General features: G+C 72.3%; 38 protein-coding genes (2 of these 38 running past the window's edge). 25 read left to right on the top strand and 13 right to left on the bottom strand.

Going from position 1 to position 57,671, the window contains the following annotated elements; translation table 11 throughout:
• Positions 1–2,844: the 5' portion of a type VII secretion protein EccCa gene (gene eccCa, locus ACZ32T_RS15485; RefSeq protein ID WP_467367592.1), read on the bottom strand. The gene continues 1,110 nt to the left of window position 1, outside the view; 2,844 of the gene's 3,954 nt are visible here — the first part of the coding sequence; it begins with the start codon at positions 2,842–2,844; the stop codon falls past the left edge of the window.
• 280 nt (positions 2,845–3,124) lie between these two features.
• Here eccCa and eccD point away from each other — a divergent pair, with 280 nt between their 5' ends.
• The 12 genes from eccD (at position 3,125) to ACZ32T_RS15545 (ending at position 31,164) form a co-directional block, all read left to right on the top strand.
• Positions 3,125–4,525: a type VII secretion integral membrane protein EccD gene (gene eccD, locus ACZ32T_RS15490; protein WP_467367254.1), complete on the top strand. Its 1,401-nt coding sequence runs from the start codon at positions 3,125–3,127 to the stop codon at positions 4,523–4,525.
• Between the two features lie 15 nt (positions 4,526–4,540).
• On the top strand, positions 4,541–5,980 hold the full coding sequence (gene eccB, locus ACZ32T_RS15495) for a type VII secretion protein EccB (protein WP_467272089.1): 1,440 nt from the start codon (positions 4,541–4,543) through the stop codon (positions 5,978–5,980).
• Positions 5,981–6,153: 173 nt separating this feature from the next.
• On the top strand, positions 6,154–6,489 hold the full coding sequence (locus ACZ32T_RS15500) for a hypothetical protein (protein WP_467272091.1): 336 nt from the start codon (positions 6,154–6,156) through the stop codon (positions 6,487–6,489).
• 54 nt (positions 6,490–6,543) lie between these two features.
• On the top strand, positions 6,544–6,864 hold the full coding sequence (locus ACZ32T_RS15505; protein WP_356709331.1) for a WXG100 family type VII secretion target: 321 nt from the start codon (positions 6,544–6,546) through the stop codon (positions 6,862–6,864).
• A gap of 95 nt (positions 6,865–6,959) precedes the next feature.
• The gene (locus tag ACZ32T_RS15510; RefSeq protein ID WP_467272094.1) at positions 6,960–7,415 is read left to right on the top strand and encodes a type VII secretion system-associated protein; all 456 of its coding nucleotides are present in this window, start codon (positions 6,960–6,962) and stop codon (positions 7,413–7,415) included.
• 2 nt (positions 7,416–7,417) lie between these two features.
• A complete protein-coding gene (locus ACZ32T_RS15515; protein ID WP_467367256.1) occupies positions 7,418–10,771 on the top strand; it encodes an AAWKG family protein in 3,354 nt (1,117 codons plus the stop codon).
• Positions 10,768–11,271 carry a YbaB/EbfC family nucleoid-associated protein gene (locus ACZ32T_RS15520; protein WP_467367260.1) on the top strand — a complete coding sequence of 168 codons (504 nt, stop codon included), beginning with the start codon at positions 10,768–10,770 and terminating at the stop codon, positions 11,269–11,271. The genes ACZ32T_RS15515 and ACZ32T_RS15520 overlap by 4 nt, the downstream gene beginning before the upstream one ends.
• Entirely contained in the window at positions 11,268–11,633 is a 366-nt protein-coding gene (locus tag ACZ32T_RS15525) for a hypothetical protein (protein WP_467272099.1), read from the top strand. Before ACZ32T_RS15520 ends, ACZ32T_RS15525 begins: the two co-directional genes overlap by 4 nt.
• Positions 11,634–25,664, top strand: a complete 14,031-nt coding sequence (locus ACZ32T_RS15530) for a lonely Cys domain-containing protein (RefSeq protein ID WP_467367262.1) — start codon at positions 11,634–11,636, stop codon at positions 25,662–25,664. It abuts the gene before it with no gap.
• A 107-nt stretch (positions 25,665–25,771) separates the two neighbouring features.
• Positions 25,772–28,699, top strand: coding sequence for a hypothetical protein (locus ACZ32T_RS15535; RefSeq protein ID WP_467367264.1), 2,928 nt, complete (start codon positions 25,772–25,774; stop codon positions 28,697–28,699).
• Positions 28,699–29,922 (top strand): RICIN domain-containing protein, encoded by a 1,224-nt coding sequence (locus ACZ32T_RS15540; RefSeq protein ID WP_467367266.1) that lies wholly within the window; start codon positions 28,699–28,701, stop codon positions 29,920–29,922. The genes ACZ32T_RS15535 and ACZ32T_RS15540 overlap by 1 nt, the downstream gene beginning before the upstream one ends.
• A gap of 54 nt (positions 29,923–29,976) precedes the next feature.
• Entirely contained in the window at positions 29,977–31,164 is a 1,188-nt protein-coding gene (locus ACZ32T_RS15545) for a ricin-type beta-trefoil lectin domain protein (RefSeq protein ID WP_467367268.1), read from the top strand.
• Positions 31,165–31,176: 12 nt separating this feature from the next.
• On the opposite strand, the gene ACZ32T_RS15550 is transcribed toward ACZ32T_RS15545, so the two are convergent.
• A complete protein-coding gene (locus ACZ32T_RS15550) occupies positions 31,177–31,398 on the bottom strand; it encodes a hypothetical protein (protein WP_467272108.1) in 222 nt (73 codons plus the stop codon).
• 199 nt (positions 31,399–31,597) lie between these two features.
• Here ACZ32T_RS15550 and ACZ32T_RS15555 point away from each other — a divergent pair, with 199 nt between their 5' ends.
• Positions 31,598–32,359: an HAD family hydrolase gene (locus ACZ32T_RS15555; RefSeq protein WP_467272110.1), complete on the top strand. Its 762-nt coding sequence runs from the start codon at positions 31,598–31,600 to the stop codon at positions 32,357–32,359.
• Positions 32,359–34,788 (top strand): glycoside hydrolase family 65 protein, encoded by a 2,430-nt coding sequence (locus tag ACZ32T_RS15560; RefSeq protein WP_467367270.1) that lies wholly within the window; start codon positions 32,359–32,361, stop codon positions 34,786–34,788. The genes ACZ32T_RS15555 and ACZ32T_RS15560 overlap by 1 nt, the downstream gene beginning before the upstream one ends.
• A 100-nt stretch (positions 34,789–34,888) precedes the next feature.
• Here ACZ32T_RS15560 and ACZ32T_RS15565 read toward each other — a convergent pair whose 3' ends face one another.
• Complete coding sequence (locus ACZ32T_RS15565) at positions 34,889–35,581, bottom strand: class E sortase (RefSeq protein ID WP_467367272.1); 693 nt, start codon at positions 35,579–35,581, stop codon at positions 34,889–34,891.
• Positions 35,582–35,660: 79 nt separating this feature from the next.
• Entirely contained in the window at positions 35,661–37,325 is a 1,665-nt protein-coding gene (locus ACZ32T_RS15570; protein WP_467367274.1) for an ABC-F family ATP-binding cassette domain-containing protein, read from the bottom strand.
• Positions 37,326–37,848: 523 nt separating this feature from the next.
• On the opposite strand from ACZ32T_RS15570, the gene ACZ32T_RS15575 reads away from it, so the two are divergent.
• On the top strand, positions 37,849–39,198 hold the full coding sequence (locus tag ACZ32T_RS15575) for an SGNH/GDSL hydrolase family protein (protein ID WP_467367276.1): 1,350 nt from the start codon (positions 37,849–37,851) through the stop codon (positions 39,196–39,198).
• A 49-nt stretch (positions 39,199–39,247) separates the two neighbouring features.
• Here the strand turns inward: ACZ32T_RS15575 and ACZ32T_RS15580 are convergent, their stop codons facing one another.
• On the bottom strand, positions 39,248–40,366 hold the full coding sequence (locus tag ACZ32T_RS15580) for an NADH:flavin oxidoreductase (protein ID WP_467272120.1): 1,119 nt from the start codon (positions 40,364–40,366) through the stop codon (positions 39,248–39,250).
• A gap of 179 nt (positions 40,367–40,545) precedes the next feature.
• Here ACZ32T_RS15580 and ACZ32T_RS15585 point away from each other — a divergent pair, with 179 nt between their 5' ends.
• Positions 40,546–41,502, top strand: a complete 957-nt coding sequence (locus tag ACZ32T_RS15585) for an SMP-30/gluconolactonase/LRE family protein (protein ID WP_467272122.1) — start codon at positions 40,546–40,548, stop codon at positions 41,500–41,502.
• Positions 41,503–41,547: 45 nt separating this feature from the next.
• Here the strand turns inward: ACZ32T_RS15585 and ACZ32T_RS15590 are convergent, their stop codons facing one another.
• Both ACZ32T_RS15590 and ACZ32T_RS15595 read right to left on the bottom strand, forming a co-directional pair.
• Positions 41,548–42,639: a winged helix DNA-binding domain-containing protein gene (locus tag ACZ32T_RS15590; RefSeq protein ID WP_467367278.1), complete on the bottom strand. Its 1,092-nt coding sequence runs from the start codon at positions 42,637–42,639 to the stop codon at positions 41,548–41,550.
• Between the two features lie 10 nt (positions 42,640–42,649).
• Positions 42,650–43,072, bottom strand: coding sequence for a VOC family protein (locus tag ACZ32T_RS15595; protein WP_467272183.1), 423 nt, complete (start codon positions 43,070–43,072; stop codon positions 42,650–42,652).
• 92 nt (positions 43,073–43,164) lie between these two features.
• Here ACZ32T_RS15595 and ACZ32T_RS15600 point away from each other — a divergent pair, with 92 nt between their 5' ends.
• Entirely contained in the window at positions 43,165–44,148 is a 984-nt protein-coding gene (locus ACZ32T_RS15600) for a helix-turn-helix transcriptional regulator (RefSeq protein WP_467367280.1), read from the top strand.
• 77 nt (positions 44,149–44,225) lie between these two features.
• Here the strand turns inward: ACZ32T_RS15600 and ACZ32T_RS15605 are convergent, their stop codons facing one another.
• On the bottom strand, positions 44,226–44,972 hold the full coding sequence (locus ACZ32T_RS15605) for a DUF1838 family protein (protein WP_467367282.1): 747 nt from the start codon (positions 44,970–44,972) through the stop codon (positions 44,226–44,228).
• 478 nt (positions 44,973–45,450) lie between these two features.
• Between ACZ32T_RS15605 and ACZ32T_RS15610 the strand changes: the two genes are divergently transcribed.
• From ACZ32T_RS15610 to ACZ32T_RS15620, 3 genes are all read left to right on the top strand, one after another.
• Positions 45,451–46,050 carry a hypothetical protein gene (locus ACZ32T_RS15610; protein WP_467272130.1) on the top strand — a complete coding sequence of 200 codons (600 nt, stop codon included), beginning with the start codon at positions 45,451–45,453 and terminating at the stop codon, positions 46,048–46,050.
• A 202-nt stretch (positions 46,051–46,252) separates the two neighbouring features.
• Positions 46,253–47,011: a polysaccharide deacetylase family protein gene (locus tag ACZ32T_RS15615; RefSeq protein WP_467367284.1), complete on the top strand. Its 759-nt coding sequence runs from the start codon at positions 46,253–46,255 to the stop codon at positions 47,009–47,011.
• A gap of 32 nt (positions 47,012–47,043) precedes the next feature.
• On the top strand, positions 47,044–47,664 hold the full coding sequence (locus ACZ32T_RS15620; RefSeq protein WP_467367286.1) for a hypothetical protein: 621 nt from the start codon (positions 47,044–47,046) through the stop codon (positions 47,662–47,664).
• A 48-nt stretch (positions 47,665–47,712) separates the two neighbouring features.
• Here the strand turns inward: ACZ32T_RS15620 and ACZ32T_RS15625 are convergent, their stop codons facing one another.
• Positions 47,713–48,354, bottom strand: a complete 642-nt coding sequence (locus ACZ32T_RS15625) for a GNAT family N-acetyltransferase (RefSeq protein WP_467272136.1) — start codon at positions 48,352–48,354, stop codon at positions 47,713–47,715.
• A 208-nt stretch (positions 48,355–48,562) separates the two neighbouring features.
• On the opposite strand from ACZ32T_RS15625, the gene ACZ32T_RS15630 reads away from it, so the two are divergent.
• Both ACZ32T_RS15630 and ACZ32T_RS15635 read left to right on the top strand, forming a co-directional pair.
• Positions 48,563–49,072, top strand: coding sequence for a GNAT family N-acetyltransferase (locus tag ACZ32T_RS15630; protein ID WP_467272138.1), 510 nt, complete (start codon positions 48,563–48,565; stop codon positions 49,070–49,072).
• A gap of 205 nt (positions 49,073–49,277) precedes the next feature.
• Complete coding sequence (locus ACZ32T_RS15635; RefSeq protein WP_467272140.1) at positions 49,278–51,560, top strand: ATP-binding protein; 2,283 nt, start codon at positions 49,278–49,280, stop codon at positions 51,558–51,560.
• Here ACZ32T_RS15635 and ACZ32T_RS15640 read toward each other — a convergent pair.
• Complete coding sequence (locus ACZ32T_RS15640; protein ID WP_467367288.1) at positions 51,545–52,009, bottom strand: response regulator; 465 nt, start codon at positions 52,007–52,009, stop codon at positions 51,545–51,547. The genes ACZ32T_RS15635 and ACZ32T_RS15640 overlap by 16 nt on opposite strands.
• Positions 52,006–53,745: a PP2C family protein-serine/threonine phosphatase gene (locus ACZ32T_RS15645; RefSeq protein WP_467367290.1), complete on the bottom strand. Its 1,740-nt coding sequence runs from the start codon at positions 53,743–53,745 to the stop codon at positions 52,006–52,008. Before ACZ32T_RS15645 ends, ACZ32T_RS15640 begins: the two co-directional genes overlap by 4 nt.
• A gap of 196 nt (positions 53,746–53,941) precedes the next feature.
• Between ACZ32T_RS15645 and ACZ32T_RS15650 the strand changes: the two genes are divergently transcribed.
• Positions 53,942–54,511 carry an alpha/beta fold hydrolase gene (locus ACZ32T_RS15650; RefSeq protein ID WP_467367292.1) on the top strand — a complete coding sequence of 190 codons (570 nt, stop codon included), beginning with the start codon at positions 53,942–53,944 and terminating at the stop codon, positions 54,509–54,511.
• A gap of 142 nt (positions 54,512–54,653) precedes the next feature.
• On the opposite strand, the gene ACZ32T_RS15655 is transcribed toward ACZ32T_RS15650, so the two are convergent.
• Entirely contained in the window at positions 54,654–55,487 is an 834-nt protein-coding gene (locus ACZ32T_RS15655; RefSeq protein WP_467367294.1) for a PIG-L family deacetylase, read from the bottom strand.
• Between the two features lie 258 nt (positions 55,488–55,745).
• Positions 55,746–56,327 carry a TetR/AcrR family transcriptional regulator gene (locus ACZ32T_RS15660; protein ID WP_467272147.1) on the bottom strand — a complete coding sequence of 194 codons (582 nt, stop codon included), beginning with the start codon at positions 56,325–56,327 and terminating at the stop codon, positions 55,746–55,748.
• A 139-nt stretch (positions 56,328–56,466) separates the two neighbouring features.
• Here ACZ32T_RS15660 and ACZ32T_RS15665 point away from each other — a divergent pair, with 139 nt between their 5' ends.
• Both ACZ32T_RS15665 and ACZ32T_RS15670 read left to right on the top strand, forming a co-directional pair.
• On the top strand, positions 56,467–57,285 hold the full coding sequence (locus ACZ32T_RS15665; protein WP_467367296.1) for an SDR family NAD(P)-dependent oxidoreductase: 819 nt from the start codon (positions 56,467–56,469) through the stop codon (positions 57,283–57,285).
• Positions 57,282–57,671, top strand: partial view of a DMT family transporter gene (locus ACZ32T_RS15670; RefSeq protein WP_467367298.1) — the 5' end (the start) only. The gene runs 600 nt beyond the window's last position; the window shows 390 of its 990 coding nt (coding positions 1–390); it begins with the start codon at positions 57,282–57,284; its stop codon lies off the right edge, out of view. Before ACZ32T_RS15665 ends, ACZ32T_RS15670 begins: the two co-directional genes overlap by 4 nt.

Below are 57,671 nucleotides of genomic sequence, written 5' to 3' on the forward strand. Positions count from 1 at the left end.
CCGCACCGTCGACCAGCCGTCGATGACGAGGAAGACGTCGCCGTGCCGCTCCTCGGGGAACTCCCCGGCCGCCCGGCGGCGGCGGAACGTCGCCATGGAGTCGATGCCGTGCTCCAGGAAGAAGCGCTCGCGCGCCGCCATCAGGGTGTTGACCTCGGCGATCGTACGGCCCACGCGCTCGCTGTCGAGACGGGCCGCGACGCCGCTGGTGTGGGGCAGGCCCGCGAGTGACGCGAGGGTGCCGCCACCGAAGTCGAGGCAGTAGAACTGCACCTCGTCGGGGGTGTGGGTGAGCGCCAGGGACGTCAGGATCGTGCGGACCATGGTGCTCTTGCCGCTCTGCGGGCCGCCCGCGACGGCCACGTGCCCGCCGGAACCGGCCAGGTCGACCTGGAGCAGGTCGCGGAGCTGGTCGAAGGGCCGGTCGATGATGCCGATGGGCACCCGCAGCCGTCCGCGCCCCTCCCAGCCCGTCGTCGTCAGCCCCAGAGCGGGGTCGGGGGTGAGGGGCGGCAGGATCTGGTCGAGCGTCGGGGGCAGGCCGAGCGGTGGCAGCCACACCTGGTGCGCGGGCGGGCCCGCGCCCAGCAGCCGCTCCACGGCGACGGACAGCAGCGTGTCGCCGGTCTCGTCCGGTTCGGGCTCGGGGTCGGGAGCGGCGGGCAGATGGCGCGGCACCACGTAACCCGTCGTCCATGGCACGGTCTGGCTGGCCACCCGGGCCTGGTTCGCCCCTCCCGCGCGCTGCCGGTAGGGACCCGAGACGTAGGCGGCGCGGAACCGGGTCAGCGCCTCCACACCCGACTTGAGGTAGCCACTGCCCGGCTGGGGCGGCAGTTGGTAGGCGTCCGGCACCCCGAGGACCCCGCGGCTCTCCATCGCCGAGAACGTACGCAGGCCGATGCGGTAGGAGAGGTGGCTCTCCAGCTGGTGCATACGGCCCTCGTCGAGCCGCTGCGAGGCCAGCAGCAGGTGCACGCCGAGGCTGCGCCCGAGCCGGCCGATCATCACGAAGAGCTCCATGAAGTCGCGGTGGGCGGAGAGCAGTTCGCTGAACTCGTCGACCACCACGAAGAGGCTGGGCAGCGGGGCTAGCGGGGTGCCGGAGGCGCGGGCCTTCTCGTAGTCCAGTGCGGAGGCGTAGTTGCCGGCGCTGCGCAACAGCTCCTGGCGGCGGATCAGTTCGCCGTGCAGGGCGTCCTGCATGCGGGAGACCAGCGCGGCCTCACCCGCGAGGTTGGTGATCACGGCCGAGGTGTGGGGGAGTTCGTCCAGGCCGAGGAAGGTGGCGCCGCCCTTGAAGTCGACCAGGACGAAGTTGAGCGTCTCGGAGGAGTTGGTGAGCGCCAGGGCCAGGACCAGCGTCCGCAGCAGCTCGCTCTTGCCTGAGCCGGTGGCGCCGATCAGCATCCCGTGCGGGCCCGAGCCGCCCTGTGCGGACTCCTTGATGTCGAGCTCCACCGGGGTGCCGTCGGCGCCGACCGCGATCGGCACCCGCAGCCGGGCAGGGCCGGAGTTCCGCTGCCAGAGGCCGGGCGGGTCGTGGCGGTACAGGTCGCCGATGCCCAGCAGGGCGGTCAGCTCCACGTTGGTGGAGAGCGGCTCCCCGGCGTCGGCGCCGGTCCCCATGCGGTACGGGGAGAGGCGCTTGGCGAGGGCGGCGGCGCCGGTCGGGCCGAAGCCGTCGGGGCGTCCGAGCAGCGTCGTCTGCTCCTTGCGGTCGCGGTCGGTCCTGACCAGGCCGAAGGCGTCGGAAGAGACGTCGAAGCGGAGGGTGACCCGCCCGGGGCGCCAGGTCAGGGCCCCGGACAGATCGAGGACGACGGTGTTGCGCAGGCCCGGCCCGTCCAGCCGGTGGCCCGCGGGCACGGTGCCGCCGTCCACGACGATCACGGTGAACGGCTCCTCGCGCCCGGCGGCCGCGTCCGGGTCGAACGGCGGACGCTCCAGGAACTCCGCGCCGAGCAGGTCCTCCAGCTCGTTGAACGCCGCCCCCGACATCCTGGCCGGGCCGGCGCCGTCGCTCTCCTGCGGATGCATGTGGTGCGGGAGCCACTTGGCCCACTCCCAGTCCGGCCGCCGTTCGTCGGACACGCACAGGGCCACCCACACGTCGTCCGGCGCGTGGAAGGTGACCAGCTGGGCCACCATCGCGCGCGCCACGGACCGGATCTGCTCCTCGTCGCCCCGGAACAGCACCCGCGCCCAGGCCCGCAGATAGATGGCGATGGGCTGCTCGGGGACGGTCGCGTACGCGCGGATGAAGCTGCGCAGGGCGTGTGCGGCGAGCGGCTCCAGGTCCTCCACGGGGCTCGTCGCCATCGGGGTCAGCCGCAGGCCCAGCTTCTGCTCCCCCACGGCCACCCGGACCTCGCCGAAGTCCTCGTCCTGCGGGCGGCGTTCCCAGAGCCGGGTGGAGCCCACCAGCGACCAGAGGGAGGCGGGCTCGGGGTGACGCCAGGCCAGGGCGCGCTGCTGGTCGACGACGGCCGCCCTGACCTTGCGCCGGGTCTGGCCCAGATAGCGCAGGTAGTCACGGCGTTCGCCCTTGAGCCGCTCCTTGCGCTCGCTGCTCCTGCGCATGGCCTGGCCGACCATCATCGCGCCGGTGGACAGGACCATCAGGCCCAGCGCGAGATAGATGAAGCCGCCGCTGCCCTTCGTCATGCCGGGGCGCATGAACATCAGCATCATCGACACGGACATCAGCGCCATCGGCAGGTAGGTCCAGACGGCCGAGGAGTCCGGGACCACCTCGGGCAGTGTGGGCGGCTCCTGAAGGCTCAGTTCACCGTCGGGCATCTCCGGGCCGCGCCGGCGGGCCGGCCGTCGGAACAGGACCACGCTCAAGGAAGGGTCTCCATCGTCGGAGGTCACACAGGGGTTCGACGAAAGCATGGACCGGGGCCCGTGAACGGACGGACAACGCTCAGGGGCGGAGCCGTGAACGCTGGCGGAGGGTCGGCCCTCAGCGCCCTCCATGAGCCCCCGGACGCGGGCAGCCGTGCTTACGATCCCCCGGACGTTCCCCCGACACGCCAGGTGGAGACGTCCGTTCGGGAACGCACCGGCCCCGGGCGGGCACCTCTTCCCCGGCGACCGCGTCCCCGGGAGAGAGGCCCCCATGACCGACACCCAGGTGGCCGGAGTGTGCCGCCTGACCGTCCGCGCACCCGCCCGGAGCATCGACCTCGCCGTCCCCGCCGACGTACCGGTGGCCGATCTGCTGCCCGCGGTCCTCGGTTACGCGGGCGACGACCTCGCGGAGGAGGGCATCGAGCACGGGGGCTGGGTCCTGCAACGCCTCGGCGGCCCGCCGCTCGACGAGGAACGCACCCTCGACTCGTACGACCTGCGCGACGGTGAGACCGTCCACCTCAGGCCCCGTACGGAGGCCCTGCCCGAGGTCCACCTCGACGACCTGGTGGACGGCATCTCGACCACCATGAACGGCCGCCCCTACGGCTGGGGACCCGCGGCGGGGCGGCGGACGCTCTGCGGTCTCGCGGTGGCCGCTCTCCTGGCCGGGCTGGTCGTCCTCGCGCTCCCCGCACCGCACACCGGGACCCGCGCGCTGTGCGCCGCCCTCGCCGGGCTGCTGCTGCTCGCGGGTGCGGCGGCGGCGAGCCGCGCGGTCGGTGACGCCGGGGCGGCTGCCGCCCTCGGCTCCATGGCCGGCCCCTATCTGGCGCTGGCCGGCTGGCTGCTGACCGGCGGCGACCTCGGCGGCCCGCACCACGAGGCCGTCCTGGGGCCCCGGCTGCTCGCCGCCTCCGCCGCCGGCACGGGCGGGGCGGTGCTCGCCCTCGCGGTGGTGGCGGCCTTCGCCGCGCTGTTCCTGTGCATGGCCGTGATCGCCGTGTTCGGGGTCCTCGGGGCCGTCCTGATGATCACCGCGGACCTCGCTCCGGCGGAGGCGGCCGCGGTCTGTGTGCTGGCCGCCGTCGTGCTGGGGGCCTTCGTCCCCTCACTGTCGTTCCGGATGTCCGGGCTGCGGATGCCACCGCTGCCCACCAACGCCCAGCAGCTCCAGGAGGGCATCGAGCCCCACCCCACCGCAGTCGTCGCGAACCGGACCGTGCTCGCGGACGGGTGGATGACCTCGCTGTACGGGGCCGTGGGGCTGGTCTGCGCCGGGTGCCTGGGGGTGCTCGTCCGTCATGCCGGCCTGCCCGAGGTCGTCCTGGTGTCGGTCCTGATCGTCCTGCTGGCGCTCCACGCGCGCGGGCTCGGCCATGTGTGGCAGCGGCTCTCCCTCGTGGTGCCCGCCGCCGGCGGTGCGCTGCTGCTCGCGGTCACGGCGGCCCGGGAGGCCGCGCCGGGGACCCGGCTGCTGGTGGCCGGCACCCTGCTGTCCGTCGCCGCGCTCGCCGCGATCCTCTCCTGGACCGTGCCCGGCCGGCGGCTGGTGCCCTACTGGGGCCGGGCCGGGGAGCTGCTGCACTCGGCCACCGCGATCAGCCTGCTGCCGCTCACCCTCTGGGTGCTCGGGGTCTACGGCGCCCTGCGCGCCCTCAACGCCTGACTCCGGGGGAGCGCCGTGCAGTCGAAACGCGATCAGGTCCAGGCCCACATGTTCGTCATGGGCCGCCTCACCTCCGGGATGCTCCGGGGTGACCCGGACGCGCCGGAGAGCCCGCAGGGACGGACCAACCGGGGCATCGCCCTGGGCATCGTCATCGCCGTGCTGCTGTCCGCCGGGGCGTTCGTCTTCGGGCTCCTGAAGCCCGGCACGACGGACTCCTGGAAGGAGGCCGGGACTCTGGTGGTCGACAAGGACACCGGCTCCCGCTACCTCTACCTGGCCGGCCGGCTGCGCCCCGTACGCAACTACGCGTCCGCGCGGCTGCTGGCGGGGGCGGAGATGAAGACCACGCAGGTCGGGGGTGCCTCGCTGCGGGACACCCCGCACGGCACCCCGGTGGGCATCGCCGGCGCCCCGGACGTCCTGCCCGCCGCCGGTGACCTGGAGACCGGGGCCTGGCAGGTGTGCTCGGGGAGCACGACCGGTCCGGCGGCCACCACGCTGGCCGTCGGGGCGCGTGCCGGGGGGCAGGGGCTGCCCGCCGGCCAGGGGCTCCTGGTGGGCGGGCCCGACGGCGCCGATCACCTGGTGTGGGGAGGCAGCAAGCTCCGGCTGGACCGTGCGGCCGGAGCTTCCGAAGCGCTCGGCTACGCCTCCACGCCCCGGCTGCGGGTGTCGGCCGCGTTCCTCAACGCCCTGCCGTCCGGGCCCGGTCTGGCGCCTCCCGAGGTCGCGGGCCGGGGTGCGAAGGGGCCCCTGCTCGGTGGCCGGGAGACCCGGATCGGTGAGGTCTTCCGGATCACCGTCCCGGGGGCACAGGGGCGCTACCACCTGCTGACCGAGGACGGGCTCGCACCGCTCACCGCCACCGGGGCGGCCCTGGTGCTCGGCGACCCGGAGACGCGGAAGAAGGTGTACGGCGGACGGTCGGCCACCGCCGCCGAGCTGGGGGCGGACGCCCTCGCCGACCACCGGGCGCCGGCCGCCACGGATGCCGGAGGGCTCCCGGAGACTCCGCCCGAAGCGGTGTCCCTGGAGGACGGGCGGACACTCTGCGTGCGTATCCAGGCCGACGGCTCCGGTACGCGGGTGAGCGTCGTGCACACCCCGCAGGGTGCGCTGGGGACCGCCGCGCAGGCCCCGGCCGAGGGGCTGACCCCGGCCTGTGTGCGGGTCGGCCGGATCACCGTCCGGCCGGGCGGCGGGGCGCTGGTGCACGCGCTCGGAGCCGGTGGCGGGGAGGTGGGCGGCACGGTCTACCTGGTGACGGACACCGGCATGAAGTACCGGATCGGCACGGAGAAGGCGGCGGAGGCGCTCGGCTACACCGCGAGCTCGGCCGAGGGGCTGCCGGCCCCCCTGCTGGCGATGCTGCCGACCGGACCGGATCTGACCCCCGAGGCGGCGGCGGCCGGACGCTCTTCGACCACCGCGGCCCGCTGCGATCCGAAATGACGGGATACCGGAAATGAATGGCGTACGGAAAATGAATTCCCGGGGCGGCCGTTGCCAATGGAGTGCGACGGATCGGGAAATTCCCAGCAATTCGTTGCTGCCTCAACTGCCTCTTGTCTACGTTTGGTTGACGCGACACCCCCAGTCGTCGCCAACACCAGGAGGTGCTGTCCATGGCGGGCATGCAGCAGTCGGAAGCACGCGCCACACAGAACGGCGTGACCGCTCTGGAGCAGGCGTTCACCGGAGTCCAGCGCAGCCGGCAGGACGTCGAGAACATGAAGTTCAACCTCGCCTCCGGCCTCAAGGGATCGGACGGCAAGGCCTACCAGGACCTGCTGAAGCAGTGGGACGACCAGGCGGAAATCATCTCGCGCAACGTCCGCGAGATGGTCGACACGCTCAACGAGACGCTCCGGACGCAGGGCATGACCCAGGGGTCGTCCAACGAGTCCATCAACCAGGCCTACACCCAGTCGCAGTCGGTCTTCGACGCGCTGAAGGGCTGATCCCGCCCCCCTCGGGCCCCCACATTCCCGTATCCCCGTGAAACGAGGCCGGACATGAGTGATTTCAGCGACGGTTACATCTATGTCGACTACTCCCATATGCAGAATGCCGCCGATGACATGGTCCAGCAGACCAAGGCGATAGCGAGCATTCTCGTGAACCTGGACGCCGAGCTGCAGGAGCTCAAGAACACCTGGGAGGGCGAGGACCGCCAGGTGTACACGCAGAAGCAGATCGCCTGGAACCAGGCCGTCGACGCGATGAAGGGCCTGCTCGCGAGTCACTCGGCGCTGCTCACCGATGTCTCGGGCAGCTACCAGTACAGCGAGAAGTCCCTGACCCAGCTGTGGGAGGGCGTCCGCGTCGGTCGCTGACCGCCCGGCGCGACCCCACGGGCGGCTGCCCCCGGCACGGGCCGTGGTGGCCGCCGCCCGCATGTTCTGTCCCCACGGCATCAGGAGGTATCGGCATGGCGCAGGGCGCGCCCGTGAACCTGGACAAGGCCTGGCTCGAGAACTTCCTCAGCCAGGACGTCCAGGGTTTCTCGGAGGAGATTCGCAAGATCCAGGGCGATGGGACGGACGCCCCCGCGCTGTCCAACCTGCTGCCGGAGGGGGAGCGGCCGGAGGGCACCCTGGCCGGGGCCTCCGTGCCGCTGACGATCGGCGGCATGGTGAAGGACACCCTCACCAACGGGCAGCGTCTCAACAAGGCGGTGGTCGACATGATCACCGAGATCGTCACGATCCTCGAGGAACAGAAGACCCTGTTCAGCAGTATCGAGGAAGGTCTGGAGAGCACGATCGAGGAGCTGTTCAAGACGCAGGGGGCCAATCTGGAGAAGATCGACGGCCAGAAGCTGCTGGACATCTTCTCGGACGTCGACGACGTCCTCGGCGGGGGCAGCGGCGAGGACGACGACTGATCATGGCCGACGAGAACGTCAAGCCGCTCACCTCGGCCAATGACTCCTGGCATCAGGCCGTGATGTTCTTCACCGGCTACAAGGCGCCCGCGCGCGACACCCTCTTCAAAAGCCTCGAAGGCAACGAGGGAATTCCGCAGATGAAGGTGGAGATCAGCAGACAGAACTCCGTGACGTACGTCGATGTGGAAGATCTCGACTGGATGGTTGAGAACTCCGGCTGGCGCATCGAGAACACCGACTTCGTCATTCCCTTCTACGCGACCAGCGACGACACCGCGTCCACCGGCGACCAGGTCTCGATGTACAAGGCCCGTTTCACCCTGCTCGGCAACAAGAGCAACGACGGCCCTCCGGCCGGCGGCGTGGTGGAGGGCGGCGAGTTCAAGAGTCAGTACGACGACCACCTCGGCCTCTCGGGGGACAAGGCGACCTGGAGCACCCAGGGCCTCACCCAGTACAGCTACGGCACGGGCCGGGCGCTGGAGGCGCTGCTGTACGAGGAGAAGGGGACGCACGGCTTCGCCTGGAACGGCGTGGACGTGCCGAACGACCAGGCCGTCTCCCTGGCGTCCTTCGACACGGCGGCGGCGTCCTTCGACCGGGTGGCCCAGTTCTTCGCCGCGCGCAGCAAGGCCGTGGAGGAGTGGGAGAGCAGGCTCGGGACGGAGCAGAACGAGGCGTGGCGGGGCCAGGCCGCCGGTGTCTTCTGGAACCTCGTCCACACGCTCGGCAAGCAGTACGCCGGCTACGAGAAGGACACGCGGGCGTCGGATTCGACCGGGTCGCTCCAGGGCGACGAGATCCGTCAGGCGAAGACGGACTTCCGCGACGCGGTGGTCGAACTGCACCGCAGGTGGATGGACTGGGAACTCTATATGGGGAACCCGTTGCGATGGCTTCACGATCTGCTGAAGGAAATAGCCGATCATGTGTGGCACAACAATATCAAGCAGATCACTTACAAGGTGAACAGTACGGGCGGGCAATATCCGTCCTACTACACCACGTATCACACGACGGGTACGTTCGCTCAGGACGCGACACGTCTGGGTAAATCCGATGGCTTCGGGCCTCTGACGGAACTCTCGACGTGGAAGGAAGTCGGGGAAAGGGCCATCGAGAACTGGCAGGCGTCGGTGATCGAGAACCTGGTGGAGCCCGCCGACGAGGCGATCCGCCTGGTGCACAACAGCTGGAGTACCAAGAACTTCGATCTCGGGTCCATCAGGACCAGGGGCGGCGACGACCTCTCGTCCCAGTACGCCGAGGACCAGGCGGCCAAGGACAAGGCGGAGGCGGAGGCCGCGGCGGCCGCGGCGGCGAAGAAGCAGGAAGAGTTCATGCAGTGGCAGAAGGACCAGGCGGCTGCCGCCGCCGCGGCTGCCGCTGCCGCCAAGGCCGAGCAGGAGGCGAAGGAGAAGGCCGCCAAGGCCGAGCAGGAGGCCAAGGAGAAGGCGGCCAAGGCCGAGCAGGAGGCCAAGGAGAAGGCCGCCGCGGAGGAACAGGCCCGGCGGGACGCGGAGGCCGCGGCGAAGCAGGCCGAGCAGGAGGCGAAGCAGGAGGCCAAGGAGAAGGAGCAGGAGGCCAAGCAGGCCGAACAGGAGGCCAAGCAGGAGGCCAAGGAGAAGGAACAGGAGGCCAAGCAGGCCGAACAGGAGAAGAAGCAGGAGGCGAAGCAGGCCGAGCAGGAGGCGAAGCAGGAGGCCAAGGAGAAGGAGCAGGAGGCCAAGCAGGCCGAACAGGAGAAGAAGCAGGAGGAGGCCCAGGCACGGCAGGAACAGATGCAGCTCCTGCAGATGAACCAGGCGAAGGCCGACCAGGAGCGGGCCAGGAAGGAGCAGGCGGAGCAGCAGGCCGAAGCCGAGGCGAAGCAGGCTGCCAAGGAGGCCGAGCAGGAGGCCAAGCAGGCGGAGCAGGAGGCGAAACAGGAGGCGATACAGGCCGAGCAGGAGGCCAAGCAGGAGGAGAAGGAGAAGGAACAGGAGGCGAAACAGGCCGAACTGGAGGCCAAACAGGCCGAGAAGGAGAAGGAGGCGGAAGCCGCGCAGGAGGCGGCGCGCCAGGAGCAGGAGCAGAAGCAGGCCGAGCAGGAGCAGCGGCAGCTGGCCCAGGAGAAGGAACGCGAGGAGGCCCAGGCGCAGGCACAGGCCGCCTACGACGAGCAGCGGCAGCAGGTGCTGGGCGGGGGATCACTCAACAGGGACGCCCTCGACGCCCGTTCCCTCGACGCCCGTTCCCTCGACGGAGGGTCGCTCAACGGCGGTTCCCCGGTCGGTGACACGGCGGCCCGCGACGCGCTCAGCAGGATCTCGGCCGACGCCGGAGTGATCGGCGGGGGTTCGCTCAACGGTGGATCCCTCGACGGCGGCTCGCTGGACGGGCCCCTCCTGGGTGACGATCTCGCGTCCCCCACCACCATCAGCGGCCCCGTCCACCAAGGCGACGGTCTGCCCGGCCCCGACGGCGCCGTCACACACATGGACAGCGACGGCCGGGTGGTCACGGACCATCCGGACGGCAGCAGAACGACCATCGACCCGCAGAACCACACCGCTACGATCACCCGCCCGGACGGCACCTCCATGACGGGCCCCCTCAACATCGGCGACACGCTGCCGAACCCCGACGGGAGCCTGTCCCATCTGGATCCCGAGGGCCGCCTCGTCACGGAGTTCCCCGACGGCAGCACCTCGGTCCTGGACCCGGACACGGGTGCCACGACCTATGAACGGCCCGACGGCACGACGACCTCCGGCTATCTGAACGGCGGCACCGGCAGCTCGCCCTCCGGCTACGACACCTCCTCGTACGGCTCCGGCTTCCCCTACGAGGAGGAGCTGTACGACGAGCTCCCCTACGCCTCCCCGTTCGACCGGGCGGCGGCCGCCGCGGCCGAGGGGGCCGGCTCCACCCCGATGGTCGGCACACCCCTGAACACCGGCTCGCTCCCCGGTTCCTCGGTCGCCGGCTCCGGAGGGGCCGGGGGCACACCCATGGGAGGCATGCCGATGGGCGGGATGCCGATGGGTGGACAGGGTGGCGGGCAGGGCGGCCAGGGCACCTCCGAACGCATCCGCAACGTCATCGACGGGGGCCAGGTCGTCAGCAACCGCAGGAGCAGGGGCGGTACGGGCGTGACGGCGTCGAGCCGGGCGCCCGACGAGGCGCCGATCGCCCTGCCGAGGAACGCCACGACCACGAGCGGCATGCCCTTCGTCCCGCCGGCGGGCGGCGGCGCTCCGGCCCGTCCGCAGACGGAGAGCGGCGACCGGGCGAGGGAGGCGTGGGTCCAGGAGGAAGAGGATGTCTGGGGTACGGACGAGGGTGGCTCACCTGCCGTGATCGGCCGATGATCCCGGGGGACCCGCACGAGCCGATGGACCGGCGCGTGGCGAAGGCGATGGCGGAGCTCCAGGCGGTGGAGGCCGCCGTGGCCCGGGCCGAGGAGGATCTGCGCGGCGCTTCGCACACGGTGCGCTCGCGCGACCGCACGGTCGAGGTGACGGTAGGGCCACAGGGCGAGCTGATGGGGCTGCGGTTCCTGGACGGCCGGTACCGCTCCATGCCGGCCGGGCAGCTCGCCGCCTCGGTGCTGGAGGCCGCGGACCAGGGACGCGCGGAGATGGCGCACCGGGTGCGGGAGATCTTCGAGCCGCTGACCCGGCCCAGCGGGGTGGCACCGGAGTTCGGCGGTTTCGAGGTCGACTGGGACCGCGTCCTCGGTCCCGCGTACGAGAGCCCCGGGGGTGCCGGGGGCCGGCGGTCCGGCGACCGGCTGCGGGACGAGATCCACGACGACTCGGACGACGACGGCCGGACGGGTCCGGGAGCCCGGAGCGGGGGCAGGGCATGAGCGGTCTGTACGAGGCGGACCCGGGCGGTCTGCGGCGCAGCATCGAGGAGATGAAGAACCTGCCCGCCCTGGCGAAGAAGATGGGCGAGGACTTCCGGCGGCAGGAGAACGACTACACCGACTGGCCCGGCTGGACGGACGACTTCGCCCGGGACGTGCGTCCGAAGTACGAGGAGAACAACCGGTACTGCACCGACATCGCCCAGGGCCTTTACGAGGCGCTGGACGCGCTGGTCTCGGCGACGCTCACCAACCTGGAGAACATCGAGGGCACCCGGACCGACACCACGGAACAGATCCAGGCCCACCAGCGGAAGACGGACGAGGCCCTCGGGGGCGACGGCGGGCAGGGGAAGCGCTGAGTGCAGGAGATCAATTTCCCCGAGGACGTCAGGAAGATGCTCTGGATCCTGCTCGGCGAGATGCCGTTGCAGGCCAGGGAGAACCTGGCGTGGGACAGCCGTGCCCTCTACCTCGACCTGGGGAAGCGGGTCCTCGAACTGCGCGACGCCGTGCGGGAGTCCGTACAGAACGCCGGCCGCGCGCTGCCGGAGGACGTCGCGCGCGGTTACGTCCAGGGGCTGTCCCTGCTGACGGACGACGGGGGCGTCAACCGGCTGGAGGAGCTGGTCGACCAGCTGGACGACATGGCGGACGGGCAGATCGACTACTCGATGAAGATCCAGGAGTCGAAGTGGGAGATCATCGCCGAGATCGTCATGCTCCTGATCGAGCTGGCCTTCCTTGCGGCTATGGCGTTCTTCACGGGCGGCACGTCGATCTCCCAGATGGCGCTGGCACGGGCCCGCAGCCGGCTCGCGCTGCTGATGATCATCGACCGGCTGCTGCGGATGACCCATATCGCGCCCGCGCTGAGCGAGGCGTTCGCCGAGGCGATCCAGACGCTGGCGGTCAAGCTCTCCCAGATCGCGTTCAACCCGCCGGGCCGTAAACCGGACGGCATCGACTGGGGCGACGTCGGCAAGGCCGCGGCGTTCGGTGCCCTCGGGGGTCTCTTCGAGAGTGTCGGCGGGTACTTCTCGAACAAATTCAAGAACTGGCTCGACACGGGGGGCAACCACTTCGACAACCTGCCCGTCGACGTCCCGAAGCCGAACCCGTTCGTGACCAAGGTGCTCAACGACGTCTACGACGTCCCGGCGGTCTTCGTCGTCTCCGGGCTCAGCGAGACGCTGGCGGAGGTGCTGGTCAACGGACTCTTCGACGGGAACTGGGAGTTCAAGTGGGAGACGTTCGTGGGGTCCGGCACCAGTGGGGTGTTCGGGATGTACGCGGAGTCCGCCGTCGGGGGAGGGGCGCTGTGGCTGAACAACAAGTTCTTCGCCCCGCCGGTGGGCCCGGACTCGCTGAACGACCTGCCGCGCACGGGCGGTACGGGCGGCGACGGCCCGACCACCCGAGCGGTGCCGACGGCCGGGGCCGGACCCGGCACGGTCGGCGGAAGCCCCCTGCCCACGACCGGCACGCCCCCGGCCGTCACACCGCCGCCGGCCACGCTGCCCCCGGCGGTCGCGCCACCGCCGGTCCTGTCCCCGCTCGTCACGACCTCCACCGCGGGCCCGGCCACGTCGCTCGGGCCGTCGTCCACGCCCGGCCCGCCGGTGTCCGACGGCGTGCGGGGCGACGTGCCGGACACGGTCCGGACCGGTGGCGGGGTCCCGGGGCCGGTGTCGGCCCTCCCGCTTTCTCCGCCCGGGACGGTGCTGCCACCTCTCGCGCCGGCGCCCGTACAGACGGCCGGGACGACGAACCCCACGCCGAACCCCGCGACGAACTCCACGCCGGAGTCCACGCCGGAGTCCACGACGAGCCCCACGCCGGACCTTACGGCGGACCCCACGACGGATCTGCCGTCGGGATCGGGGTCGGTGTCCGCGCCGCATCTGCCCGCCTCGTCCTCGCCGACCGCCCCGCAGGCGCCCCACGCGTCAGCCGCACGGGCCGGAGCCGGTACGGACCAGTCGGGACCGGCCGAGGAAGTGGCCGCGGACCCCGCCGACGACGCCGGAGCATCGCCCGCCGTAGCTCCGCCGACGGCGACGCACACGCCGACGCACACGCCCACCGCCGACCTGCCGCACACGTCGGCAGCCGCGCCGGACACCTCACCCGCCGCCACTCCTCCGGGAGCGATGCCTGTGAGCAGCCCGTCGCCGGTGCCCACCACCTCGGCCGCGGGTGCGCCGGCGCTTTCGCACCCGCAGTCCACCCCGCCCTCCCCCGCCTCGTCGGCCACCCCGCCCCCCTCGGCGCCCGCGACGCGGGCCGCGGACCAGCAGGAGCTGCCGGGCGAGCCGGGCCCGGAGGACCCGGTGTCGCCGGACCACCGTCCCGAGGTGGCCGGGGCGCCCGGCCCCGTGCCGGGGACCACCGGCCCGGGGTCGTCGCCGGACTGGGAGGCGGCGCGGGCCGGGGCGGAGCCGGTGACCCGCTCGCACACCTGGGTCGACCCGGTGTCGACGCCCTCCGATCCGCAACGGCCGGGGCAGACGACTCAGTTCGCGGTGAGGTCGAAGTTCGACGTACGCCGCTTCGAGGCCGGCGGCGACCATGTCACCGACCTCACCGTCCATGTCGGCACCGCCTCCCCGGACGGGATGCCCGACGGCGTCTGGGACAAGGTGGTCAGCGGCGTCGAGACCGCGCTCAACGCCCCGGGCCACCGGCTGCCCAACGGCGACCTCCTGCATGTGACCGTGGAGCGCGTCGGGAGCGACCCGCACCCCAACGGGCTCAACGTCGACTTCGTCGGCCGTGACCAGCAGATGACCCGCTCCGCCTGGTGGGCGGACGCCGACCCCGTCGACTACGCGCACGAGATCACGCACATGCTCGGCCTCCGCGACGAGTCCCGGCACGCAGCCGCCCCGCATCGCCCGGACGTCGAAGGGAGCCTCCTCGGCGACTACACGCGGCCCGCACCCGAAGGCCTCGCCCAGGGTGGCCTGCGCGGCCGCCACCTTCAGCTGATCAGCACGCTCGTCGGGGACGTCACCCCCACCGCGCCCCCGAAAGCCGCCGAGACTGCGACCGCCACCGCGACGGCCACCGCAGCCGAGGTCCTCCCGCCGCCTCCCCGCCGCCCGGTCACCACCAGCGGTGACCCCGGCGCCGAGCCGTACGCGCCCGTGCTCCCCAGCACCCGGCCCCCCGTGCTGGAGCGGGACCGGCCCCGGCCGCTCGGCGGGCGGCGGGACCGGGCCGACTTCGGCAACGGCTCCCGGATGCCCGCCTACATCGACGACGTGCAGGAACTCATCCGGGACGCACCCCCGGAGATCCTCCTCGACATGGTCTCCGGTGGCATGACCTTCGGGCACAGCGACGTCGTCCTGCGCGGCACCGGCCAGGCGCTGGCCGAGATCGGCCGCGTGCTGTCGGCAGGGTCCGACACCGTGCGCCCGGAGCGGCCGAAGAAGGGCCGTACGACCGGTTCGAGCCTGATGGACGACGTCACGTACGCCTTCACCCACGAGCCCAAGACGCTGGCCGGGGAAGGACGCGTCTTCCCGTACACGGCGCAGGACGGCAGTGTGCGGAAGCTGGGGGTCGTCGCGCGCCACTACGGCGACTGGGAGCAGTTCGACGACACCTACGGCAGCCCCGTCAAGGTGGACGGGATGCACCGCTCGGTCTTCACCGCCGGGCAGAGCAAGACCATGCAGTCGGCGACCCAGATCGCGCTGGGCGGGCCCATCGGACCTGTCGGCACAGCCGCTTTCAGCGGCTTCGGGCGGCTCGGTCTGCGGTTCGGTTTCACCGACCGGGTGGGATACGGGCAGACCGAGCAGGGGACGAGCCAGACGGAGACCCGCGCGCTCGACGGCTCGCGGGTGTATCTGGACCACGTCCACTACGACCTCCAGGTCACCGATGCGGACGGCCGGACCGTCACCGACCCCGGGCCCGCCGTCTTCGGGTTCGCGATGCGGGACGGGCTGTCCGTACGGCTGCCGGACAGTGTGACGAGCACGACCGCGTCCTTCGGGCGCATCCCCCGCTCCATGGAGCTCAGCCGGCAGTCGGCCTACCGGTTGGTCCGGACGGAGGGGTTCGGCCCCGTGTCCCGGATGCGGGACTGGGCGGCCCAGGAGATCGGGGTCGCACCGGACAGCACCGCCTACGGTGAACTGAACTCCTTCTTCTCCTCGTTGAGCTTCCAGCGGCAGAGCCCCGCACTGTCGAGGGGCCGGGTCACCACCGTGCCGCTGTTCGCCGACGACAAGGCCCGTACTCCGCTGGGCGTGTTCGTCGTCGATGTGGTGCCGGGCCGGGCGACGCTGATCACGGAGACGCCCGACGCGGAGATGCGCGACATCAACACCGTGGCCGTGCGCAACGACCGGAGTGTCCAGAAGACGGCGGCGCTCGGCATCGACGGCGTCGCCGGGCCGGCCTTCAACTTCTTCGACCTGGGGAACGGCACCCTCAATCTCCGTCTCCAGTTCGGTGGCGCGTTCCGCTACCTCTTCTCCGTGTCGCGCACCGCCGGCCTCGGCGGCTCCGGGGCGATCAAGACGGCCGGCCAGGTCAAGGGCGACGCCACGGGTCTCTACCTGGTCCGCAAGACGGTGTACGTCCAGCGCAGCGGCAGTGGCACCAGGCCGCAGCAGTTCCACACCTGGAGCGTGGACCGGATGACGCGTACGGAGGCGCGGCGGCTGGCCGGCTGGGACGACGGGCTGCGACGCGCGCTGCGGGCGGGAACACCCGAGCCGTTCGCCCCCGCGTATCTGACCCCGGACCGGCCGCCCACCCTGGGCATGCACCGGGTGGAGGAGTTCGCCTTCAGCGACGGTACGAAGACCGGGCCGGCCGGTGTCGCGGGACAGGAGCGCACCCTCCTGGACACCTTCGCCGACGAGGTGCTGACGGCGCTCGCGGCGACGTATCCGGGGATGGTCGCGCGGCTCGACCAGCTGGCGCCACCGGAGCACAGGACCTGGCGGGAGCGGGCGCACGCCCTGCTGGACCGGCCCGATCCGTCCGCCGTCGCACGCCCCGCGCCGACGACGCGATGGAGGAACGACGACGAGTACCGCACGGCTCTCGCCAACACGCTGGAGGTCCTCAGCGCCCTGTCGCACCGGAGCATGGCGGGGAACCTGGAGGCGCTGACCACGACCGGCATCCGGATCCGGTTCAACGAGCCGGGCCGGATCGGGCAGGGCCACCGCTACATCTGGCTGCGCGGAGAGCTGACCAACCGCCGCTTCGAGGGCGTACAGGACGACTTCAAGCTGCGCTACAGCTCGATCGGTGTGGAGCGGGTGGACGGCCAGAAGAGCGCCAAGCGCATCGGGGAGGCGGGCGTCGAAGGGCTGCTCGCCTTCCGCGATCCCATGACCGACGACATCGGTGCCCCGAACAACTCCGGCGGGCCGAGCGCCGGCGTGCGCTGGGGGTGGCAGAACGACGAGGAGACCAGCTTCGGCGCGACGGCCACGTACGAGCCGATGACGGTGAGCGCAGGGCCGTCGCACCTCTACCGCTACGACCTCTCGCTCACCGTGGACCGCGGCGGGTACTGGCGGTTCCGCGGCCTGCTGCGAGGGGCGGCGACGCTGGGGCTGCTCGGCACCCAGCCGTTCGTCTTCAGCCGGCCGCAGGACCTGCTCATCGGTGTGGGCCCCGGCGGGCAGCGGGTCGGCGGCGGCCCCCTGGCCGCGCAGGTGCTCATCAGCATCCCCGGTACGCACGCGCCCGCGGTGGACCCGCACCGCCTCGGTGCCGCCAATCCCTATGCGAGCGTCGCCCTCCAGCCGGTGCGGACCCTGCGCCCCGAACGGGCACGGGCCCTGGCTCTCGGCGACCTGTCCAGGCCGGGCAGCCTGGTGCGCGCCACCGACCTGGTGGGGGACGCGGGCCCCGTGACGGCGGACGGCCGGGGCTCGCAGATGTTCCGGGACCTGCAGAACCATCCGTTCCTGACCATCGACGTCGTACCGTCACCGGCACTCGTCTCGGCCCTGGGGCAGACCATGACCTCCGGGTCGGGTGGTGCGTGGCAGCTCACCGAGGAAGGGGCACCGACGCGCGAGGCCGTGCTCCGTGCCTTCCAGCCCCAGTACCTGACGGCCAACTTCGACCAGAGCTCCGGACCGCTGGGCTGGAGCGCCTCGGGGCTGATGGGCAAGGGCCCGTACGCCACCCTGTGGGCCACCTTCCGGCACCTGACGGCGGTGGACGGCATCCAGGCCCTCACCGGGTCGGTGCCGATGGACACGGAGATGGTGCTCGGCGGCACCGGTCAGACGGCGGGGAAGCTCACGAAGACCCGCACCTTCTTCGTCGGCGGGCAGCTCGTCTACGCACGCTCCCACGCGGCCGGGCCCGGCCTGCTCGGCACGTACGGGCTGGTGGCCAGCCCCTGGTCGACGGCCGACCAGTCGAGCAGGACCGTGACCCGCGCCTTCGTCCACGACATGAACCGCAAGGGCTTCGGCCACCAGGTGCTCGTGTCGGGCACCGCCGAGCACTGGCTGGCCCTGACGTCCAGCCTGTTGAACTCCGGCGCCGCGGGCCGGCCGTTGGTGCCCGACTGGATCGCCGCGGCGGCCGGCCGGATGACGACCGTGCCCGGTGGCTGGCTGGCCCATGTGCCGGAGAAGAGCGCCCACCTGGTGGGGCTGATCGACGACGGCATGGGCGAGGTGCCGCGCTACACCGAGCACCGCTGGTCTCCGCAGTCATGGCTGCGGAACGAGGCCTTCGGCACGTACGCCGTCAACGCGCTGGACCCGACCGCGGCGCTTGCCGCGTTCGAACAGCAGGTGGCCGCGTTCGGGCTGGACGACGCCGGCCGGGAACGCGTCCGGACCCTGGTCTCCTCCCGGGTCATGCGGTCCCTGGACAAGGAGTTGACGGGCAGCGGCTCCTCCGTTCCGGCCCGCACCGGCGCGTGGGGCTGGCACAGCGTGCGCATCGGCAAGCGGCAGATCCGGATCAGGGTCCAGCTCGAACCGGGCACGCCGACGTTCGAGATGCTGGACCACAGCGTGGAGATGGAGGAGAACCGGCGGGCCATCGAGACGGTCACCGAAGGCGCCGAGTCCACGAAGGGCGCCGACTTCGGCTATCTCGTGGGGGAGGCCGTCCACACGGAGAACACCACCGGAGCCGTGGCGGGGGGCCCCACCTTCACGGAGACCGGCTCCGGCCGCACATCCAGCGGCGAGAGCCGGACGGAATCCACCCTGACCGTGTTCCGGGCCGCCTCGACGGAGCCGTACGCGGAGATCGCGACGCCCTACACGCTCCGGATCACCCTGGAAGCCGACGACCCGGCGCCGGGGCGACGGGGGCCCGTGCGGAAGGGGTTCGACCGGTTCCGCGGCAAGCAGGTCATCAGCGTGGCACACCCCGCCGGGGCCCTGCGCGAGCATGTGCCGCTGAGCCTGATGGCCCCCGACGCCGGTCCGGACACCGGGGGTGACGATCTGCTTCCGCCCCCGGACCTGACGGGGCTCGCCGCACCACGGCAGGGCCTCTCGCCGTACGTACTGGGCCCTGACACCCGGCACGGTGACGGCACCCTGAAGCCGTTCCGGTTCCCCGCCACCGGTTTCGACGTACGCCGGATCGTCGGCCTCGCGGACATCCAGGTGGCGAACACCTACGCGCTGGCCCTGTCGTACGACGCGGGATTCTCCATGGACGGACCCGATGCCCCGCGCAGGGCCAGGGACACCGGGCTGACCCGGCTGGGCACCGGCTCGGCACAGGCGCTGGAGGACGGTTCCGGCAACGCCGCTCTCACGGCGTACTACCACCGTGCGTTGACGCCGCAGGGTTACGGCATCCCCGGGCTGACCGAGAAGAACATCGCCGCCACCGAGAGCGCGCAGCTGGAGCTGTACGCGAAGCCCGACTTCAGCCGTGCCCGGCTGCTGACCGTCGCCGACGGCAAGAAGATGGAGATGCTCCGGCGGACGGGGGTCGGCGCGGCGGCGTCCGTCGGCCGGGAGAACGTCCAGGACTCCGCGCTCGGCGCGGGCGTCCTGATCAGCTCCGACAAGACCGGCCTGCACCAGATGGGCGGTTCGGGCACCGGGCCGTACGCCGCCGACGGCGACGCGCTGCCCACCTCGGCGGACCAGCTGACCTCCATCAACACGAAACCCAAGACGGGACGGGTGTTCCTGTTCGCCGTCCCCACCTCGTGGCTGAGCGTCGCCGACGTGCAGCGGGGTATCAAGGACACCCGCGTCGGGCGTTTCGTCGGCGGCACCTTCGGGCGTGCCAGACCCGGCCTGAAGGCGGTGTCCTCGGAGGCGTACGCCCTGACCTGGGTCAGGGACGACGTCGCCCGGGAAATCGGACTGATCGACGACACGAACTTCCCTGCCCGGGTGGGTGCCGCGTGGGACGCCGTCGGCAAGGCGAGCAAGGCCTGGGTCGACGCCGACAAGGCGTACTGGAAGAAGCGCCGCCCGGCGATCGCCCTGAAGGAGGAGCGGGACGCGGCGCGGGTCGTCCTCGACGACGCGGAGACGGCCGCCGGGGCGGCGGACCGCCGCCTGACAGCGGCGAACCTCGCCGCCGTGGCTCCCCACGAGGCCCTCGCGACGGCGCGGGCGCGGCTGGACACGGCACGCGGCCAGGTCCGGGACGCCCGGGCGGCGATCGAGGCCGACCTGGAGTCGGCAGGTGAGACCGCGCACGACGGCTGGGCGGATCTGATGCGCGAGCAGATCGCCCGGGCCCGCACGGAGCTGGCGACCGCCGAGGCGCGACTCCCCCTCCTGGAGGCCCGGGTGGCCTCTTCGACTGGTCCCGCCGAGGAGGCCGCGCGCGCGGTGACCGGGGCGGAGGAAGAGGTGGCCGCGGCTGCCCTGCGGGTCCGGTCGGCCACCCGGCGGCACGACGCGGCCGTCGCCGCCTTCGGCAACCGGCGGGCCCTGCTCGACACGCTGAGGACGACGGCCCAGGACGCGGCGGCCGAGTACCACCGGGTGCGGGCGGCGACGGACCAGCTCACCCGGTGGCACCAGGAAGCGGCCACCGCCGAGGGCCGGGAGCGGCTGGCGGGCCGGACGGAGCCCGCAGCCGTCACCTACCGGAAGCCCGCGCCCGCGCCGGTGCTCCCGGCACCGCCCGCGCCCCCGGCGTACACGAGGACCGGCACCGGTGCGGACGCCCGGCTGACCTCGCCCGACCAGGTCGCGTACGCCCTGCACGACGTACCGGAGGACGGGGACGCCTTCCTGCACGCCCTGGTCGAGGGCCTGAGCAGGAGCGCGCCGCATCTGCTCGGCGACCAGGGGGTGGGCCTCGGCGACCGGCGTGCGGCGGCCGACGCGGTGCTGCGGATGCTCGCCGCCCGGCTCATGGACCCGTCGGACGCGGACCTGCTCGACGCCGTCGCCCCGGACGTCACGGACACCTTCAGCGACGCCGAGGCCACCGGGGCGGGGCTGCGGGGGGCCACGGGACCGCTGGCGGCGGACTCCCCCGGTGGCCGCGAGTTCGACGGTCTCGGAGGGCTGATGCCGCACTCCGTGGCCCCCGACCGGGCGGCCCGGGCCGCGCTGGCCGTCGCCCAGCTGATGCGCCCGGGCGACGCGGAGGGGGAAGCGGGCTGGGACCACGGGGCGGCGGATCTGCTGCCGGTGCTCGCCGCCCGGACGTTCGGGGTGGACATCACTGTCGTGGACGAGGCGGGGCGCTTCCAGGACTTCCGGCCGGGACCGTCCGACCCCACGGGCCACCTGGCGGGCTCGCTGGACGCGCTGCCGGGGGGCCCTCGGCCGCGCGTGGTGCTGAGCCTGGCCGACCGCCACTACCAACTCGCGGTGCCGACGGAAGGGAAGCCGGAGCCGAAGCCGGAGCCGAAGCCGGAGCCGAAACCCGAGCCCGAGCCGAAGCCCGAGCCGACGCCGGAACCCGAGCCGAAGCCGGAGCCGACGCCCGAGCCGGAGCCGGAGCCGGAGCCCAAGCCGAAAGCCAAGCCCGATCAGCTTCTGCCCGGCGCGGCCAGAGGGCGTCCCGTGCGGGTCCCGGGCACCGGGGCGTGCCTCTTCTTCTCGTTCATGGCGAGCGACCCCGGCTACGTACGCGACCGGCTGCCCGGCCTGGCGGAGTCCCACCCCACCGCGTACGGCTGGCTCGACGACGCCGACGCCGTACGCGGGGAACTGAGCAGCCGGGCCGTGGCCCGGTCCACGACGGGGCACTACCCGGGAGGCCCGGAGATCGCTGTCGTCGACGCGATGCGCACGGCCGTCGAGGAGTACGTGACCAGGAGCGAAGGCCGGCTCCCCCCGTCCGTCATCGGGCAGCTGCGCCTGTCGACGGTGGCGGAGTTCGGGGCCAGGACCGCGCGACTGCACCGGGCCGGACTCGTCTCACTGCTCGCCCACCACGGGGTGGACGCGGACACCCTGGTCGACCGCTCGGAGGCGGGCCTGCGCACGGAGCTGGCCGCCCTGTACCCGACGAGCGCGGCTCCTCTGGACGATGTGGAGACGCACACGGTCCTGGACGCCGTCTCGCAGTGGGAGAACCGGTACATGACCGATGTCGGCGAGATCTTCCTGCCCCTGCTCGCGCACACCTTCGAGGCCCGGGTCGAGGTGGCGTGGAACGGCCGTCTGGCCGACACCCGCAGGGCCGGCCCCGACGGCGCGTCCCGTGTGATCGAGGTCCACTACAACGGGGTGGACCACTACGACGGGAGCAGCGCGGAACCCGGTGACCTGCTCATCTACGGCGAGAGCGTGGCGCCCAAGCGCGTGAAGCCCGAGGAGCGTGACAGCGAGGGCGACGTCCGGGTGAACCCGCTGTGGGTCCCGCTGGACGAGATCGACCCCGATCTGCTGGTCACGACCAACCCGGACGCGGTGTGGATCTACACGGTGACCGGGGACGGGCGGGTCCTGCTGGGCAGCGAGCAGCCGAGCGCGATCGTCACCCCGGAGCAGTTCGACGCGCTGCTCGCGGGCATGCGGCGGGTGACCCCGGACCTGACGGCGGACGAGCTGCGGAAGGACCTGGACGGCCTCGGGCACACGGGCATCGCGGCGCGGTTCGGGGAGTCGGGCCGGTCGGAGCCCGGGATGAGCCGGGTCTCCGGCGAGTTCCTGTGGAGCCGGGAACTGAAGCGGTGGACGGTGAACGACAAGTCGGGCCGCTACATGAGCGAATCCGTCCGACCCGGCCTCGACCCGGACATCGCGGCGGGCTGGCTACGGGAGGTGGCGCGGCTCTTCACGGAACGGCTGGGCGTGCGGGTCGTGCCCGAACAGGTCAAGACCGCGACCGCTGCCCCCACGCAGCCTCCGGCCCCACCCGCCGTGGTGCCGCTGAAGGGCATGGTGTCGCTCGCGGAACTCGACGCGATCGGGGTGACGCTGTCGCTGGCGCAGTCCACGCAGGCGGCGATCCTCGGCGACAGACTGCCCGTCGAAGAACTGGTCCTGACGCCGGAGCAGCACCAACTCATCCGGGTGCAGCGAGGCGAGCCCGACACCATGGCGCCCACACAGCTGCTGCTCGATTCCCCGGAACCCTCGTCCCCGGAGAGCAGCGTCGACTCCCTCGACATGATCATGGACTGGGAGGACGGCGACGGAGAGGACAGCGTGGTCGCCGAGCCGGACCACCACCAGATCCTGGAGGACCTCTACGGTCCCGGCATCGACACGGCCGACCTCTACCCGGTGCTGCGCGAAGCGCTGACACGGCTGGACACCCTGCGCCGGGCCACAGTCGGATTCCCGCTGCGTGACGGCCCGTTCGACCTGGACGCCGTGACCCGGTACGTCCTCGGGCTGGGCGAGCGGGCCCCCGTGACCCAGGTGCAGCGAGGCGAGCTGTTCCGGGTGGCACTCGACGAGACCGTGGAAGGGACCACGAGCCTCGCCGGCCTGGCCGCCTTCCGTCTCGTGCTGGACGGAGTGTTCTCCGTCGCCCGCACCCTGCCCCGGACCGGTGGCAGCCGGGGGAGGAACTGGACAGGCGACAGGATCAGGAACCTGGACACGGCACAGACGGTCGGAGCGGCCCAGCAGCCGTACGGGGAGCCCCCGCTCGGTGACGCCGATCCGGCGCCGTATGTCGTCCTGGCGGCCGAGGGTGGTCATGACCACGTCGTCGTGCTGGACGGCGAGGGCACGCCGCACCGCGTGCCCGCGGAGGTGTTCGCCGAACTGCTCGCCCTGGACCCGGTGCTGGCGGGTCTTCCCGCCGACGTCCCCGTGGTCCTGCTGGTCCCGGAGGCGGGCGCACGGGGCCTGGCCCTGCCGCGCGCGGTCGCCGGCCGCACCGGCCGCACGACCTGGGCGACCAGCGGCCGTCTGCGGTTCACCCCGCAGACGGAGAGTGGCCCGGCCGTCGTCTCACCGGAGCACCGTCCCGGTGAGACGACGGGGGCGTGGAGCGTCAGCGAGCCGGGCGAGGCGCTGGGGCCGGAGGACCTGCGGGACGCGCCCGCCTGGGAGAACGAGGTCGTGTCGTACACCCAGGTCGTGGAGGGCCGGTCGATCGGACGCTTCGTGTTCCACCCCGCCGAGGCCGCCCGCTTCGAGGGGCTGATGCGGCGGATGCCGGCGGCGACGGAGCTCTGGCACCAGAACCCCGTCACCGGGGCCCTGACCAAGGAACCCGATCCCGTGCCCTGGGCGGGCCGGCCGGCGTACTTCTTCGCCGTACACGCGTTTCCGGGGATGACGGACATGGCGCTGGACGGGGGCGCGAACCACATGGCGCGGGGTCCCGCGACGGGTGGCTTCCTCAAGCGGCGGCCGAGCGTGGCACGGCTCTCCGACGACCATGTGATCGTGATGGACGCCTGCTGGCACGCGGCTCCAGGAGGCGCGGACTTCGTCAACGGGGACTCCCCGCTCGCTCCGTACGTCGCCGACCCTCTCGCCACCGTCAGCGACGCCCAGTACACCGCCAACGAAACCGGCCGGACCGTGTTCGCCTCCACCAGGCCGAGCGGCATCCAGCGTCTGAGCGCGGAGCAGGGCGGCGGATACGTCCGCATCCTGAGCACCGATCCGCGGGGCAGGCGGGGGAGGTGGCTGGAATTCCGGCCCGAGCCGTCCGGTGCCGCGCTCGACGAGGTCGCCCGTGCCGCCGGTCTCCACCGGCACGACGGTCCGGCTTCGCCCGCCGTCCGGGACGCGGCCCTGCGGCTGGTGCGCGCCCTGCGGACGGTCCTGGGGGCGGACGTGGAGCAGGACGCCGACTACCCCCGACTGCTCGCAGGGATCGGCGCCCTGGAGGCGATGCGCGGAAGAGATCCGTTGCTGGCCGGTGCCACGCCGTTCACCATGGACCTGCTGAACCACGCCGTACGGGAGATCCGTGGGCCCCTTCCCGACGGCCCGCCGGACGGCACCGCCCTCGACGCCGAGGATTACCGCGCCGCCCTGCTGCACACCGCGACGGCACCCGGCACCGATGCCTCCCTCACCGCGTTCGTGCCGCTGCCCCTGCTCGTGGACGCGGCCCAGCGGCTGGGCGGCTTCGACGGGCCCGGCGCCCTCGACGCCGAGGCCGCCCGCGTACTGCGGCTGCCGGAGGGCGCCGGGGTGGGGCCGGCCCAACGGGCCCGGCTGTTCTGGGCGACCGCGGCGGCGCTCGCCTGGGAGCGCCGGACCCCCGACCCGGACAGCGAGGGCGCGCGGATCCTCCACCTGGAGCGGCCCGATCCCGCGCGCCGCGGTGACGTCATCGATCTGGTGGCGCGGGCGGCGGCCGCGGGACGGGACCTGGACAGCCCGGCGGCCCTGGCGGCGTTCCATCTGGAGGTGCTCGGGGCCCTCGCACCGGAGACCCGGCTGTTCGGCGCGGACGGCACCACGGCGGGACGCACCTGGTTCCCGAGCGCGCGGACGCCCGGGCCGCTGAACACGGGTGTCCTCGTCACCGCGGTGGCCAAGCCGGGCGGCGGACATCAGCCGGGCGGTGTGGAACCCGCACCGTGGAAGACACCCGGGAGCCCCGACCCGTACGTCATCTGGGCCCCCGGGGACTCCGGCCACCTCCTGATGGTCCTGCCCGGCAGCCCCGTCCTGCGGGTGCCGTACGACGAGATCGGCGAGCTGCTGTCCCGAGACGGGGAGCTGGTGGGCAAGTCGCTTCGGACCGATCTGGTCCTGGCCGTGCGGGAGGCCGGAGCCGCCGGCGGGCGGCCCGACCCACGGGGCGTCGTCGGCGCGCTGACCGGCAGAGGCGTGTGGACGACCACGGACAAGGTGTTCCTGACCGGTTCCTCCGTGCCGGACTCTCCGTACGCCGTCGTCGTCCTCCGGGGCGCTTCGGATCCGGGCGGGCCGTCGGCGGCGGGAGCCTGGTCCCGGATCGCGCCCGGGGCCTGGCCGGTCGTCGAGTCGTCTTCTGTTCACCCACTCTTCATGGGGTAACTCCCCGGTCAACCCTTTCAGTTGATGCCGTCTGGATGGTCTGGGGCGGGAGTTGTCAGCGTTGTGTGGACACGTGAGGGCCGTATGACCGATCTCGGAGCCGGGCCGTGAGCCGATGGTCCCTGAGGCGCAAGGGGACGACAGGTCACGGCCGCGCCCCGGAGCCCGCCGGCGCCGCGGCGTTCGCCGTGGAGGAGTACGACGGAATCGTGGTGCTCAGATCGTCCACGGACGACTCGCTCACCTCCGCCGACATCGGCGACCTCGCCCGCTCCCTGGCTTCGGACGACGGCACGGTGACCGTGGTGACCGGGGCCGAGGAGGAGGCGGCGGACGGACTGTGGCCGCGCCTCGCCATGCTGCTGGACTCGCTCCGCGACGAGAACGTCACCTCCGTCAGGCTGGTCATGTCCGGGGCCGGTGACGACCGGCCGGGCCGTGAGGCACCGGCCCGGCGCATCGCGGAGGGCTGGGGGCTGGAGGTCATCGCGCCCGACGCCGTCGTCCTCGTCGTACCCGGCGGCGGGCTCTTCGTCCCGGGGGTGCGCCCCGACTCCCTTACGGTGTGCGGCTGGTGGCGCTTCGCGCCGGGTGCGGAGCCCGTCGCGCTGGGTCCTCGTCAGCCCGCTCCCGCCTGGCAGACCGGGCCGCCGGTCCGGACGGAGAGCACCGCGGGCGGATGCGTGGTCGAGCAGATACCCGCCGGACTGCTCGTCCGTCCGAAGGACGCGCTCGCTCCGCGCCTCGGAGACCTCTGCTACGCGATACCCGTGGACCGGGGCGGACCGCTGATCCTGGTCGGCGTCCCGGACGGGGAGGACGTCCTGCCGGCCGATGTGGCGGAAGCCGTCGGATCGTTGCCCTCATCGGCGCGTTCCCGGGTCCGGATCGCCCCCGGGGGGCGGAGCGACGTGCTGGAGGCGGGCCGCTCCCTGGCCGGGACCCTCGGCCACGAGGTCGTCGTCCACACGGGGCTGCCGCTGCTGCCCACGGGCGGCCTGACGGACCGGTACGCCGTACGGGCCACCATCGCCGACGCGGACGGGGTCCCGCGCTGGCATCCGTACGTGGACGCGGTCGTGTGTCCCCCCGGGGAGGACCCGCGGCTGCTGCGGTGGAGCTCTCCGGTGCCTGGCCGAGGGCGGGGGGAGCAGGGCGTGCTGCCGCTCTCCGACCGCTGGCAGGCCGCCGTGACACGGGCGGGGCTGTGGATCAGCGGCCCTGACGGCGACCCGGTGCCGGTCGCCGGCCGCCCGGTGGCCGCTGACGGCCCGGTGATCGAGGTGGGGAGAGCCGGAGAGCCTCTCGACGCGTCGCTCTGGCCGGAGCTGTCCCGGCTGCTCGACGCGCTCGGGGCCGATGTCTGCGCCCGTGCCCGGCTCATGGTGCACGGCACCTGTGTGGACGGCGGCCAGGCACTGCGGGGTCTGGCCGGGCGGCATCACCTGCGAAGCCTGCGCTTCGGGACGCTTCCTGTGCCGGGGGCGGGGCGCGCGGGGCGTCCCACGGCGGCGGGCGTACCGGCGCCGGCCGCGTCCGCCGGCTCCGCGGTGACGCACGGGGCCCGGCCGCCCCGGGGGCTCACGTCCGGCCCTGCGCGGGTCGGAGCCGCTGCGCCCGCACGGGCGCCGGTGCCTGCACGGGCCGCTACGCCTGCGCGGATGCCTGCGCCGGGGTCGGCTCCCGCGTCCGCTTCCGTGTCGGCTCCGGGGGCTTCGTCCGCCTCTGCGTCCTCTGCGTCCACTGCGGCCTCCGGGCCGGTGCCCGCGCGCGCCCCCGCGCGTGCGCTTGCTCCGGCCGCGCGTCCGCGTGGGGCCGGCCCCCGGATCCCGCTGGCCCAGCTCCTGGAGCCGGACGCCGGCCCTGAGCCGGCCACGGCGTCCGGCTCTCCGGCGCCCGCCTCTCCGGCGCCCGCCTCGCCCGCTCCCGCGCCCCGGCGCGCTCCGGGCCCTGCCACGGCCACGCCGGAAGGGCCACGCGCGGCCACCGGCCCGGCTCCCGGCGAGCCGGTCCCCGCACGATCGTCCGGCCCTGCGGAGGAGCCGGGCGTGCCCGCGCCCCTGGGCGAAACCACGGACCCAGCCGTTGCCGCCCCCGCTCCCGCACCTCCGACGCCCGAGCCGGCCGAGCCCGCCGCGCCGCCCGCCGCGCCCGCCAGGGTCGCGACCTCTTCGGATCCGGGCCCCCTCCCCGCTCCCGTACCGGCGCCTCCGGTGGCGAGCGGCGCCGTCCGGGGCGCCGAGGCCTTCGCACCGGCGCCGTTCCTCCCCGGATACAGCAGCACGGAGGAGGAGCGAGCGGCCTTCCGGGAACTCGCGGCGAGCGAGTGGGAGCGTCACGGGGCCGCCGTGGCCCGGATGCTCACCCGCATGCCCGCGCTGCGCGGGCGGGAGCAGGAGGCCGCCCGGGCCGACCTGATCGCCCTGCGGCTCTATCTGCGCGTCACGGAGGGGCCGTTGAGCCACGGAGCACTGCACCACGCCCTCGGAAAGGGCGACAGGAAGCTCCTGCCCTACGCCGCCTGTGTGGCGTCCGGGCTGCGCCGACTGCCCGCCTTCCGCGGAGCCGTCGTGCGGGGCGCCGGCCCGGGGGAGACCCCGGCGGCCGGGAGCCTGCTGAGAGATACCGGTCCGGTCAGCGCCCTGCCGGCCGGCGGCGCGCAGCCGACGCCCGGCGGTGCCCGCTACCTGGTCTCGTCGGTCACGGGGCGCCGGATACGGCAGCTGCTCGACGGTAGTGCGGACGACGTCCGGGCCGACGAAGTGGTCTTCCCGCCGGGCACGGTGTTCCGGGTCCTGGACGTCCGCCCGGACAGCGGGTCGCCCGCCTCCCCTCTGGTCCTCCTGCGTGAACTCCCCGGTATCCCACCGGCGTCCGCCTCCGGCGGGGCACCGCTCGACGACCAGGACGACGTCGCGCTCGCCCGGCTGGACGCCGCGCTCAGCGGTGGCACCGCGGCAGCGGCCACGGGCTCTTGGCCCGACCGCTGCGCCGGACCGGTCGGTCTCCCCCACAGCAACGGAAAGAGTGACTGATGGCCCGTGAAGAAGGCTCCACGCACCCCGCGGTGCGCCGCGCCACGGCTCTGCCCCAGGTCTCCGGCACCGCCGCGGGCCCCGCACTCACCCCTCGTACCCCCGCCACCGGCCGGCCGGCGGGCGAGGAGCCGGGCGGAGCGTCGGAGGCGCGCGCCGAGGCCGCCGCCCCCGCCCCGGCCGCCGTGTCCGAACCGGTGACCGGTGCGGGGTCCGCCACCACCGTCGGTGCCACGGCGGCCACCCCCTCCGCCGAACCGGACCACACGGCCGCCGTGGCGGCAGGGGCCGGCGGCATGACGGAGCCGCCCGCGGCGACATCGGCTGCCGGTGAACCCCCGTCCCCCCGGCCCGCCAAGCCGCTGCTGGCCGCCGCCGCCATCGGCGGGAGCCTCCTCATAGGCGTACCGCTCCTCTTCATGGGGCTGAGCGACGACGACACCCGGACCCGGCCCGCCGCCGCGTCGGTCTCGTCCGACGTGATGCCGCTCGACGAGGGACGGACCGGCCGCACGGCGGGGAGTTACACGCCCGCCTCACCCTCCGCGACTCCCTCCCCCAGCAGCACGGCGAAGGTGTCCGCCGGACCGTCTCCGTCGGCACGGGCCACGCGGGACAGCGGGAAGGGCACGACGAGCGGTACGCGGAAGCAGACGGAGGTGAAGGCCGCCAAGAAGCCTGAACCCTCCAAGGCGGCCGTGCGCCGGGCGGCCGTCCGGGCCGGGGGCGCGCTGCCCACGTCGGCGCGGTTCTCGACGGTGACGAACGTCCTGATCAAGAACCGGATGACCGGGCTCTGCGCCGATGTGCCCGCCTTCGGGAAGGGAAAGATCAACGGCAAGGTCGAACAGTTCACCTGCGACGGATCCAGCCGCGACAACCAGCTCTGGGACCTGGTGGTCAACCAGAAGGGCGCGGGTCCTGACGGGGCCGACCTGTTCACCATCCGTAACGCCAAGGACAACTACTGCCTCGACCTGCCGGACTACGGGTCCCGGCCCTCCCGTACGGGCGTCTACGAATGGCACTGCAACCCCGGCGCCGGGGACAACCAGATGTGGTTCCTGGACAAGCGCGCCGACGGTTCCTTCTGGATCCGCAACCACAAGAGCTCCAGCCTGTGCCTGGACGTCTCCGGCCTGGGAGGTTCCGGCGGCCGTGGCGCTCATCTGACCGTGTACACCTGCTCCGCCCAGGACGACCACGCGTGGTCGTTCGCGTGATCCCGCGCCGCGCCGCCCGCCCCCGCGTTCCCTCATTCCACGGAGGTTGATCCGATGCCCGCTCCCCGGGCTCCCGAAGGCCCCGGGGCCGCAGCCGCGGCCGGTCCGCCCGCCGTCCGCCAGGCGGTCGCGCTCCCGGCAGGGACGGGAGCGCCCAGCGGCGCCCTGACCCCTGCCGCCCGGCGCGGCCCCGCCGCCCTCCCCGAGGGGCTCCGATCACCCGCCGCCCCGCACCGGGAAGGGAGCACGGCACCGGAAACCACGGTCACGACGACCGGCTCCCGGCCGACCACGGGCGAGGGCGCGACGACCGGCTCCCGGCCGACCACGGGCGAGGCCGCGACCACGGGCGAGGCCGCAGACCCGGCCGGGACCGCGACCGCGACCACAGGCGGCCCGCCGGCCGTCACGGCGACGGCGACTGCACCCGCGCCCGACGAACCCGACGCCGGTGCCGACGGGGCACACGCGGGGCGCCCGAAGAAGCCGCTGCTGGCCGCCGCCGCGATCGTCGGCTCCCTCCTGATCGCGTTGCCCTTCGCACTGGCCTCCGACGGCGGCCGGGACGACGCCGCGGCCGGTCTCGTCACCTCGGCCACGACAGGCACCGTGCTCCGGGACGACCCCTCCGGCCTGCCCGGCGCCTTCACCGCCGAGTCCCCCTCCGCCTCCGCCACGGTCTCCCCTTCGGCCTCCTCCTCGGCGCAACCGGAAGAGAGGAAGCCCGTGAAGAGGGCGCAGGCGACCCCGCCCTCCGCCGGTCCCCGAGCGGCCACCGCGCCCGCGAAGCCGAAGGCGAAGCCCACCGCCTCGCGGAAGGCGACGACCGCTGCGGGCACCGGGAAGGCGGCTGCGCCCCGCCACCCCGGGCGCCCTCTGGTCAGCGCCCAGTCGGGCAAGTGCCTGAGCGCGGGCACCGGCAAGGACGGCACCCAGCTCAGGCTGTGGACGTGCGACGGATCAGCGGCCCAGCACTGGGACTTCAGGGCGGACGGCACCGTACGCTCCATGGGCATGTGCATGGATGTCGCCTGGGCCTCGACGGAGGACCTCACGGCGATCCAGGTCGCCCACTGCAGCGGCAACGCGGCCCAGCAGTTCTACCTCAACTCCACGCAGGACCTGGTCGCGAGGACCGCGGGCAAGTGCGTGGACATCTATCAGGCGGACACGGCGAACGGCACCCCAGCGGTGCTCTTCCCCTGCTCCGGCGCCCCGAACCAGACCTGGTCCAAGGCCTGATCCGGGGCCCGGCTACCGCCTGACGGATTCCGCGCCGCCCCGGGCGGAGGCGGACGCCTCCCCGGCCTCCGCCTCGCACCGGTGACACGCGGGGTTCTGACACGGCCCCGCGCCCCAGTGGGGGACGTAGATGCCGAGGGTTTTGTGCCGCGCCAGCACGGTCGGGACGGGCTGCTTGCAGGCCGGACACACGTACTCCGCCTGCCGGTCGGTCTGACGCTCGGTTCTGGCCATGCTTTTACGGTAGCTCCGAAGGGGACAACAGGAAACTTTTCCGACTTTTTGCCCGCGGTTGCCTCCAAGCTTGCACAAGGGCTCGGGGGTGGACGCGGGGGTCTGTCCCGGTGCGGCCGTCCCGGAGGCCACGAGGAGCGGTACGGGCCGGAACCTGGTGCCATGGAACGGGGACGCCTCGACGAAGGGACCACCGGGCATGGCACGTGCAGCGTCACCGGCCGCAGTCCTGCTCTCCGTGCACGCCGTCGTCTTCGACACCGACGGCGTGATCACCGACTCCGCTCCGGCGCACGCCGCCGCCTGGAAGAAGGCGTTCGACGCCTGTCTGGCCACCCGCGAGGGCCAGCGGCCCTTCGACGAGGCGGACGACTACCGGCGCTACGTCGACGGCAAGGCGCGCATGGACGGCGCCGCCGCGTTTCTCGCGTCCCGAGGCATCGACCTTCCGGAAGGCAGCCCGGACGACCCCCCGGGCACCGAAACCGTGTGGGCCGTCGCCGCGTGCAAGGACGAGGCGTTCACCCTGCGCCTGCGCGACCGCCCGATCGCGGTCTGGCCGGGGACGGTCCGCCTCCTGCACGTGCTGCACGAAGCGCGGGTGCCCTTCGCCGCCGCGTCCGCCTCCCGTCACGCGACCGAGCTGCTCGCCGGGGCCGGCCTGCTGGAGCTGTTCACGGCGGTCGTCGACGGCAACGAGGCGCGCCGCCTCCAGCTGCCCGGCAAACCGGACCCCGCCCTGTTCACCGAGACGGCACGGCGCCTGGGCGTCCCGCCCGGGGACACCGCCGTCGTGGAGGACGCGCTGGCCGGGGTGGAAGCGGGCCGGCGGGGCGGCTTCGGGCTCGTCGTCGGCGTCGACCGGACGGACAGTCCGGAGGGGGCCGCCGGCCTGCGCCGTCACGGCGCGGACCTCGTGGTCGCCGATCCGGGAGACCTGCTGATCAACGGGGAGGACTGATGGCGCGCGGCTGGATCTGGGCCTACGAGGAGTACGACCCGGAGCAGGAACGCCTGCGCGAGGCGCTGTGCACCCTCGGCAACGGCTACTTCGCCACCCGCGGCGCCGCGCCCGAGACCCCGGCGGGCGAGGCCCACTACCCGGGCACGTACGTCGCGGGCTGCTACAACCGGCTGACCTCCTCCGTCCAGGGGCGGCAGGTCGAGAACGAGGACATGGTCAACCTCCCCAACTGGCTGCCGCTGCGGTACCGCATCCGCCCCGCCGGCTCCCGCCCCGGCCCGTGGCTGACCCCCGACCACGCCCACCTCGTCGAGCACCGCCAGGCGCTCGACCTGCGGGGCGGGACACTGACCCGCCGCTCGGTGTACGAGGACCCGGCCGGCCGCCGGCTGACGGTGGAGCAGGAACGCCTGGTGCACATGGGCAACCCCCATCTCGCCGCGCTGCACACGGTGTTCACCGCCGAGGGCTGGTCGGGCCGGCTGGAGGTGGAGGCCGGGATCGACGGCGACATCCGCAACAACGGCGTCGCGCGCTACCGCGCCCTGGCCGACCGCCACCTCACCGGCTGGGAGACCGGCACGGAGCCCGGCTCCATGGTGTGGCTGCGCTGCCGCACGGTGGAGTCGGACATCGGCATCGCCCTGGCCGCCCGCACCGTGGCCTCCTGCGGCCCGGAGCGTGACGGCGACCACCGGGCCGAACCCGAACAGCAGCCCCGCGCGGTCCACCAGACGCTGCTCCTCCCGCTCGCCCCGGACTCCGGTGCCGTCGTCGACAAGACGGTCGGCCTCTACACTTCCCGCGACCCGGCCATCGGCAGTCCGCTGCGGGCCGCCGTGTCCGCGGTGGGCGACGCCCCGGCGTACGTACGACTGCGGGCCTCGCACCGCCGGGCGTGGGCGGACCTGTGGCAGCAGGTGAATCTGGAGGTGCCGGGCGAGCCCGGGCACATCCTGCGGCTGCACCTCTTCCACGTGCTCCAGACGCTGTCCCCGCACACCGCCGAGCTCGACGTCGGGGTGCCGGCCAGAGGGCTGCACGGTGAGGCGTACCGGGGCCACGTCTTCTGGGACGAGCTCTTCGTCCTGCCCTTCCTGAACCTTCATCTCCCGGAGGTATCCAAGGGGTTGCTCGACTACCGCCACCGGCGCCTCCCCGCGGCCTGCGCCGCCGCGCGCGCGGTGGGCAGGGCGGGGGCGATGTACCCGTGGCAGAGCGCCGACGAAGGGCGCGAGGAGACCCAGGAGGTCCACCTCAACCCCCGCTCGGGACGCTGGCTGCCCGACCGTTCGCGCCTGCAGCACCATGTCGGCTCGGCGGTGGCGTACAACGTGTGGCAGTACTGCCAGGCCACCGGCGACACGGAGTACCTCTACTCCAAGGGCGCCGAGATGCTGATGCAGATCGCCCGCTTCTGGGCGGACAGCGCCGAGTGGGACGACGCCCTCGCGAGGTACCGCATCCGGGGGGTCGTCGGCCCCGACGAGTACCACGACGCCTATCCGGATTCCGGGACCGCGGGGCTCGACGACAACACGTACACGAACGTGACCGCGGCCTGGGTGCTGGCACGGGCCGGTGAGCTCTGCCGCATGCTGCCCCGGAGCCGGTGCCGGCAGCTCCTCGAGCTGATCCGTCTCGACCCGGCGGACCTGGAACGCTGGGACGACATCTCCCGGCGGCTGTACGTGCCCCACCACCGGGGCGTCATCAGCCAGTTCGCCGGCTACGGGGACCTGGAGGAGCTGGACTGGGCCGGCTACCGGCAGCGGTACGGGGACATCCGGCGGCTCGACCGCATCCTGGAGGCGGAGGGTGACACCGTCAACCGCTACCAGGCGTCCAAGCAGGCCGACGTACTGATGCTCGGCTACCTCTTCTCGCCCAAAGAACTCGTCGAGCTGTTCGGACGGCTCGGACACGAGCTCGACGACGAGAGCTGGCGCACCACCGTCGACTACTACGTGGGCCGTACGAGCCACGGCTCCACCCTCAGCTCCCTCGTCCACGCCTGGGTGCTGGCGCGCGTCCACCGCGACGACGCCTGGGCGTACTGCGAGGAGGCGCTGATCGGCGACGTGGCCGACATCCAGGGCGGCACGACGGAGGAGGGTATCCACCTGGGCGCGATGGCCGGCACCCTCGACTTCGTCCAGCGCGGCATGACGGGCCTGGACACCCGGGAGGACGCCCTGTGGCTCGCACCGGCCACGCTGCCCCAGCTCTCCAAGTTCCGGATGCGGCTACGCTTCCGCCGGCACTGGGACGTGGACCTGCGCATCCGCGCCGAGCGCATCCGGATCGCCGTACCGGACTCGGAGCGGCCGGGGGTCCGGGTGAGGGTGGACGGCAGCTCCTACGTCATCGAGCCGGGGACGGCACGGTGGCTGGAGCTGCCCGATGACACGCCCGGCGGCTGGTGAGGACCCGGTCCACACGGACTCGGTTCACGCATGCCGGTCTCCGGGTCACGCGTGCCGGTCTCCGGGTCACCCGGGTGGGTCACCCGGGCCGGGCTCCGGTTCACGCGGGCCGGGAGGAGACCAGTACGCCGATCTTGTCGATGCGGTGCTCCGGATTGTGGTGGGCGTCGCGCCAGAAGTTCCCGGCCGCGTCGTCCTCCGGGGTCGCGCAGGTGGACAGGGTGATCATCGCCCGGGCCGGCCTCTCGCCCGGTTCGCCCGGCACCTCGGCCCGCTGTTCGGCCAGCGAGCGCTCGGACCTGAAGGACGTCTCCCTGGTCTCCGTGATCCGGTACTCGTACATCGTGGAGCCCTCCCTGACCAGGACCTTGTCGTCCTTCTCCAGCGACGGCAGCTCGCGGAACGGGCCCCCTGCGGAGAGCCGGTGGGCCGTCACGAGGTAGTTCCCGGTCTCACCGGGCCCGACGCCGCCCGCCTCGCCGTACGGGCTGGCGGCCACACCGCGGTCCTGGACACGCGTCCCCGGCCCGTCGTCCGTCGTCCCCTCGTACGGGACCACGCGCAGCTCCGTCAGCCCGATCGCCGGGACGGTGAGCTCGGCGGTCGCCGTACGCGGGTCGGTCCTGTCGGCCGGGGCATCGGCCGACGGGTCCGCGGTGGCCGGTGCCACCGCGGCGGCCGGGGGAGGGCCGACGGCGGCCACCGCCGGTCCTCCGGCCGCCGCCAAGGCGACGGCCGCGCCCGCGAGGGCCCGGGAGACGCCTCGGAACCGGAATTCTTGAGGACGGTGCATGACGGGATCCGGATCAGTAGCCGGTGCTGCCTGGGGCGGGCCCGGGAGCGCGGTCCGCACCCTTCCAGTACACCACCGGTCACCCGGTCGCGTCGGGTGCGCCGAGCAGCTCGCGCACCTCCTCGGCGCTCAGCTCGGTGAGCTCCTCGCCCACGAGCAGCCAGCGGGTGATTCCGACCGAATCCAGGAAGGCCAGATCGTGGCCCGCGATCATCAGCGCGCCCTCGTAGGACTCCAGGGCACTCGTCAGCTGCCGCACGCTCGCCAGGTCCAGGTTGTTGGTCGGCTCGTCCAGCACCAGCAACTGCGGGGCGGGTGTGGCGAGCATCGTCGCCGCGAGGGCCGCGCGGAAACGCTCGCCGCCGGAGAGGGTGCCCGCCGGCTGCTCGGCGCGTGCCCCCTTGAACAGGAAGCGGGCGAGCTGGGAGCGGATCTCGTTGTCGGTGGTCCCGGGCGCCGCGCGGGCCACGTTCGCGGCGACGCTCAGCCCGTCGTCCAGCACGTCGAGCCGCTGGGGGAGGAAACGCAGCGGCACATGCGCCCTGGCCTCGCCGGCCTCCGGCGTCAGCTCCCCGGTGAGGGTGCGCAGCAGTGTCGTCTTGCCCGCCCCGTTACGCCCGATGAGCGCGATGCGTTCCGGCCCCCGGACGTGGAGTTCACCGTCGCGCAGGGCGCCGAAGCGGGGGCGCAGGCCCTGGGCGCTCAGGACCGTACGGCCCGTGGGGACGGCGGTGTGCGGGAGCCGCACCCGGATCTCGGCGTCCTCCCGGACCGCCTCCGCCGCCGTGTCGAGCCGCTCCCGCGCCTCCTGGAGCCGGTCCTCGTGCAGACCGCTGAGCTTGCCCGCCGCCTCCTGGGACGACCTCTTGTGCGCACCGGCGACGATCCGGGGAGCGCGCCGCTGGGCGTCCATCTTCTTGTTGTGCCGCTGGCGGCGGGCGACCTTGGTCCGGGCCTCCTCCAGCTCGCGCTTCTGACGGCGTACGTCGGACTCGGCGGCCCGCACCATGCGCCCGGCCGCCTCCTGCTGGGTGGCCAGCGCCTCCTCGTAGGCGGACCAGCCGCCGCCGTACCAGCTCACCTCACCGGCCCGCAGATCGGCGATGCGGTCCACGCGTTCCAGCAGGTCACGGTCGTGGCTGACCACGAGGAGCACTCCGGAGCGCCAGGACTCGACGGCGTCGTACAGCCGATGCCGCGCGAACACGTCGAGGTTGTTGGTCGGCTCGTCGAGCAGCAGGACGTCGGGGCGTTCCAGCAGGAGCGCGGCCAGCCGGAGCAGCACGGTCTCGCCGCCGGACAGCTGCCCCACGGTGCGGTCGAGTCCGATGTCGCCGAGGCCGAGAGACCCCAGGGTCGCCAGGGCCCGCTCCTCGACGTCCCAGTCGTCGCCGACGGTCTCGAAGTGCTTCTCGGCGACGTCACCGGACTCGATCGCGCGCAGCGCCGTACGCCGCTCGGTGACGCCCAGCGCGTCCTCGACACGGACGCCCGTGTCGAGGGTGAGATTCTGCGGCAGGTAGGCGAGGCGCCCGCCGACGGTCACCGAGCCGGCGGAGGGCTTCAGCCGGCCCGCCAGCAGCCGCAGCAGGGTGGACTTACCGGAGCCGTTGGTCCCGACGAGCCCGGTGCGGCCCCGGGGGACGCCGAGGGACAGCTCGTCGAAGACCTCCGTGCCGTCCGGCCACCGGAAGGAGAGAGCGGAGCAGCTGAGGGAGACGGCGGGCGTAGTGGGGTGGGACATGTGGTCCTCGCAGTCGCAAGCGTGTGAACAGGGGCTTCGTGTGCGAGCACCACGCGGCGACCGGCCGGGAAAGGGGGGTGCGGTCCTCCGGGCATACGGGGGACGGATCCTGCACCGAGGTCGCATCCACGCGGTGGGTCACGGGGCGGCAGAAAGCCGGCAAGGCGTGACGGGCTACGGCAGGGGCCGTACCGCGCGATGATCGCGGACCTCAGATGCGCAACGTCCACCTCTATCGGAGACGACAGGACTCAAAAACTGTACACCGGACCCGGTCCGGGCGGGCCGGAATTACGGCGCGGAGGCCCGTGCGAGGCGGTGGGGGCCCTCTTGACGCGAGGCTGCGGGCGTCCATACCGTCTGCTCGCCCGATCGCAAGCCGCTCGAAACCATTCGGTCCCGGTGGGTGACCACGGGACGGGGAGTGGCATTGCGCCGGGCCCCAGGTCCGGAGGTGCCCCCCGGGCCCCTCCGGGCAGGAGGCCGCCCCTATCCCGTCGCCCCAGCCCAGGAGACACGCCTCATGAGACCGCACCCCGCAGGACTCCCGGAGACCGCCCGCCCCGTCGGCTTACGGGCCCGACGGGCCGCCCGCCACCGCCTGCTCGCCGTGCTCACCGGAGCGCTGCTCCTGGCGGCGGCCGCACCCGCCATGTCCGCCGAGTCCGCACCGGCCGGCCCCGACCCCCGGCCCTGGACCGGTACATGGGCCGCCGGGCCCACGGCCGCCCCGGTATCGGACACCACGAAGTTCGAGAACGAGACGATCCGCCAGACCGTCCACACCAGCATCGGCGGCGACCAGGTCCGCGTACGGCTGTCGAACGAGTTCGGCAGCGTGCCCCTGGTCATCGGCGAGGCCCGTGTGGCCCGCCCGGCGGCCGGCGGGCCCTCCTACCGCATCGACCCCCGCACCGACCGGCCGCTCACCTTCGGCGGGCGTACCTCGGTGACCGTCCCCGCGGGCGCCCCGCTCCTCAGCGACCCGGTCTCCCTGCGGGTGCCCGCGGGGAGCGACCTCGTGGTGAGCATCCACCTGCCCGGGCCCACCCGCGGCTCGACCCTCCACGCGTCCGCCTTCCAGCACAATCACGTGGCCGCCGGGAACGTCACCGGCCGTGCCGGCATCGAGCCGACCGCGACCGTCGACCGCTGGTACTTCCTGACCGGTGTGAGCGTGACCACCGGCCGGCCCTCCTCCGCCGTGGTCGCGTTCGGCGACTCCATCACCGACGGCTCCGACACCGACGTCGGCGCCAACCACCGCTGGCCCGACTTCCTCGCCGGCCGGCTGCGCGCCTCCGCCGGGCCGGACACCATGGGCGTACTCAACGAGGGCATCGGCGGCAACCGGCTCCTGCACGACCCGAATCCGCCCGCCGGGTCCGACGCGGAGGACTTCGCGGCGTACTTCGGCCAGAGCGCCCTGCGCCGCTTCGACCGCGACGTCGCGTCCCAGCCTGGCGCCGAGCACCTGATCGTGCTCCTCGGCGTGAACGACCTCGGCCACCCCGGCACCGTCGCCCCCGAGTCGGAACGGGTCACGGCGGCCGAGCTCATCGAGGCCCACCGCCAGATCATCGCCCGCGCCCACGACCGGGGACTGAAGGCCTATGGAGGCACGGTCCTGCCCTTCAAGGGCGACACCCTGGGCTTCTACAGCCCGGAGAACGAGGCCGCCCGACAGAGCCTCAACCGCTGGATCCGCACCGGCGGGGAGTACGACGCGGTGATCGACTTCGACAAGGCACTCCGCGACCCCTCCGACCCACAGCGCCTCCTCGCACGCTACGACAGCGGCGACGGCCTCCACCCCAACGACGCCGGGGCCGAGGCGATGGCCGGGGCCGTGCCGCTGCGCCTCCTGCGCTGAGATCCGTGCTCCCCCGCCACACCGGCGGGGGAGCACCGCGCCAGGCCGGTCAGCGCAGGGTCTTCAGCATCTCCGCCCCGAACGGCGTGATGTCCTGCGTACTTCCCCGCAGGGTCTTCGCGGCCCACTCGGGGTCGGCGATCAGCGCACGTCCGACGGCGACCATGTCGAACTCGTCGCGCTCCAGCCGGTCCAGCAGCTGATCGATGCCGGTGACCGAGGAGCTGTTGCCCTGGAAGGCGCTGAAGAAGTCATCGTCCAGGCCGACCGAGCCGACGGTGACCGTCGGCCTGCCGCTGATCTTCTTCACCCATCCGGCGAGGTTCAGGTCGGAGTCGTCGAACTCCGGCAGCCAGTAGCGGCGGGTGGAGGCGTGGAAGACGTCGACACCGGCCTCGGCCAACGGCGTCAGGATGGTGTCCAGTTCCCCGGGCGTCCGGGCGAGCTTCGCCTCGTACGCGCCCATCTTCCACTGGGACATGCGGAAGAAGAGGGGGAAGGAGTCGGACACGGCCGCGCGGCACGCCGCCACGATCTCCGCCGCGAAACGGGTGCGCGCGACGATGTCCCCGCCGTACGCGTCGGTGCGGCGGTTGCTGCCCTCCCAGAGGAACTGGTCGATCAGATAGCCGTGCGCTCCGTGCAGCTCGACGCCGTCGAAGCCGAGGCGCTCCGCGCTCGCCGCCGCGTCGGCGAACGCGGCGATGACGTCGTCGAGGTCCTTCTGCGTCATGGCGCGCCCCTTCGGCTCGCCGGCCAGGGACACGCCCGACGGACCGACCGGCTCCGCCTCCGCCACCGGCGGGGCACCCTCGGCCCGGGTGACGCCCACGTGCCAGAGCTGCGGGATGATCGCGCCCCCCTCGCGGTGCACGGAGTCCACGACACCCGCCCAGCCGGCGAACGCGTCCTCGCCGTGGAACAGCGGAATCCGGCCGCTGGTGCCGGCGGAGGCGTGGCCGACGTAGGTGCCCTCGGTGATGATCAGCCCCACACCCCCGGCGGCGCGGCGGGCGTAGTAGTCCGCCACGTCCTGGCCCGGCACGCCGTTCGGCGAGAACTCCCGGGTCATGGGCGCCATGGCGATCCGGTTGCGCGAAGTCAGTCCGCGGACCGTGAACGGGCGGGAGAGGGCGGCTGCTGCACGGCGGGCATTCTCGTCTGTCACTGCGTGTCCTGTTCGAAGGGTGGGGGGCGGGTCCACCCCTCGCCAACAGGCGACCACAGCCTCCGCATCCCCCGACCGGGCACGATGTGGCGAAGGTCTCCCCTTGATCTCCGGCCCGGCCGTCCAGCAGTCTTCGGCAGAGCCGAAGCGTTCGGCGTCGGGTGAAGGGATGGATGTCCATGGCGAGCGAGCACCCCGGGCTGTACGAAAGCTTCGACGACCGGTTCCGCGCGGGGCGGTGCATGAACGGCGACGACGGCCTGGAAGTCCTGTACACCGGCTGCCGGTGGGCCGAAGGCCCGGTGTACGTGCCCGCCTGGCGCCATCTGGTCTGGAGCGACATCCCGAACGACCGGCTGCTGCGCTGGGAGGAGGAGACGGGCGCCGTGAGCGTCTTCCGCCGTACGGCGGGGCACACGAACGGCAACACGCTCGACCGCGAGGGGCGGCTCGTCACCTGCGAGCAGGGCAACCGGCGGGTGACGCGGACCGAGCACGACGGCACGGTGACCGTGCTCGCGGACCGCTGGCAGGGCAGGCGCCTGAACAGTCCCAACGACGCCACCGTGAAGTCCGACGGCTCGATCTGGTTCTCCGACCCGGACTTCGGCATCACCAGCGACTACGAGGGCTATCGCGCGGAGAGCGAGATCGGCTCGAACAACGTCTACCGCGTCGATCCGTCCACCGGTGAGGTGCGCCTGGTCGCCGACTGCTTCGGAGCGCCGAACGGGCTCGTCTTCTCGGCGGACGAGCGGCAGCTGTTCGTCTCCGACACCCGCGCGGGCTTCGTCCGGGTCTTCGACGTACGGGACGACGGCACGCTGTCGGACGGTGAGATCTTCGCCGAGGCCGGAGCCAGGGAGGCCGCCCGCTTCGACAACCTCCGCTTCGACGACGGCGGCCGGCTCTGGGTGGCAGCCATGGACGACGGGGTGCACTGCTACGACCCGGACGGCACGCTGATCGGACGGCTCGTCGTCCCCGAGGCGGTGGCCAACATCGCCTGGGGAGGCGCCAAGCGCAACCGTCTCTTCATCACCGCGGAGACCAGCCTCTACTCGGTCGTCATGGGGGTCACGGGCACCCACCCGACGGGCCCCGGCCGCAGGCCCTGGCTGGACCCGGCACGGTGAGGCCGGCCTCCTCGGGCCGGCGCCGCCCCTGTCGCGGACGGCGGTTCAGCCGGGTGTGACCGCGACGCGGTCGATGCCCTCGTCGAGGAAGCCGGCCAGCCCATGGCCTTCCTCCTCGACCTCTCCCCGCTCCCGGGGAGAAAGGGGCCGCAGGGGCGTGACGCGCAGTTGCCGGTCCTGCGTGGTCCAGGTGGCGGCGACGCGGCCGTCGACCAGCACCGCGCGTTCGCCCGCGACGGACAGGCCGAGGTCGGCGTCGTCGATGATGCGGCTGCGGTCGCTGTAGCCGAGGATCGCGTTGTCGAAGGCCGGGAGGAACCGGACAGGGGCGGGTGTGTCCGGCGGCGGCCGCGGTGCGTCGGGCAGGTCGAGGAGCAGCCGGCCGCGTTCGTCCCGGAAGGTGACCAGCTCGTCCCGGAGGGCTTCGACCGCCGCGGGGAGACCGGCCAGACCGCTCCAGGAGCGGATGTCCGCCGTGGCGGCGGGCCCGTAGGCGGCGAGGTAGCGACGCACCAGCCGCTGTCCGACCGGGTCGTCGGCGTCGTCGGGCAGCGGGGCGGGAACACGTCCGAGCCATGCTGCCAGCGGCAGATTCCGCACACCTGCCGTCGTCTTCCACAGACCGCGCGGGGGAAGCTGCGCCATCGGGACGAGAGCGGCCACGAGGAGCTCGCCCAGGGCACGGCGCGGCGGGCCGGGCCAGCGGTCCTGGAGCGCCTGGACGAGCTCGGCCATGGTGCGGGGCCGGCCGTCGGCCATGACCGCCCGGCCGGCCGCGGCGACTTCCCCGGGGTCGATGCCGGCGAGTTCGCGCCGGTAGGTGCCCATCACCCGCTGGAGCAGCATGGCGTCGTGGCGGGACCGCCAGGCGAGGGCGTCGTCGCCGGTGACCAGGTGGACGGTGCGACGCATCAGGTGGGTGCGTACGACGTGCCGCTCCCTCAGCGCCTTGTCCAGCCGGTCGGGTGTGAAGGCGCGCAGCCTCGTCCACAGGCCGGTGAAGGGCTCCTGCGGCTCCTGGGCCTGGAGGCCCGCCAGGTGCGCCACCGCCTCCGGGACCGTGGTGGTGGCGCGCTCCAGCAGGTACTGGCGGGCGAGGGTGGCGCGGTTGAGAGCGCGGGGGCCGAGGACGGTCACGGGCCGTGACTCAGCCGTTGTACGGGGCGGCGACGTCCAGGACCCAGGTCACACCGAAGCGGTCGGTGAGCATGCCGTACAGCGGCGCCCACTGCGAGGGCTCCAGGGGCTGAACCACCGTCGAGCCCTCCGCCAGCTTCTGCCAGAGGGCGCTGATCTCGCCCGTGTCGTCACCGCGGACGGAGACGAAGTAGGGGTTGCTGCCCTGGTCCCAGGGCAGGTGGGACGGCACGTCGTAGGCCATGACGTGGAAGCCGTTGTCGCCCGTCACCTCGCCCCAGACGACCTGGTCCGCCTCGTCCTCGTCGCGCACGTCGCCCAGGTCCTTGTACGTGACGGTGGTGACGCGCCCGCCGAAGACGGACCGGTAGTGGTCCAGCGCCGCCTTCGCGTCGCCCCGGAAGTTGAGATGAGTGGTGGTCGTGACGGACATGGCCTTCTCCTTGCCGTTGCGGCTGATCTTGTTTCCGACCATTCCACGGGTAGCGGACAGGTTGTGTCCTGTACTCAGGGAGGATGGTGAGCATGCAGAAGACGTCCTCCCGGCTGCTCGCACTGCTCTCGCTGCTCCAGACGCACCGCGACTGGTCCGGTGACGATCTCGCCGGCCGGCTCGGCATCACCCCGCGCACGGTGCGCCGCGACATCGACCGCCTGCGGGAGCTGGGCTATCCGGTCCGCGCATTCAAGGGACCCACCGGCGGTTACCGCCTGGACGCCGGCTCGCAACTGCCCCCGCTGCTGTTCGACGACGGCCAGGCCGTCGCCCTGGCCCTCGCCCTGCAGTCCGCGGCCACCGACGGCACGATCGGGGAGGACGCCGCACGGGCCCTGGCCACCGTCCGTCAGGTCATGCCGCCGCGCCTGCGCCGGCGCATCGACATGCTGCGGGTCACCGCTGTCCAGCCGCCGGGCGCCGGGGAGACCTCCCCGGCCGGCCCTGAGCTTCTCGTGGAACTGGGACGCGCCATCCACGCCCGCGAGGAGCTGCGCTTCGACTACGGGAACGACGCCCCCGGCCGGCCCCGCCGGACCCAGCCCCACCACCTCGTCACCTGGCGCGGCCACTGGTATCTGATCGCGTGGGATCTCGGCCGTGACGACTGGCGCACCTTCCGCGTCGACCGCGTCCGCCCCCGCACCCCCACCGGCCCGCGCTTCACCCCGCGCGACCTCCCCGGGGGCGACGTAGCCGCGTTCGTCACCGGCCGGTTCCGGGGGACCGACGGCTCCACCACCGACTGGCCCTGCCGCGGGGAGGTCGTCCTGGGCCTCCCCGCGCAGGCCGTGGCGCCCTTCGCGCGGGACGGGATCGTGGAGGAACTCGGCCCCGACCGCTGCCGCCTCACCCTCGGCTCCTGGTCGTGGACCGGCCTCGCCACCACCATCGGCCACTTCGGGACGGGCATCCAGGTCGTCGGCCCTCCGCAGCTCACCCGCGCGTTCGCCGAACTCGCCGCGCGTTACGCCGAGGCCGCGGAGGGCGGTTCCGAAAGGGAACCTCGTTAGGACGGCCTGGTGGCATCCGCTGGTGCTCCACGAGGTCACACGCGGGCATGTGCGCACCGTGTCCGCCACCCTGTCGGCTACTCCGGCGGGTTGAGCTTGCGGAAGTACGTCCAGCTGGTCTCGTTCGGCTCGCTCCACTCCTCCGGGGCGTGGGCGAACTCCGGATGGTGGCCGGCGACGTAGGCGCGGGTCCGCTCGGGAACCTCGGCGTACGAGCCGAGCTTGCGGCCCCGGCAGTGGAAGGTGAGGCCGCCGGGCCGCTGCCCGCGGGCCATCCACGGGAGCCACGGGGACATCCGGCTCCACGACATGGTGGCCGGGACACTCGGCCCCGGGCCGGCCAGGTCGGCGCGGTCGGCGAAGAACTGGAAGAGCTCCAGGGCCTTGTACGTGTCGCCCGCCGAGTGGGCGGGATACCGGGCGACCGGCAGCGGCGAGGGGTAGGCGAGCGGAATCTCGAGGCTGAAGCAGACCTGTCCGCCGAGTTCGGTCGTCGGGACCGGGAAGGGGCGCCACTTCTGGTTCGCGGGGTCGTTCCAGACGTGCACCACCGGCAGGTCCTGCCAGGTCTCCAGGATCTCGCGAGTGGCGGGATCCAGGTAGAAGGCGGCCTCACGCGTGAGCAGGCGGTACGCGTCCGGGCCGCCCTCGGCGTCCTCGACCAGGCGGGAGACGTTGAGACCTTCGAAGCCGAAGACGCGCTGGTAGGGCTCGTCAGGAGCCCAGGAGTACACGTCTCCGGACCACCAGTACGTGACCTCCTCACCGTCGAGCGAGGCGCGGGTCCGGGCGAAGGAGCGGAACAGCTCCGCGGGAGTCGTCATACGGACCACTGTGCGCGACCACCGCCTGGCCCGGGAGGCGAACACCCGGACCAGGAGCGGCGGCTGCGGCGGCCGGCCCGTCGAGGTACCACCGGGCGCCGGGGCTCGGTCAGGGGGCTGTGCCGCCCCTCACGGGCGATGGAGCCGGACGAGCGTGCCATGACGTTCTCCTTCTGTGTCTCTGTCTTTTGCTCTCGGGCGTTCGGGTGCTTCGCCGCCGAGCACGCCGTGCCGATGCCGGCGTTCGTCTGTGGCAGTCGCAATTCACTCGGCAGCTGAGTCAATTCAGAGAAACCCCTGACGGAGTTCGAATCGCCCTCGCGTCGCATTTATCGCAAGTGGCTGCGTTTTGCCTGCGATGCGAAAATATTTCTCCGTCGCACTCACGCGCCTGCCAGGCCGCTCGGAGGAATTGCCCGTCGATTTCATGGTATAGTCCTAATGAATTTACAGGACGCCGCGAAAAAAGGGGAATGGCGTGAACACCGAGAAGGTCACGGCTCGACGTCTTACGGCCGCAGAGGTCTCCGAACTGGGCCTCCAGGACGGCATCTTCGTCTCGGCGGGGACGGACGGCCTTCCTCTCGACTGCTACGCACCGGCTTTCCTCACGGAGCCGGGAAAGAATTTCGAAGGGGGGTCCTTCGCCGTGAGGACCGTCTTCGGTGAGGAGGTTCATGTTCTCCCGGACAATGCCGAGGAGAGCGGTATCTGGGTCGCCGACAAGACGGGGGAGGAGATCGAGGTTCTCCAGAGTGCAGGCGTGCTCCTGAATCTCGCCCTTTTCGTACCTGCCGGGAACAAGGATTCCCTGGAATCGCTCTACTCCGCCGCGCGGGACGCTTTCGGTGCGGGCGTCGTGCAGCGCTGGAGCGAGGAAACCGTCGCCGTGCCGGACGTCAAGGTCGACCTGTACGAGGAGCCGGCCCGGGGGCGGAAGAGTGCGAACACCCAGAACCGCGACCGCCGTGCCCTGGACATCTACCCGACCCGGGTGAGGTTCCTGGAGCCCAGCGACGGCTGGAGGTTCATCGTCGAACCGCACAAGGAGATCGTCGACGAGACGCCGACGATCTGACCTGACGGCAGGTCGAGCCCCGGCCTTCCGTGAGAGCCCGTCAGTTCGCTGACGGGCTCTTCCTCTGTCGCGGAACCCCCGCGATTGTCGCCGGCCCCCTGCGGGTTCGTCAGCGATCGGTAACAGAGGCGCCTGATCAGGGCGTTCGTGTGACTTGATGGGGGCACGGCATCGGGCGGAAGCGGCAAAGGGGCGGGCGGACATGGCAAGGCACAAGGGAAAGGGATGGCACAGCCGACTCCTCGCCGCAGGGCTCGGGGTGACGGTGGTGGCAGCCGCCGCCTCGGTGTGGACCGCGCAGGCCGACCCCGTCGCGGCGCGGAAGCCGCAGGCCCATGCACCGGCGCCGGTCAGCAAGGTGGCGGCCGACATCGCGCACGCCTCCGACCGCGGTGCCCGCGGCGTCAACATCACCATCGACGACGGACCGGACCCGGTATGGACGCCGCAGGTGCTGCAACTGCTGGAGGACAACGGCGTGAAGGCCACCTTCTGCATGGTGGGCACGCAGGCCAAGGCGTACCCGGACCTGGTCAAGAAGGTCGTGGCGGCCGGGCACCGGCTGTGCGACCACACGGTCGCGCACGACACCACCATGGACACACAGTCCGAGGCGTTCCAGTCGCAGCAGATCCTCGATGCCGAACGCATGATCACCGAGGCCTCCGGTGGCGTACGACCGCAGTACTACCGGGCCCCGGGCGGCGCTTTCACCCCGTACAGCCGGCAGCTCGCCGCGTCCCGGGGCATGCGGCCGCTGGGCTGGAACGTCGATTCCAAGGACTTCGAGCTTCCCGGCGCGGACACGATGGTCGCCACCGTGAAGAGGGAGATCTCCAACGGCCCGACCGTCCTCTTCCACGACGCGGGAGGGGACCGTTCCCAGACCGTCGCGGCTCTGCGCGAGGTGCTGCCCTGGCTGAAGCAGCAGGGGTATTCCTTCGGTTTTCCCGTGCGGTGAGAAGCTGCGGTCCGGCCCGTCGGAGGGGAGACATGGGGCTGACCTACGGTTACGACATCTACCTGCGTCCCCGGGACGTCGCCAGGGCGCTGACCAATCTGGCCGGGCTGGCGCCACCGGCCCCTCGTGTGCCGCCGCTCGACCTCATCCTGCCCGGCGGTGACCGGCTCGTGCTCCCGTTCACGTCCCACTTCGAGAGCGAGCCGGTCGACTGCGCCGATGGCAGTACGTTCGAGCTCGACACCTCCCTCATGTTCGACGTCGATGACGCACTGCGCGGGTACGCGGAGACGGGCGGCCACGAACCCGAGGCGGACGGGCGTCTCCAGGTCGGGTACGTCTACGCGACGGTCCGGTTCGAGTCCTTGCTGCACCCTGATTACGCGTCGGTCGAGTTCTGGGCAGCGACATCCGGGATGAGCCGCTTGTTCGCACGGTCGGCCAACGTCAGGAGGGCGTTCACCGGCCTCACGGCTGCCAGTGGCGGAGTCTGCTGTCTGTTCGACACCGGCGACGGCGGCCCTGAGCAAGTGTGCTGGCTCAACGGTGAGACAACCCGGGAGATGGTGCCCGGCCCCCGCTTCCCGGACCTGCGCGCCCTTGTGGCGACGTGGACCGACCTCGGTGACAGCGAGATCGCTCAAGTGCCCTGAACAGGCGGACCGGAGCTTGAGCGGGCCGGCCCCGGGGGCAGGGAGGGGTCAGTCACGCAGGCGCATTCCCATCGTGAGTGAGCCGGGGTCGTCGGCGAGTTGCTCGAAGCCCAGGTGGCGGTAGAACCCGATGGCGCGGGTGTTCGCCCTGCCCACTCCCAGGTGGATGCCGCGGACGCCTTGCGCGCGCAACGTATCGAGCAGGGTCCGGATCAGACGGGATCCGTTGCCACCGCCCTGAGCCTCGGGCAGAAGATCGATGTGCAGATGGGCCGGATAGGAGGAAGCCAGTTCGGCAGGGGCGGTCCGGGGATGGTTGATCCACTCCCAGGACCGGGCATCCGCCGTACCCTCACGGACAGCTCCGCCGTCGTACCGGTCCCGGAGGGCGGGCCACCACTCCCGGTCCAGGGTCCGCTCGAACGAGACGGTGTCGGCGACGCCGAGTACGTAACCGGAGGCAGGCCGGCCCGGCCGTGCGAGAACCCACGCCAGATCGGGTGCGTACCGCAGGTAGGGGCCGACGAAGATTTCCCCCGGCAGACGGGGGTCATCGAACATCTCCGTGGCGTCCTCGCCTCCCGCCGCCGTGCGTACGCAGATGTCGTAGAGCCGGTCGACCTCAGTGCTGTCGTCCGTGTCCGCAGCGCGGATCTCGAACGCAGCGGCCGGTTGCGGACGGTCGATCACGGGCACCTCGCAGGGGGGAATGGGCTGACCGCCCACGGGGGTCGGGCCGATGCGGGCCCGTGATCAGAACTATGACGCAAGGCCGGCCCGCGCCTTCGGCCGGTACGCAGGGGCACGTGCCGCTGTACCGCGGCGCGTGCCGCGCGGAGCGCGTGCCCGGCGCCGAAATCCACTGTGCGTATCGGCGTCGTACTGGTGGGATGGGCGCATGAGTCCCTTGCCGGCCGGTGCGGCCCAGGTGGTCGTCCCGGTCCTCGTCCGTGATCTGACGCCCGCCGACCTGCCCGCCTGCACCTGGTCGGGGTCCCCCACCCATCTGGTGCACGTGGCACACGAGTTGGAGCGCGCGGCGGCCGGGGAGGTGGACTACCTCGCGGTCTGCACCCCGGCCGGTCCTCCGGTGGCGATCGGCGGCGTCGACTATCAGGCCGAGGCCGGCGCAGGCACGCTGTGGCAGCTCGGAGTGCTCCCGGCCCTCCAGTCGTGCGGCCTGGGCACCTTGCTCATACACGCGGCTGAGGGCCGCATCAGGTCACGCGGCCTGCGGCGTGCGGAGCTGGCAGTGGAGGAGAACAACCCCCGCGCCCGGAGACTGTACGAGCGCCTGGGTTACGTGGCCTACGGCAGCCGGCCGGACGCCTGGGACGTGGAGACGCCGGACGGATCTCCGCGCCGGTACGAGACCGTGTGCACGCTGATGCGCAAGGACCTTCCGTAGGCCGGCCGTCCTGCGCCGGACGTCACGCTGCGTCGTCCGGTTCCTTCGGCCGGGGCTTTCACAGGGAGGGAAACCGCCGCCCACGCCGCAGTGAGCGGCGACACGCGCCCGCAGCGCGCCCTTTGCCGCAGGGCGCCGTGGAAGGATCGCGGCGATCCGGGCGTCCGACCGGCCCGGAGCGAGAACTCGGTGCGTGGGAGAAGAGATGCCCCTGCCGGAACCGGAGCGCGAGGCCGAAGCCGCGGCGGCCATCGGCTTCGATCTCAGCGCATGTGTCCGGGAGCCCATCCACCGGCTGGGCATGATCCAGTCCCATGGCACCCTGCTCGCCGTGGATGCCGAGACCGGCACCGTGGACAGCGCGGCCCTGAACACGGCCGGCCTGCTGGGGATCGCTGCCGATGAGCTGGTCGGGGGGCCCGTCACGCGGGTGCTCTCACCCGAACACTGGGCCGAGGCGCTCGAGGTCGGCGCTCAGCACGAGGGGGCGAGCCTGGTCCTCCCTGTCTCCGTCGATGTGGCGGGCGCTCCCCGGATGTTCGACGTGACCGCGCACCGGCAAGGGCCCCTACTGGTTCTGGAGTGTGAGTCGCGCACCGCCGCCGCGCCGCACTTCGCGCACTTCTACCAGGGGGTCCGGCGAGCTCTGACGCGTCTGCGGTCCTCGATGACAGCGGCCGAGTGCTGTCAGGCGGCTGTCCGTGAGATCCGGGCCCTGACGGGCTTCGACCGGGTGGTCGCCTACCGCTTCGACGGTGAGAACGGACCGGGGGAGGTGGTCGCGGAGGAAGTCACCGAGGGCCGCGAGCCCTGGCTGGGACTCTGGTTTCCCGCCAGCGACATCCCGCCCCAGGCGAGGCGGCTGTACCGCGACAACTGGATCCGGGCAATCGCCGACGTGGACGACATCAGTGTGGGCCTGCACCCTCCGCTCCGAGCCGATTCGGGCCTGCCGTTGGACCTGTCGAACTCCGTGCTGCGCACGGTGTCCGGCTTCCATCTGGAGTACCTGCGGAACATCGGTGTGAAGTCGTCGATGTCGGTGAGCGTCCTCCGGGAGGGCGAGCTCTGGGGGTTGATCGCCTGCCACGGCTACACGCCTGTCACCATTCCCGCGGAACTGCGGGCGGCCTGCGAGTTCTTCGGCGTGGCCTTCTCCCTCGAGCTCGCGGTCATCGAGGAACGAGAGCAGGCAGAGGCGCTCACAGCGTCCCGCGAACGCCTCGGCCGGATCCTCTCCCGTGTCACGTCGGACTTGGAGGACTCGCTCCTGGCAAGGGACGATGCCCTCAGAACACTGCTGGGCGCCGATGGCGCGGCGCTCTGCCGCGGCGGCCGCAGCACGATCAGCGGTATGAGTGTTCCGCCCGCTCTGCTGGAGGCCCTCCGCACAAGCGCGGCAGGGCCGTCACCCGGCACCATCTGGAGCACGGACCGCCTCGCGGAGGAGCCAAACATTCCCGACGACGCGGTGGAGGACGGTCCGGCAGGGGCCCTGATGGTGACACTGAGCGGGTCGGGCGACTTCCTCGCCTGGTTCCGGAAGGCCCGTCCGACCGCCCGCCAATGGGCCGCCGACCCCTCCAGACCTGTCCAGGTCGGACCGCGAGGCGAGCGGCTCACCCCTCGTGGCTCAGGTGCCGTGTTCCGCGCGGTGGTAGACGGACAGTGCCTGCCCTGGACACCGACCGACCGTGCCACCGCGCAGGAACTCTGGCGCACACTCACAGGAGTCGTGCTCCGTCACGAGGCGGAACTCGCGGCGCTGAACGAACAACTGCGCATCACCAACTCCGACCTCGACTCATTCGCCCACGTGGCAGCTCACGACCTCAGGGAACCGCTGCGGGGTATCTCCAACGCCGCGGCCTTCGTCATCGAGGACGCCGCAACGGAGCTCGACGCCACCACCGTCCGCAGGTTGCACACCATGCGGCGACTGGCCGGCCGGATGGACGACCTGCTCAACTCGCTGCTGCACTACGCCCGACTGGGCCGAGGCGGGCTGTACCGCATCCATGTCCCACTGGACCGCGTACTGGACTCCGCACTCGAGGTGGCCGGTGAACGCCTGGCCGAGGCCCACGTGCGGGTCGTCAGACATGACCTCCCAGAGGTGTACGCCGACGAGGACCGGCTCTACGAAGTCCTGGTCAACCTCCTGGTGAACGCGGCCAAGTACGCCGCCGACCGGGGCGATCGCACGGTCGAGGTCCTGGTCGACACGCTCCGCCCACCGGCAGGCGGCCCTCCTCGGCAGACCGTCGTGGTCCGGGACAACGGCATCGGCATCCCCCCCGGCCAGCAGCACGAGGTCTTCGAGCTGTTCCGCAGACTGCACGGGCAGGACGAGCGCGGGGGCGGCTCGGGCGTGGGACTGGCGATCGTCAAGCGGATCGTGGAGCGCCACGGTGGCGAGCTGTGGCTCGACAGCGAACCAGGCCGTGGGAGCACCTTCTTCTTCACCCTGGGTCAGGAAGGAGGCTGAGCGGCAGGGCCGTCCTCCCCGCCCTTCGCCCTGCTCTGCCAGTAGTCGACGGCCCCTTTCAGCACCGCCCGGAAGAGATCGAAGTTGACCGGCTTGTAGATGTAACTGTCGGCGCCTGCCGCGTAGGTCGTGTCCACCTCGTCCGGTCCGGTGGCCGACGTGAAGGCAACCACGGCCACCTCGTCCAGCTCCGGCCGGGCACGGATCGACCGCAGCACCTCGGTTCCGCCCGGTCCAGGCAGTTTGAGGTCCAGAAGGACAAGCCCCGGCCGCCGGTCGGCTTCCAGCAATCGCTCGACGAATCCCGTCCCCCGGTCGGTGAATTCCAGTGCCAGACCGGGGTGGGTGCGGCCGAGCGCCCGCGCGATGGCCTCGGCGTCCTCCGCGGAGTCCTCGACCACCCAGACGAGGTTCCGATCGATCCCCTGCTCCCCGGCAGCCCCGCTCATCCGGTGAACTCCGCCCGTGCGGCCAGCACGGCGATGTCGTCGGCGCCCGTCGCCCGGAATTCCACCGCGGCCTCTGCCAGCCGCTCCGCGAACTCCCGGGGCTCCCCGGTGCCCATCCGCGCCACCGCGTCCCGCAGACGTGATTCGAAGAAGGTCCCGTCGGCCGCTCTCGCCTCGGTCACTCCGTCGGTGAACATCACCAGTGCGTCCCCGGGCGCCAGGCGCACCGAACCGGATCCGTACTCGATGTCCTCCAGTACACCCAGCAGATCTCCGTGGGCCGGGAGCTCCTCCACGGCTCCCTCCTCACGCCGCACCAGAGGCGCCGGATGACCCGCACTCCAGTAGCGCACGAGGAAACCCTGCCCGTCGGGTACCAGCGTCGCCACCAGCGCCGTCACGAAGCGGGACGTGCCCTCCCTGAGCAGGGCCTGGTTCAGCCGCCCCAGCGCGTGCTCGGGCGTACTGCCGTCCTCGATGAGGGTGCGCAGGGTGTGGCGGGCCAGCCCCGTGAGGGCCGCCGCCTCCGCCCCGCGGCCGCAGACGTCGCCGATGAGGAGGGTCGTACCACTCTGCGCCCCCGGCACCACGTCGTAGAAGTCACCGCCCACATCGAGCGAGACGTCACCCACCTCGTATGCCGAACTCAGTGTCAGCCCCGGGACCCGCGGCAGCTCCCTCGGGAGAAGGTGTCGCTGGAGGGAGACCACGTGACGGCGCCGCTGTTCGTACAAGGTGCTGCTGTCGATGGCCAACGCGGCCCGGGCGGCCAGACCCGCGAGGAACCGGGTGGCCTCCTCGGCCACGATCACCCGGTGGTAGATGAACGTCAGGGTCCCCAGGGCTCGGCCCCGGGCCTTGAGCGGGTTCACGCTGATCGCGCGCACGGCATGGCCGGCCCCGGACGAGGCGGGCCCGAACGGCCCTCCCGCCAGCTCCTCACCCTTCAGTGCCAGTGCCTGCCCGCTGTCGAGTACTCGCTGCAGCACGTCCCTCAGCCAGGTGTCCTCGGCCGCACACGTGCCGAGCCACTGCTGCTCCCCGGCGTCCATGTGCGCGTAGGACACGGGTGTCAGTCCCTCGGGAAGACGCAGATGCACGACGCACCCCTCGGCGATGGCGGGCACGGCCGTGCGAGCCACCCGCCGCACGGTGCTTTCGACATCGAGGCTCGCATCCATCTGCAACGACGCCTCCGCCAGGAAGGCGTCACTCACCTGACGTACCTCGTCGGCGTGCCGCGCCGTGATGCGCCTGTTCGAGACCATGGCGACCTCGGCCACCTGCTTCAACCGCGTCCGCAGCGTCAGATCGACTGCGTCCCTGCCCGCGGTGCCGACCATGAACGACACCCATCCGCCCAGCCCCAGTGGCACGGCGCACTCGGCCACACTCCGCGCTCCGGCTGCCGCCAGCGCTTGGACATGCGGCATGGCGCCGTCGAGTCCCGCCACCTCATGAACCGTGACGGTCGGATCATCGTCCGGGGCCCCGGCAGCGCCAGATTCACCGTAGTCCTGTTCGATTTCCACGCGTGACGGCGCCGGCTCCGCCGACGTGGCACTACGCAGGTAGTGCAGCAGCCCGCCGCTCCAGCGGGTACCCACGACGGCCAGTACGCCGGGCATACGGAGCAGCATGTCGTAGAGGGAATCGGCCAGCCCCGCCACATCATGCGCCGCCTCGGCGACACGCCAGAGCTCATGCAGACGACCGGACCACCATCCGTCGTCCACCTGACGGGAAGCTCCGCCCTCGTGCTGCTCCACCGCTGATCCGCCGTCCCGTATCGCCAATCGGCCCCGGCCCATCAGGGGAAACGCTATGCCAACCTACGGCTGGGCGCCTCCAGGCGCGGTCGGCCCGCGCGCTCGCGAGGACCGGCTGCCGCGGCTTCCTTCGCACAGCGCGGGAGTGCGTGACGCTGGGGGGATGTTCGAGGACTGCGCATCCGAGCGGATCCAGGTCGAGGGAGCATCGATCTTCACCCGCTGGGGTGGTCAGGGGCCGCCGGTGCCGTTGGTGCACGGCCACCCCAGAACCTCCGTGACGTGGCACAGAGACGCGCCCCAGCTGATCGAGCGGGGTTTCACCGTCGTCCGCCCCGACTTGCGCGGATACGGCCGCTCCCGGGGCCCGACACCCACAGCAGACCATGCGGGTCACTCAGGGATCCCCGAGCGCGTCATCAGCGCCGCCCCGGACAGCTGGTACCGCGGCGACTGGATGAGCACGGGGCCAGGAGCACCACGACGCATGGCGCGAGGCCACCGGAAAGCTGAGACCGGCGGCTGCTCCCGCGCCGATGCCGAGGGCCTGCGCATGGAACGGCCACGGCCGGCGGAAGTGACTGGCGCGCCGCCGGGCTGCACGGCCACCCCAGCCTGCGACCGGGCCGTCCATGGACGCTGGCCTGCCTGCCTTGCGGCTGCCATGCCGGACGCCTCCTCGGGGACGAGCCACAACGGACCGCCGACGCCGGCGCGAGAAGAGCACCCATGAACGGGCGCCTGCCCGACAGGTCATCAGGGATGCCCTCAGGCGCCTCGTACCCCCCGTGAAGCCCGGGTCTGCACGCGGGCTCGCCGGGCCGGTCGGACATCAGCCCCGGTTGTTCACCGGTGGCAAGGGGGGGGCGGGCGGCTCAGCGCAGTCCGGCGAAGAGGTCGTTCTCGGGTACGGCCGCCCCGGTGGTGTCCTTGACGCGTACGAAGGTTTCCATGCCCATCAACTCGCCGAACCTCTCCTTGCCCATCTTGAGGAAGAAGATGTTCTCGCCCTGACTGGCGTGCGCGGCCAGCGCATCGAACTTCTGACCGCTGAACGCGGTGGTGTCCACCCAGGTGGTGACCTCGTCGTCGGGGAGCCCGATCTCCGCCATCGCGGCGGCCTCGGCCGGATCCGGCTCCGGTGCGTCCTCGTGGAACTCGCGCATGGTCTCCCCGAACCGCTGCACCGTCGAGCGGGGCATCGTGGTCCAGTACACCTTCGGTGTCAGCGCGGTCATCTCCAGCGCAGCCATCGTGATGCGGTGGGCCTGGATGTGGTCCGGGTGGCCGTAGAAGCCGTTCTCGTCGTAGGTGACGACCACATCGGGCCGGTAGTGCCGCATGAGTTCAGCGAGCCGGGCGGCGCCCTCCTCCACGGGGGTCTGCCAGAAGGATCCCGGGGCATCGTTGCTGGGCCAGCCCATCATCCCCGAGTCGGCGTAGTCCAGCATCTCCAGGTCGCTGATCTTCAGCACCTCACAGCTCGCCTCGAGCTCTCGCCGGCGCATCGAGGCGACGGCAGCCGGATCGTGCCCGGGGTCGCCCGGCTTGGAGCCTCCCGGCCCGTCACCGCAGCCGCCGTCCGTACATGTCACGAGAACCGTGCGGATGCCTTCCGCCGCGTACCGTGCGAGGACCCCTCCCGTTCCGGTTGCCTCGTCGTCGGGGTGGGCGTGTACCGCCATGAGCGTCAAGGGCCGGTCAGTCATGAGAAACAGTCCTCCTGCAGAACTACGTCTTGGTCCGGGCACGCGACGGGCGATCCCGGGGCCGCGCCCTGGTGGGCCCGACGGCCTTGTGGTCCGGCTTCCCGCCCGTGCGGTGCCGGTTCCCCCGGTTGCAACCGTGCCGCCCGTGCCGGCTGTTCCCGGAGCGGCCGATCAGCTTTCAGGAGCCGGCCGCACGATCTGCACGGGTACCGGTGGTGAAGCTGTCCCGGGCGGTGGCCGCCCGGGTCCGCGGCGAGCTCAGTGGCGTGGGCCCGCGCCGTGCAGGAAGGTGTCGATGACGCGGGCGGCGAGGGTGTCGGTGTCGATGCCGGTGTCGTCCGGGTTTCCGCGCAGGGATTCTCCGAGGAGCGCGTAGTAGACCCGCCGCAGCCAATGGAGGTCGGCCGCCTCGTCGATGAGCTTGTCCGCCCTGGCCCGTTCCAGCACGGTGATGCAACGTCGGCCGATGTCCTCGTGGAGGGCGGCCGCTTCGCTGCCGGGGTCGGCCGGCAGTTCCAGGGCGAACGCCCAGGCGCCCTTCACCTCGAGCACGTTGGCCGTGATCCGGTGCAGCGCCACCAGGGGAGGGGCGGTGTCCGGCCTGCCGTCCTCCACGGCCTGGACGAGCTGCCGGGCTGCTGACGCGGCCAGGGCGTCGATCAACGCCTGCCGATGGGCGAACCGCCGGTGGATCGTTGTCCTCGCCACCCCCGCGGCGGTCGCGATCTGCTCCATCGACGCGCCGGGATCCACGGAGAGAACGCGTTCGGCCGCCTCCAGGATGGCGCGCACGCTGCGCTCCGCGTCCGCTCGCAACGGCCGTGCCGCTGTCTCACCCATGGCGCCTCCCATTCCTGTGCTTGAGCTTCGAAACGATACACCGCCGGGCCGTAGCGACCTTAAATGCGTCTCACCTGTCGCAGGTAGCCGGAAAATAGGTACTCTCTGGTCTTAGTTTCTCGCCGACGAAGGAGAACCCGTGCACAGTGCAGCGCTCATCACCGGTGCCTCATCCGGACTCGGGGCGGAGTTCGCCGCGCAGCTCGCCGCCCGCGGACACGATCTGATCCTGGTGGCGCGTTCCGAAAGCAGGCTCACCGCCCTCGCCGAGCGCCTTGCCGCGGACCACGGCATCCGCGCCCACGTCCTGGTTCAGGACCTCGCCGAGCCCGACGCGGCGCAGCAGATCGCCGGCCGTCTCGCCGCCCGCGGCCTGAGCGTCGACCTGCTGGTCAACAACGCCGGATTCGGCACGTGCGGTCGCTTCGAGGACATCGCCGCGGACCGCGACCACGACCAGCTGATGGTCAACGTCGTCGCACTCGTCGGCCTCACCCACGCACTGCTCCCCGGCATGCTGGAGCGCGGCACGGGCGCGGTCGTGAACGTCGCGTCCACCGCGGGCTTCCAGCCCTCCCCGTACTTCGCCGTCTACAGCGCGGCCAAGGGCTTCGTGCTGAACTTCGGCCTCGCCCTGCGCCAGGAGTACCGCGGGCGCGGCATACGCGTACTCACTCTGTGCCCCGGCCCCGTCGACACCCCCTTCTTCGAGGCCATCGGCACCCGCAAGGCGGCCGTCAACGGCTCGATGACCACGCCGGAGCCGGTGGTACGCGCCGCTCTGCGCGCCCTCGACCGCGACCGCGGCTACGTCACCCCCGGACTCGGCAACGCCCTGGCCGCACACCTGCTGCCGCGCCGTCCGCGCACCCTGGTCGCCGCCGTCGCCGAGCGTGTCACCCGCAAGGTCCTCAGCCCCGCGGGCACCGCCGCACAGCCGAAGGAGTACGCGGCATGAGTTCCTCCACGGTGCCGGCCGCGGGTGCCGCCGCCGCGATGCTGCTCGTCGGTACCTCGACGGCCGTCTCCGCGACGATCGCCGACTACCCCGTACTCAGCGGTCAGGCCCTGCGCTACGCACTCGCCGCGGCGATCCTCCTTGCCGTGGTACGTCACCGCCGCTTACCCCGGGCCCACCTGACCCCCCGTGACGTCCTGCTCCTCCTGGCGCTGGCCGTCACCGGCCTGGCGGGCTTCAACATCTTCCTCGTCGAAGCCACCCGGCACGCGAGTCCCGCGATGATCGGCACGGTGGTCGGAGCGATCCCCATCGTCCTCGCACTCGTCGGCCCCCTGACGGAACGCCGCCGGCCGGCCGCCCGCACCGTCGGCGCCGCGGCTGTC

The sequence above is a fragment of the Streptomyces sp. NPDC023573 genome (assembly GCF_055559735.1).

Bases quoted from the DNA above. Each gene is read 5' to 3' on its own strand.
- eccD (WP_467367254.1), top strand. From the start codon at position 3,125: ATGACCGACACCCAGGTGGCCGGAGTGTGCCGCCTGACCGTCCGCGCA.
- ACZ32T_RS15500 (WP_467272091.1), top strand. From the start codon at position 6,154: ATGGCGGGCATGCAGCAGTCGGAAGCACGCGCCACACAGAACGGCGTG.
- ACZ32T_RS15505 (WP_356709331.1), top strand. From the start codon at position 6,544: ATGAGTGATTTCAGCGACGGTTACATCTATGTCGACTACTCCCATATG.
- ACZ32T_RS15510 (WP_467272094.1), top strand. From the start codon at position 6,960: ATGGCGCAGGGCGCGCCCGTGAACCTGGACAAGGCCTGGCTCGAGAAC.
- ACZ32T_RS15515 (WP_467367256.1), top strand. From the start codon at position 7,418: ATGGCCGACGAGAACGTCAAGCCGCTCACCTCGGCCAATGACTCCTGG.
- ACZ32T_RS15520 (WP_467367260.1), top strand. From the start codon at position 10,768: ATGATCCCGGGGGACCCGCACGAGCCGATGGACCGGCGCGTGGCGAAG.
- ACZ32T_RS15525 (WP_467272099.1), top strand. From the start codon at position 11,268: ATGAGCGGTCTGTACGAGGCGGACCCGGGCGGTCTGCGGCGCAGCATC.
- ACZ32T_RS15540 (WP_467367266.1), top strand. From the start codon at position 28,699: ATGGCCCGTGAAGAAGGCTCCACGCACCCCGCGGTGCGCCGCGCCACG.
- ACZ32T_RS15545 (WP_467367268.1), top strand. From the start codon at position 29,977: ATGCCCGCTCCCCGGGCTCCCGAAGGCCCCGGGGCCGCAGCCGCGGCC.
- ACZ32T_RS15550 (WP_467272108.1), bottom strand. From the start codon at position 31,398: ATGGCCAGAACCGAGCGTCAGACCGACCGGCAGGCGGAGTACGTGTGT.
- ACZ32T_RS15555 (WP_467272110.1), top strand. From the start codon at position 31,598: ATGGCACGTGCAGCGTCACCGGCCGCAGTCCTGCTCTCCGTGCACGCC.
- ACZ32T_RS15560 (WP_467367270.1), top strand. From the start codon at position 32,359: ATGGCGCGCGGCTGGATCTGGGCCTACGAGGAGTACGACCCGGAGCAG.
- ACZ32T_RS15565 (WP_467367272.1), bottom strand. From the start codon at position 35,581: ATGCACCGTCCTCAAGAATTCCGGTTCCGAGGCGTCTCCCGGGCCCTC.
- ACZ32T_RS15570 (WP_467367274.1), bottom strand. From the start codon at position 37,325: ATGTCCCACCCCACTACGCCCGCCGTCTCCCTCAGCTGCTCCGCTCTC.
- ACZ32T_RS15575 (WP_467367276.1), top strand. From the start codon at position 37,849: ATGAGACCGCACCCCGCAGGACTCCCGGAGACCGCCCGCCCCGTCGGC.
- ACZ32T_RS15585 (WP_467272122.1), top strand. From the start codon at position 40,546: ATGGCGAGCGAGCACCCCGGGCTGTACGAAAGCTTCGACGACCGGTTC.
- ACZ32T_RS15595 (WP_467272183.1), bottom strand. From the start codon at position 43,072: ATGTCCGTCACGACCACCACTCATCTCAACTTCCGGGGCGACGCGAAG.
- ACZ32T_RS15600 (WP_467367280.1), top strand. From the start codon at position 43,165: ATGCAGAAGACGTCCTCCCGGCTGCTCGCACTGCTCTCGCTGCTCCAG.
- ACZ32T_RS15605 (WP_467367282.1), bottom strand. From the start codon at position 44,972: ATGACGACTCCCGCGGAGCTGTTCCGCTCCTTCGCCCGGACCCGCGCC.
- ACZ32T_RS15615 (WP_467367284.1), top strand. From the start codon at position 46,253: ATGGCAAGGCACAAGGGAAAGGGATGGCACAGCCGACTCCTCGCCGCA.
- ACZ32T_RS15620 (WP_467367286.1), top strand. From the start codon at position 47,044: ATGGGGCTGACCTACGGTTACGACATCTACCTGCGTCCCCGGGACGTC.
- ACZ32T_RS15630 (WP_467272138.1), top strand. From the start codon at position 48,563: ATGAGTCCCTTGCCGGCCGGTGCGGCCCAGGTGGTCGTCCCGGTCCTC.
- ACZ32T_RS15635 (WP_467272140.1), top strand. From the start codon at position 49,278: ATGCCCCTGCCGGAACCGGAGCGCGAGGCCGAAGCCGCGGCGGCCATC.
- ACZ32T_RS15640 (WP_467367288.1), bottom strand. From the start codon at position 52,009: ATGAGCGGGGCTGCCGGGGAGCAGGGGATCGATCGGAACCTCGTCTGG.
- ACZ32T_RS15650 (WP_467367292.1), top strand. From the start codon at position 53,942: ATGTTCGAGGACTGCGCATCCGAGCGGATCCAGGTCGAGGGAGCATCG.
- ACZ32T_RS15655 (WP_467367294.1), bottom strand. From the start codon at position 55,487: ATGACTGACCGGCCCTTGACGCTCATGGCGGTACACGCCCACCCCGAC.
- ACZ32T_RS15660 (WP_467272147.1), bottom strand. From the start codon at position 56,327: ATGGGTGAGACAGCGGCACGGCCGTTGCGAGCGGACGCGGAGCGCAGC.